General features: G+C 57.7%; 59 protein-coding genes, 4 tRNA genes and 2 rRNA genes (1 of these 65 only partly in view). 58 read left to right on the top strand and 7 right to left on the bottom strand.

Features of this window, described 5'->3' with window-relative positions:
- The 51 genes from KGA81_RS09725 to bfr form a co-directional block, all read left to right on the top strand.
- Window positions 1-106 (top strand): 23S ribosomal RNA (locus KGA81_RS09725); the annotation flags it as partial.
- 153 nt (window positions 107-259) lie between these two features.
- Window positions 260-375: ribosomal RNA gene (rrf, locus tag KGA81_RS09730) — 5S ribosomal RNA — on the top strand.
- 230 nt (window positions 376-605) lie between these two features.
- Complete coding sequence (gene birA / locus KGA81_RS09735) at window positions 606-1,565, top strand: bifunctional biotin--[acetyl-CoA-carboxylase] ligase/biotin operon repressor BirA (RefSeq protein ID WP_223545645.1); 960 nt, start codon at window positions 606-608, stop codon at window positions 1,563-1,565.
- The gene (locus KGA81_RS09740) at window positions 1,555-2,304 is read left to right on the top strand and encodes a pantothenate kinase (RefSeq protein ID WP_223545646.1); all 750 of its coding nucleotides are present in this window, start codon (window positions 1,555-1,557) and stop codon (window positions 2,302-2,304) included. Before birA ends, KGA81_RS09740 begins: the two co-directional genes overlap by 11 nt.
- 7 nt (window positions 2,305-2,311) lie before the next feature.
- Entirely contained in the window at window positions 2,312-2,752 is a 441-nt protein-coding gene (locus tag KGA81_RS09745) for a hypothetical protein (protein WP_223545647.1), read from the top strand.
- Window positions 2,753-2,894: 142 nt separating this feature from the next.
- Window positions 2,895-2,979: transfer RNA gene (locus KGA81_RS09750), tRNA-Tyr, on the top strand.
- A gap of 24 nt (window positions 2,980-3,003) precedes the next feature.
- A tRNA-Gly gene (locus KGA81_RS09755) sits at window positions 3,004-3,077 on the top strand.
- Window positions 3,078-3,103: 26 nt separating this feature from the next.
- Window positions 3,104-3,179: transfer RNA gene (locus KGA81_RS09760), tRNA-Thr, on the top strand.
- A gap of 174 nt (window positions 3,180-3,353) precedes the next feature.
- Window positions 3,354-3,429 (top strand) — tRNA-Trp (locus KGA81_RS09765).
- A gap of 45 nt (window positions 3,430-3,474) precedes the next feature.
- Window positions 3,475-3,843, top strand: coding sequence for a preprotein translocase subunit SecE (secE, locus tag KGA81_RS09770; protein ID WP_007984402.1), 369 nt, complete (start codon window positions 3,475-3,477; stop codon window positions 3,841-3,843).
- Between the two features lie 9 nt (window positions 3,844-3,852).
- The gene (nusG, locus tag KGA81_RS09775; protein ID WP_007984405.1) at window positions 3,853-4,386 is read left to right on the top strand and encodes a transcription termination/antitermination protein NusG; all 534 of its coding nucleotides are present in this window, start codon (window positions 3,853-3,855) and stop codon (window positions 4,384-4,386) included.
- A 117-nt stretch (window positions 4,387-4,503) separates the two neighbouring features.
- A complete protein-coding gene (gene rplK, locus KGA81_RS09780) occupies window positions 4,504-4,935 on the top strand; it encodes a 50S ribosomal protein L11 (protein WP_007933726.1) in 432 nt (143 codons plus the stop codon).
- Window positions 4,935-5,630: a 50S ribosomal protein L1 gene (gene rplA, locus KGA81_RS09785; protein ID WP_003186095.1), complete on the top strand. Its 696-nt coding sequence runs from the start codon at window positions 4,935-4,937 to the stop codon at window positions 5,628-5,630. The genes rplK and rplA overlap by 1 nt, the downstream gene beginning before the upstream one ends.
- A 198-nt stretch (window positions 5,631-5,828) precedes the next feature.
- Window positions 5,829-6,329: a 50S ribosomal protein L10 gene (rplJ, locus tag KGA81_RS09790; protein ID WP_007970413.1), complete on the top strand. Its 501-nt coding sequence runs from the start codon at window positions 5,829-5,831 to the stop codon at window positions 6,327-6,329.
- Between the two features lie 75 nt (window positions 6,330-6,404).
- Window positions 6,405-6,770 carry a 50S ribosomal protein L7/L12 gene (gene rplL / locus KGA81_RS09795; RefSeq protein WP_095945914.1) on the top strand — a complete coding sequence of 122 codons (366 nt, stop codon included), beginning with the start codon at window positions 6,405-6,407 and terminating at the stop codon, window positions 6,768-6,770.
- Between the two features lie 220 nt (window positions 6,771-6,990).
- On the top strand, window positions 6,991-11,064 hold the full coding sequence (gene rpoB / locus KGA81_RS09800; RefSeq protein WP_223545648.1) for a DNA-directed RNA polymerase subunit beta: 4,074 nt from the start codon (window positions 6,991-6,993) through the stop codon (window positions 11,062-11,064).
- A gap of 64 nt (window positions 11,065-11,128) precedes the next feature.
- Window positions 11,129-15,328 carry a DNA-directed RNA polymerase subunit beta' gene (gene rpoC / locus KGA81_RS09805; RefSeq protein WP_223545649.1) on the top strand — a complete coding sequence of 1,400 codons (4,200 nt, stop codon included), beginning with the start codon at window positions 11,129-11,131 and terminating at the stop codon, window positions 15,326-15,328.
- Between the two features lie 216 nt (window positions 15,329-15,544).
- Window positions 15,545-15,916, top strand: coding sequence for a 30S ribosomal protein S12 (gene rpsL / locus KGA81_RS09810; RefSeq protein ID WP_003186084.1), 372 nt, complete (start codon window positions 15,545-15,547; stop codon window positions 15,914-15,916).
- A 108-nt stretch (window positions 15,917-16,024) separates the two neighbouring features.
- Window positions 16,025-16,498, top strand: a complete 474-nt coding sequence (gene rpsG / locus KGA81_RS09815) for a 30S ribosomal protein S7 (protein WP_007994653.1) — start codon at window positions 16,025-16,027, stop codon at window positions 16,496-16,498.
- Between the two features lie 30 nt (window positions 16,499-16,528).
- A complete protein-coding gene (gene fusA, locus KGA81_RS09820) occupies window positions 16,529-18,634 on the top strand; it encodes an elongation factor G (RefSeq protein WP_007994652.1) in 2,106 nt (701 codons plus the stop codon).
- A gap of 30 nt (window positions 18,635-18,664) precedes the next feature.
- On the top strand, window positions 18,665-19,858 hold the full coding sequence (gene tuf / locus KGA81_RS09825) for an elongation factor Tu (RefSeq protein WP_008053875.1): 1,194 nt from the start codon (window positions 18,665-18,667) through the stop codon (window positions 19,856-19,858).
- A 158-nt stretch (window positions 19,859-20,016) separates the two neighbouring features.
- On the top strand, window positions 20,017-20,328 hold the full coding sequence (rpsJ, locus tag KGA81_RS09830) for a 30S ribosomal protein S10 (RefSeq protein WP_003186070.1): 312 nt from the start codon (window positions 20,017-20,019) through the stop codon (window positions 20,326-20,328).
- Window positions 20,329-20,408: 80 nt separating this feature from the next.
- Window positions 20,409-21,044 (top strand): 50S ribosomal protein L3, encoded by a 636-nt coding sequence (gene rplC, locus KGA81_RS09835; protein WP_003186059.1) that lies wholly within the window; start codon window positions 20,409-20,411, stop codon window positions 21,042-21,044.
- Between the two features lie 12 nt (window positions 21,045-21,056).
- On the top strand, window positions 21,057-21,659 hold the full coding sequence (gene rplD / locus KGA81_RS09840; protein ID WP_003228735.1) for a 50S ribosomal protein L4: 603 nt from the start codon (window positions 21,057-21,059) through the stop codon (window positions 21,657-21,659).
- Window positions 21,656-21,955, top strand: coding sequence for a 50S ribosomal protein L23 (rplW, locus tag KGA81_RS09845; protein WP_002555488.1), 300 nt, complete (start codon window positions 21,656-21,658; stop codon window positions 21,953-21,955). Before rplD ends, rplW begins: the two co-directional genes overlap by 4 nt.
- Window positions 21,956-21,969: 14 nt before the next feature.
- The gene (gene rplB, locus KGA81_RS09850; RefSeq protein ID WP_095080427.1) at window positions 21,970-22,794 is read left to right on the top strand and encodes a 50S ribosomal protein L2; all 825 of its coding nucleotides are present in this window, start codon (window positions 21,970-21,972) and stop codon (window positions 22,792-22,794) included.
- Between the two features lie 16 nt (window positions 22,795-22,810).
- Entirely contained in the window at window positions 22,811-23,086 is a 276-nt protein-coding gene (rpsS, locus tag KGA81_RS09855; RefSeq protein WP_002555486.1) for a 30S ribosomal protein S19, read from the top strand.
- An 11-nt stretch (window positions 23,087-23,097) separates the two neighbouring features.
- A complete protein-coding gene (gene rplV, locus KGA81_RS09860) occupies window positions 23,098-23,430 on the top strand; it encodes a 50S ribosomal protein L22 (RefSeq protein WP_003103908.1) in 333 nt (110 codons plus the stop codon).
- 13 nt (window positions 23,431-23,443) lie between these two features.
- Complete coding sequence (gene rpsC / locus KGA81_RS09865) at window positions 23,444-24,130, top strand: 30S ribosomal protein S3 (RefSeq protein ID WP_008065719.1); 687 nt, start codon at window positions 23,444-23,446, stop codon at window positions 24,128-24,130.
- Between the two features lie 12 nt (window positions 24,131-24,142).
- Window positions 24,143-24,556: a 50S ribosomal protein L16 gene (gene rplP, locus KGA81_RS09870; protein WP_025215754.1), complete on the top strand. Its 414-nt coding sequence runs from the start codon at window positions 24,143-24,145 to the stop codon at window positions 24,554-24,556.
- Entirely contained in the window at window positions 24,556-24,747 is a 192-nt protein-coding gene (gene rpmC, locus KGA81_RS09875) for a 50S ribosomal protein L29 (RefSeq protein WP_002555481.1), read from the top strand. The genes rplP and rpmC overlap by 1 nt, the downstream gene beginning before the upstream one ends.
- A 2-nt stretch (window positions 24,748-24,749) precedes the next feature.
- Window positions 24,750-25,016, top strand: a complete 267-nt coding sequence (rpsQ, locus tag KGA81_RS09880) for a 30S ribosomal protein S17 (protein WP_003176419.1) — start codon at window positions 24,750-24,752, stop codon at window positions 25,014-25,016.
- A gap of 23 nt (window positions 25,017-25,039) precedes the next feature.
- Window positions 25,040-25,408 carry a 50S ribosomal protein L14 gene (gene rplN / locus KGA81_RS09885; protein WP_002555479.1) on the top strand — a complete coding sequence of 123 codons (369 nt, stop codon included), beginning with the start codon at window positions 25,040-25,042 and terminating at the stop codon, window positions 25,406-25,408.
- 11 nt (window positions 25,409-25,419) lie between these two features.
- On the top strand, window positions 25,420-25,734 hold the full coding sequence (gene rplX, locus KGA81_RS09890) for a 50S ribosomal protein L24 (protein ID WP_003176416.1): 315 nt from the start codon (window positions 25,420-25,422) through the stop codon (window positions 25,732-25,734).
- 22 nt (window positions 25,735-25,756) lie between these two features.
- Window positions 25,757-26,296 (top strand): 50S ribosomal protein L5, encoded by a 540-nt coding sequence (gene rplE / locus KGA81_RS09895; protein WP_003210069.1) that lies wholly within the window; start codon window positions 25,757-25,759, stop codon window positions 26,294-26,296.
- Between the two features lie 13 nt (window positions 26,297-26,309).
- A complete protein-coding gene (rpsN, locus tag KGA81_RS09900) occupies window positions 26,310-26,615 on the top strand; it encodes a 30S ribosomal protein S14 (protein WP_003176414.1) in 306 nt (101 codons plus the stop codon).
- Between the two features lie 209 nt (window positions 26,616-26,824).
- On the top strand, window positions 26,825-27,217 hold the full coding sequence (gene rpsH, locus KGA81_RS09905) for a 30S ribosomal protein S8 (protein ID WP_003186040.1): 393 nt from the start codon (window positions 26,825-26,827) through the stop codon (window positions 27,215-27,217).
- Window positions 27,218-27,229: 12 nt separating this feature from the next.
- On the top strand, window positions 27,230-27,763 hold the full coding sequence (rplF, locus tag KGA81_RS09910; protein WP_003176412.1) for a 50S ribosomal protein L6: 534 nt from the start codon (window positions 27,230-27,232) through the stop codon (window positions 27,761-27,763).
- 10 nt (window positions 27,764-27,773) lie between these two features.
- Entirely contained in the window at window positions 27,774-28,124 is a 351-nt protein-coding gene (gene rplR, locus KGA81_RS09915; RefSeq protein WP_003186037.1) for a 50S ribosomal protein L18, read from the top strand.
- Between the two features lie 3 nt (window positions 28,125-28,127).
- Complete coding sequence (gene rpsE, locus KGA81_RS09920; RefSeq protein ID WP_003186035.1) at window positions 28,128-28,628, top strand: 30S ribosomal protein S5; 501 nt, start codon at window positions 28,128-28,130, stop codon at window positions 28,626-28,628.
- A gap of 2 nt (window positions 28,629-28,630) precedes the next feature.
- Window positions 28,631-28,807, top strand: coding sequence for a 50S ribosomal protein L30 (gene rpmD, locus KGA81_RS09925; protein ID WP_003186033.1), 177 nt, complete (start codon window positions 28,631-28,633; stop codon window positions 28,805-28,807).
- A gap of 3 nt (window positions 28,808-28,810) precedes the next feature.
- Window positions 28,811-29,248 (top strand): 50S ribosomal protein L15, encoded by a 438-nt coding sequence (gene rplO / locus KGA81_RS09930; RefSeq protein WP_003228720.1) that lies wholly within the window; start codon window positions 28,811-28,813, stop codon window positions 29,246-29,248.
- Complete coding sequence (secY, locus tag KGA81_RS09935) at window positions 29,249-30,577, top strand: preprotein translocase subunit SecY (protein ID WP_003228718.1); 1,329 nt, start codon at window positions 29,249-29,251, stop codon at window positions 30,575-30,577.
- 24 nt (window positions 30,578-30,601) lie between these two features.
- Window positions 30,602-30,718, top strand: a complete 117-nt coding sequence (gene rpmJ / locus KGA81_RS09940) for a 50S ribosomal protein L36 (protein ID WP_002555468.1) — start codon at window positions 30,602-30,604, stop codon at window positions 30,716-30,718.
- Window positions 30,719-30,848: 130 nt separating this feature from the next.
- Window positions 30,849-31,205, top strand: a complete 357-nt coding sequence (gene rpsM, locus KGA81_RS09945; protein WP_009045849.1) for a 30S ribosomal protein S13 — start codon at window positions 30,849-30,851, stop codon at window positions 31,203-31,205.
- Window positions 31,206-31,235: 30 nt separating this feature from the next.
- Window positions 31,236-31,625, top strand: a complete 390-nt coding sequence (gene rpsK / locus KGA81_RS09950; protein WP_002555466.1) for a 30S ribosomal protein S11 — start codon at window positions 31,236-31,238, stop codon at window positions 31,623-31,625.
- Between the two features lie 18 nt (window positions 31,626-31,643).
- Window positions 31,644-32,264, top strand: a complete 621-nt coding sequence (gene rpsD / locus KGA81_RS09955; protein WP_003176404.1) for a 30S ribosomal protein S4 — start codon at window positions 31,644-31,646, stop codon at window positions 32,262-32,264.
- 22 nt (window positions 32,265-32,286) lie between these two features.
- On the top strand, window positions 32,287-33,288 hold the full coding sequence (locus tag KGA81_RS09960) for a DNA-directed RNA polymerase subunit alpha (RefSeq protein ID WP_007970428.1): 1,002 nt from the start codon (window positions 32,287-32,289) through the stop codon (window positions 33,286-33,288).
- A 42-nt stretch (window positions 33,289-33,330) separates the two neighbouring features.
- Window positions 33,331-33,717, top strand: coding sequence for a 50S ribosomal protein L17 (gene rplQ, locus KGA81_RS09965; protein ID WP_007970429.1), 387 nt, complete (start codon window positions 33,331-33,333; stop codon window positions 33,715-33,717).
- Window positions 33,718-33,954: 237 nt separating this feature from the next.
- Entirely contained in the window at window positions 33,955-35,409 is a 1,455-nt protein-coding gene (locus tag KGA81_RS09970) for a catalase (RefSeq protein WP_223545650.1), read from the top strand.
- A gap of 149 nt (window positions 35,410-35,558) precedes the next feature.
- Window positions 35,559-36,023 (top strand): bacterioferritin, encoded by a 465-nt coding sequence (gene bfr / locus KGA81_RS09975; protein ID WP_223545651.1) that lies wholly within the window; start codon window positions 35,559-35,561, stop codon window positions 36,021-36,023.
- Window positions 36,024-36,201: 178 nt separating this feature from the next.
- Here bfr and uvrA read toward each other — a convergent pair whose 3' ends face one another.
- Window positions 36,202-39,036 carry an excinuclease ABC subunit UvrA gene (uvrA, locus tag KGA81_RS09980; protein WP_223545652.1) on the bottom strand — a complete coding sequence of 945 codons (2,835 nt, stop codon included), beginning with the start codon at window positions 39,034-39,036 and terminating at the stop codon, window positions 36,202-36,204.
- 191 nt (window positions 39,037-39,227) lie between these two features.
- On the opposite strand from uvrA, the gene KGA81_RS09985 reads away from it, so the two are divergent.
- Window positions 39,228-40,625 carry an MFS transporter gene (locus tag KGA81_RS09985; RefSeq protein ID WP_223545653.1) on the top strand — a complete coding sequence of 466 codons (1,398 nt, stop codon included), beginning with the start codon at window positions 39,228-39,230 and terminating at the stop codon, window positions 40,623-40,625.
- A gap of 9 nt (window positions 40,626-40,634) precedes the next feature.
- Window positions 40,635-41,150, top strand: coding sequence for a single-stranded DNA-binding protein (locus tag KGA81_RS09990; RefSeq protein WP_057400623.1), 516 nt, complete (start codon window positions 40,635-40,637; stop codon window positions 41,148-41,150).
- 89 nt (window positions 41,151-41,239) lie between these two features.
- Here the strand turns inward: KGA81_RS09990 and KGA81_RS09995 are convergent, their stop codons facing one another.
- On the bottom strand, window positions 41,240-41,788 hold the full coding sequence (locus KGA81_RS09995) for a cysteine hydrolase family protein (protein ID WP_223545654.1): 549 nt from the start codon (window positions 41,786-41,788) through the stop codon (window positions 41,240-41,242).
- A 101-nt stretch (window positions 41,789-41,889) separates the two neighbouring features.
- Here KGA81_RS09995 and KGA81_RS10000 point away from each other — a divergent pair, with 101 nt between their 5' ends.
- From KGA81_RS10000 to KGA81_RS10010, 3 genes are all read left to right on the top strand, one after another.
- Complete coding sequence (locus tag KGA81_RS10000; RefSeq protein WP_223545655.1) at window positions 41,890-42,882, top strand: GlxA family transcriptional regulator; 993 nt, start codon at window positions 41,890-41,892, stop codon at window positions 42,880-42,882.
- A gap of 215 nt (window positions 42,883-43,097) precedes the next feature.
- Window positions 43,098-44,207, top strand: coding sequence for a DUF3182 family protein (locus KGA81_RS10005; RefSeq protein ID WP_223545656.1), 1,110 nt, complete (start codon window positions 43,098-43,100; stop codon window positions 44,205-44,207).
- Window positions 44,197-44,955 carry an alpha/beta hydrolase family protein gene (locus KGA81_RS10010; protein WP_223545657.1) on the top strand — a complete coding sequence of 253 codons (759 nt, stop codon included), beginning with the start codon at window positions 44,197-44,199 and terminating at the stop codon, window positions 44,953-44,955. The genes KGA81_RS10005 and KGA81_RS10010 overlap by 11 nt, the downstream gene beginning before the upstream one ends.
- A 27-nt stretch (window positions 44,956-44,982) precedes the next feature.
- Here KGA81_RS10010 and KGA81_RS10015 read toward each other — a convergent pair whose 3' ends face one another.
- The 4 genes from KGA81_RS10015 to KGA81_RS10030 all read right to left on the bottom strand — a co-directional run bounded on the left by KGA81_RS10015 (window position 44,983) and on the right by KGA81_RS10030 (window position 48,388).
- Window positions 44,983-45,969, bottom strand: coding sequence for a lysylphosphatidylglycerol synthase domain-containing protein (locus KGA81_RS10015; RefSeq protein WP_223545658.1), 987 nt, complete (start codon window positions 45,967-45,969; stop codon window positions 44,983-44,985).
- Window positions 45,956-47,248, bottom strand: a complete 1,293-nt coding sequence (gene clsB / locus KGA81_RS10020) for a cardiolipin synthase ClsB (protein ID WP_223545659.1) — start codon at window positions 47,246-47,248, stop codon at window positions 45,956-45,958. The genes KGA81_RS10015 and clsB overlap by 14 nt, the downstream gene beginning before the upstream one ends.
- A complete protein-coding gene (locus KGA81_RS10025) occupies window positions 47,245-48,009 on the bottom strand; it encodes an endonuclease/exonuclease/phosphatase family protein (protein ID WP_223545815.1) in 765 nt (254 codons plus the stop codon). The genes clsB and KGA81_RS10025 overlap by 4 nt, the downstream gene beginning before the upstream one ends.
- A gap of 139 nt (window positions 48,010-48,148) precedes the next feature.
- On the bottom strand, window positions 48,149-48,388 hold the full coding sequence (locus tag KGA81_RS10030) for a hypothetical protein (protein WP_223545820.1): 240 nt from the start codon (window positions 48,386-48,388) through the stop codon (window positions 48,149-48,151).
- A 258-nt stretch (window positions 48,389-48,646) separates the two neighbouring features.
- On the opposite strand from KGA81_RS10030, the gene KGA81_RS10035 reads away from it, so the two are divergent.
- Window positions 48,647-50,761, top strand: coding sequence for a mechanosensitive ion channel family protein (locus tag KGA81_RS10035; protein ID WP_223545660.1), 2,115 nt, complete (start codon window positions 48,647-48,649; stop codon window positions 50,759-50,761).
- 94 nt (window positions 50,762-50,855) lie between these two features.
- Here KGA81_RS10035 and KGA81_RS10040 read toward each other — a convergent pair whose 3' ends face one another.
- Window positions 50,856-55,181 (bottom strand): DNA glycosylase AlkZ-like family protein, encoded by a 4,326-nt coding sequence (locus tag KGA81_RS10040; protein ID WP_223545661.1) that lies wholly within the window; start codon window positions 55,179-55,181, stop codon window positions 50,856-50,858.
- Between the two features lie 305 nt (window positions 55,182-55,486).
- Here KGA81_RS10040 and KGA81_RS10045 point away from each other — a divergent pair, with 305 nt between their 5' ends.
- Window positions 55,487-56,022 carry the 5' portion of a sugar nucleotide-binding protein gene (locus KGA81_RS10045; protein ID WP_223545662.1) on the top strand. It continues 349 nt past the right edge of the window, so the window shows 536 of its 885 coding nt (coding positions 1-536); it begins with the start codon at window positions 55,487-55,489; the stop codon falls past the right edge of the window.

A 56,022-nucleotide genomic window follows, 5' to 3' on the forward strand; every position in this document is an offset into this window, starting at 1 on the left:
GAGTCCCCTGAAGGGCCGTCGAAGACTACGACGTTGATAGGTTGGGTGTGTAAGCGCTGTGAGGCGTTGAGCTAACCAATACTAATTGCCCGTGAGGCTTGACCATATAACACCCAAGCAATCTGCCTACTTCGAAAGAAGCATCAGATTGCGGTGTGTGAAGACGCAATGAACCGAAAGTTCGACGTTCACAAAACACCGAAAGCTGTCACATACCCAATTTGCTGAACCGTCGAAAGACGCTTCGGTACCCGAATTTCTTGACGACCATAGAGCATTGGAACCACCTGATCCCATCCCGAACTCAGCAGTGAAACGATGCATCGCCGATGGTAGTGTGGGGTTTCCCCATGTGAGAGTAGGTCATCGTCAAGATTAAATTCCAAAACCCCTATCTGCGCATGCAGGTAGGGGTTTTGTTTTTCCGGTTCCTGTAGGAGCGAGCTCGCTCGCGAAGAACGCCAGGGCTCCGCGCGGCCCCAGGCAGCCAGCGTCAGCGTTGACGACCCTCGTCGGCACGCCGCCGGAGCAGGCTCGCTTTGGATTTCTATGCAATAGCTCGGTGCGTAGCTATCATGCGGGCCTCATTGTGAGGCGAGACCTGCATGCTGACGTTGTTAGAGCTTCTTAAAGATGGCCGATTCCATTCGGGGCAAGCATTGGGTGCTGCCCTGGGCATCAGCCGTAGTGCTGTGTGGAAGCAGCTTCAGCATTTGGAGGCTGAGCTGGGTTTGTCTATTCATAAGGTTCGTGGGCGCGGCTATCAATTGTCCGCGCCATTGGCGCTGCTCGATCCTGCCGAGATAAGCGCTCAGGCGCACTCTTGCGCCTGGCCCGTCCAGGTTTACGACTCAATCGACTCCACTAATGCCGAAGCGCTGCGTGCTATTGAGCGTGGGCAAGCGGCGCCCTTTGTGGTGCTTTCGGAGCGGCAGACAGCCGGACGCGGGCGACGTGGTCGCAAGTGGGTCAGTCCATTCGCGGAAAACGTCTATTACAGCCTGGTGCTACGTATTGATGGTGGGATGCGTCAGCTGGAGGGCTTGAGTCTCGTCGTTGGGCTTGCTGTCTTGCAGACATTGCGTGAGCTCGGTATTGCAGCCGCTGGATTGAAATGGCCTAACGATGTCCTTGTAGGTCAGAAAAAGATCGCGGGAATACTGCTCGAATTGGTTGGTGATCCTGCTGATGTGTGTCACGTGGTTCTGGGGGTGGGAATCAATGTCAACATGCAGTCCGCTGACGAGGTGGACCAGCAATGGACATCCATGCGGCTCGAGTCAGGTAAATTGTTTGATCGCAACCAATTGGTTGCGGCGCTGGGGGAGATGCTGCAGCGATACCTGGCTCGTCACCAGGCGGGTGGATTTTTGGCCATCCAGTCAGAGTGGGAGCAGAATCACCTGTGGCAAGGGCGAAACGTGTCGTTGATTGCCGGTGTTAATAAAGTTGATGGTGAGGTGCTTGGTATTGATGGCCAAGGCGCCTTGCGCCTGAAGGTGGATGGTGTGGAGAAAGTCTTCAGTGGTGGTGAATTGAGCCTGAGGTTGCGTGATGATTCTTGAGCTCGATTGTGGGAATAGTTTCATCAAGTGGCGCGTGCTTGCCGATAATGCCGGACAGGTGCTTGGTGAGGGGGTCGTCGATTCCAGTCTCGCGTTGCTTGAGGGGTTGGGGGGGCTCAAAGGACTTGCCCTTACGTTTTGCCGGCTGGTGAGCGTCAGGACCACGGAGGAAACCGCTGCGCTGACGTCTTTGCTGAGGGATGCCTTTGATGTGCCGGTTGTATGCGCGTCGCCTGCGCGCGAAATGTCTGGTGTGCGCAATGGGTATGAGGAGTTTGAGCGGCTGGGTCTGGATCGGTGGCTGGCAATGCTTGGAGGCTTTCATCTGGCCTCAGGTGCGTGCCTGGTGCTCGACTTCGGTACGGCCGTGACTGCTGACTTTATCGCTGCGGATGGAGAGCACCTGGGTGGTTTCATCTGTCCGGGGATGCCGTTGATGCGCAACCAATTGCGCACCCATACTCGCAAAATTCGTTATGGGGACCTCGCGGCTGAGCAGGCTCTGGAGAATCTCGTTCCGGGTCGGGCGACAGTTGAGGCTGTAGAGCGTGGCTGTTTGTTGATGTTGCGCGGCTTCGTATTGACTCAGCTCGAGTTGGCGCGCACCTACTGGGGTGAGGACTTTGCCGTGTTTCTCACCGGGGGAGATGCGAGCCTGGTTGCTGAGGTCGTGCCTCAGGCCAGGGTTGTTCCGGACTTGGTGTTTGTCGGATTGGCCATGGCCTGTCCCTTGTCCTGAGGTTTCTATGCGTTGGTTGTTTCTGCTGCTGCTTGTCCTCAATGGCTTCTACTACATCTGGCATCAACAAGAGGCTCCTCTGCGCGCGAAGGATGTCACGCCTTTGAGCCTGTATCGCGGGTCTCAACAAGATATCCGCTTGTTGAGTGAAGCAAGCGACGTATCCAGGGACAAGGGTAAGGCTGTCTCGACAGACAATGGTTGCCTTTATCTGGGCGGCTATACGCGCCAAGAGGCCGCACAGGCGGTTGAGCGTCGTTTGAGCGGTATGGAGGTCAAATATCAGTCCCTGCCGAAAGCTGCGACAGAAGGGGCGGGGTATTGGGTGCGTATCGCACCGGAAAGCCGGCGTTGGCTGGACGATTTGCAGTTGCAAAACCTTTCTAAAGAATTCAATGAGTTAAAACATAAAATAATGCCGTGCGAAGGGGTTGCGCCCACTGAATAGTTTGCATAGAATGGCGCCCGCTCCACAGCGAACACCGGAAACGGTAAGCGATGTGAAGCGAGGTCAACGCAGCTAACCTCAAGATTTTATTGAGAAAATGCTTGACAGAAGGCTGGCATGATGTAGAATGCCGGCTCGCTTAGGAGGGGTTCCCGAGCGGCCAAAGGGATCAGACTGTAAATCTGACGTCTACGACTTCGAAGGTTCGAATCCTTCCCCCTCCACCATTTTTAGCGAGAGCTGTAAGCCTCGCGGGTATAGTTTAGTGGTAGAACCTCAGCCTTCCAAGCTGATGATGCGGGTTCGATTCCCGCTACCCGCTCCACGTTTACAGGTTTTGCACAGTGTTACGCTCTTGTAGCTCAGTTGGTAGAGCACACCCTTGGTAAGGGTGAGGTCAGCGGTTCAAATCCGCTCAAGAGCTCCATATAACAAGGCAGATATGAAAATATCTGCCTTTGTTTTAGGTGGTAGTGGTTGCGCCTGATTGTGTTTCTGAAGGTTGCCGGTGTCATGGATGTCGGTGTTGCAACCAGGATTGCCTGGTAAGTGTTGTAAAGTCTTTTTCGGGTCGGCATAATGGTCGGCCTGATTTTGTTTTAGGTCAGTAGCTCAATTGGCAGAGCGACGGTCTCCAAAACCGTAGGTTGGGGGTTCGATTCCCTCCTGACCTGCCAGATTCACTCGGTGTGTCTGGCTTTCTTTTCACAGGATCTTCATAGATGACTCCTAAAGCTGAAGCTCAAGGCTCTCGTTTCGACCTCCTCAAGTGGCTTGTAGTAGTCGCTCTGGTGGTTGTTGGCGTTGTTGGCAATCAGTACTTTTCTGCTTCGCCGATCCTGTACCGTGTACTCGCATTGCTTGCTATTGCTGCTGTAGCTGCCTTTGTAGGCCTGCAGACAGTCAAGGGCAAGTCTTTCTTTGTACTGGTTAAGGAAGCGCGCACCGAGATTCGTAAAGTCGTTTGGCCAACTCGCCAAGAAACCACGCAGACCACGTTGATCGTTGTGGCTGTTGTCCTGGTTATGGCGTTGCTGTTGTGGGGGCTTGATTCCCTGCTCGGCTGGCTTGTTTCCTTGATCGTCGGCTAAGGGTGTCCCGTGGCTAAGCGTTGGTATGTTGTGCATGCTTACTCCGGTTACGAGAAGCATGTAATGCGCTCGCTGATCGAGCGCGTAAAGCTGGCCGGTATGGAAGATGGCTTCGGCGAGATTCTGGTTCCCACTGAAGAAGTGGTTGAAATGCGCAATGGCCAGAAGCGCAAAAGCGAACGCAAATTCTTCCCTGGCTATGTGCTGGTGCAGATGGATATGAACGAGGGTACCTGGCACTTGGTCAAGGATACTCCTCGGGTGATGGGTTTCATTGGCGGTACTGCCGATAAGCCTGCGCCAATCACCGATAAAGAAGCAGAAGCGATTCTGCGCCGCGTTGCCGATGGCAGCGACAAGCCGAAGCCGAAGACGTTGTTCGAACCGGGCGAGTCGGTGCGTGTCAACGACGGCCCGTTTGCGGACTTTACCGGTGTTGTTGAAGAAGTTAACTACGAAAAGAGCCGGATCCAGGTCGCAGTGCTCATTTTCGGTCGCTCTACTCCGGTGGAGCTCGAGTTCAGCCAGGTCGAAAAGGTCTAGTTGAACAAAAATCCCAACCCCGCAGCCCTAGGCTGTGGGGTTTTGTCGTCACTGGGATAAACGCGCAAGTAACCGGGGAGCCTTTCGAGGCGTTCGAACCCGTAATTGGAGTGCCTCATGGCCAAGAAGATTACCGCTTACATCAAGCTGCAAGTGAAAGCCGCTCAGGCTAACCCAAGCCCACCTGTTGGTCCTGCTCTGGGTCAGCACGGCGTGAACATCATGGAGTTCTGCAAGGCTTTCAACGCCCGTACTCAGGGTCTTGAGCCAGGTCTGCCGACTCCAGTGATCATCACTGTCTACAGCGACCGTAGCTTCACTTTCGAAACCAAATCCACCCCTGCTTCGGTTCTGCTGAAGAAGGCGGCCGGTCTGACCAGCGGTTCCGCTCGTCCGAACACCGTTAAGGTTGGCACCGTGACTCGTGCTCAGCTGGAAGAAATCGCGAAAACCAAAAACGCGGATCTGACTGCAGCTGATATGGAAGCAGCCGTGCGTACCATCGCCGGTTCTGCTCGTAGCATGGGCCTTAACGTGGAGGGTGTGTAATGGCTAAGCTGACCAAGCGTCAAAAGGCTATCGCCGGCAAAATCGAAGCAGGCAAGGCCTACAACTTTGTAGACGCTGCTGCCCTGCTGGCCGAGCTGTCGACTGTCAAGTTCAGCGAGTCGTTCGACGTAGCTGTAAACCTGGGTGTTGACCCGCGTAAATCCGACCAGGTCGTTCGTAGCGCTACTGTGCTGCCACACGGCACTGGCAAGACCGTTCGCGTTGCTGTGTTCACCCAGGGTCCAGCTGCTGAAGCCGCTCTGGCTGCCGGCGCTGACCGCGTAGGCATGGACGACCTGGCTGCCGAAATGAAAGGCGGCGACCTGAACTATGACGTAGTGATCGCATCCCCGGATGCCATGCGCGTTGTGGGTCAGTTGGGTCAGATCCTCGGTCCACGCGGCCTGATGCCTAACCCTAAAGTCGGCACCGTAACTCCAGACGTAGCTACCGCGGTTAAAAACGCGAAGGCTGGTCAGGTTCGTTATCGCACCGACAAAAACGGCATCATCCACACTTCCGTTGGCAAGATCGGCTTCGACGCCGTCAAGCTGAAGGAAAACGTTGAAGCCCTGATCGCTGATCTGAAGCGTATCAAGCCAGCTTCCTCGAAAGGCATTTACGTCAAGCGCGTTACCCTGAGCACCACTATGGGCCCAGGTCTGGTCATCGACCAAAGCTCGCTCGACGCGTAAGACACAGATTGGCGCAAGTAATTGCGCCAATTGAAAAATTGGGGTCCCTGCCTGGCGGGGGCTATCCAAGACCGTAGGCGACGCAAGTCTTAAACCACAAGCCTACGCAGATGGTGCTCCCGGTTCCTTACCGAATCAGACACCAAAACGACATCCGGTTTCGACCAGATGAAACGGTAACAAGCAGGAGTTAAACCCGTGGCAATTAAACTCGAAGACAAGAAGGCCATCGTCGCTGAAGTCAACGAGGCTGCCAAAGTCGCTCTGTCCGCTGTCGTGGCTGATGCCCGTGGCGTAACAGTAGGCGCGATGACCGGACTCCGTAAAGAGGCTCGTGAAGCTGGCGTTTACGTACGTGTTGTACGTAACACCCTGCTCAAGCGCGCTGTTGCCGACACTGAATTCAGTGTCCTCAACGACGTGTTCACCGGCCCTACCCTGATTGCGTTCTCCAAAGAACATCCAGGCGCTGCTGCCCGGATCTTCAAGGAATTCGCAAAGGGTCAGGACAAGTTCGAGATCAAGGCAGCTGCGTTCGAGGGCAAGTTCCTCGCAGCTAACCAAATCGACGTACTGGCAACTCTGCCGACCCGTGACGAAGCAATTTCTCAGCTGATGAGCGTGATTCAAGGCGCTACCAGCAAATTGGCTCGTACTCTGGCGGCAATTCGCGACCAGAAAGAAGCTGCTGCAGCCTAAGGCTCGTCAACTTCTCGCGTTTTTTGTTTTTTTCGATGGTCGCGTAGGCCGTCCCCAATATCAGGAATTAGATTCATGTCTATCTCTCAGAACGATATCCTTGAAGCCGTTGGCAACATGTCCGTAATGGAAGTTGTTGAACTGATCAAAGCTTTCGAAGAAAAATTCGGTGTTACCGCTGCTGCTGCATCGGCAGGTCCTGCCGCTGCTGCCGCTGTTGTTGAAGAGCAAACCGAATTCAACGTCATGCTGACCGAAGCTGGCGAGAAGAAAGTTAACGTGATCAAGGCTGTACGTGAACTGACCGGTCTGGGCCTGAAAGAAGCCAAGGCTGTAGTTGACGGCGCACCTGCCATGGTTCTGGAAGCTGTTGCCAAAGAAGCAGCTGACAAAGCCAAAGCAGTTCTGGAAGAAGCAGGCGCTAAAGTCGAGCTGAAGTAAGCATCGACTTTGCTCCTCCAGCCCGAGCGTTAAGCGACAGGCTGATGGCTGGTGGCTCTTGCCACCGGCCTTTTTCCGTTACTGGCAGCCGACTCGGTCGGTGCCGATAACGTGCTGTAACCACCCGATGCGGTGGCGCAAACCATGGGGTTTGCACGATTTTCTGGCTGCTCCCGTCGGGAGGGGCCAAACAAGCAGGTGACCAAGCTGGGGAACGCTGATGGCTTACTCATATACTGAGAAAAAACGTATCCGCAAGGACTTTAGCAAGTTGCCGGACGTCATGGATGTGCCGTATCTCCTGGCAATCCAGCTGGATTCGTATCGTGAATTCTTGCAGGCGGGAGCGACTAAAGATCAGTTCCGCGACGTGGGCCTGCATGCGGCCTTCAAATCCGTTTTCCCGATCATCAGCTACTCCGGCAATGCTGCGCTGGAGTACGTCGGTTATCGCCTGGGCGAACCGGCATTTGATGTCAAAGAATGCGTATTGCGCGGTGTAACTTACGCCGTACCTTTGCGGGTAAAAGTGCGCCTGATCATTTTCGACAAAGAATCGTCGAACAAAGCGATCAAGGACATCAAAGAGCAAGAAGTCTACATGGGTGAAATCCCCCTGATGACTGAAAACGGTACCTTCGTAATCAACGGTACCGAGCGTGTAATCGTTTCCCAGCTGCACCGTTCCCCGGGCGTGTTCTTCGACCACGACCGTGGCAAGACGCACAGCTCCGGTAAGCTGCTGTACTCCGCGCGCATCATTCCTTACCGCGGCTCGTGGCTGGACTTCGAGTTCGACCCGAAAGACTGCGTATTCGTGCGTATCGACCGTCGTCGCAAGCTGCCTGCCTCGGTACTGCTGCGCGCGCTGGGCTATACCACTGAAGAAGTGCTGGACGCGTTCTACACCACCAACGTATTCCACGTGAAGGGCGAGACCCTGAGCCTGGAACTGGTGCCTCAGCGCCTGCGCGGTGAAATCGCTGTCCTCGATATTCTGGATGACAAAGGCAAGGTTATTGTCGAGCAAGGTCGTCGTATCACTGCTCGCCACATCAACCAGCTGGAAAAAGCCGGGATCAAAGAGCTGGATGTGCCTCTGGACTACGTCCTGGGTCGCACAACCGCCAAGGTCATCGTGCATCCGGCAACCGGCGAAATCCTGGCAGAGTGCAACACCGAGCTGAACACCGAGATCCTGGCGAAAATTGCCAAGGCTCAGGTCGTTCGCATCGAAACTCTGTACACCAACGATATCGACTGCGGTCCGTTCGTCTCCGACACTCTGAAGATCGATTCCACCAGCAACCAACTGGAAGCGCTGGTCGAGATCTATCGCATGATGCGTCCTGGCGAGCCGCCAACCAAAGACGCTGCCGAGACCCTGTTCAACAACCTGTTCTTCAGTCCTGAGCGCTATGACCTGTCTGCGGTCGGCCGGATGAAGTTCAACCGTCGTATCGGTCGCACCGAGATCGAAGGTTCGGGCGTGCTGTGCAAGGAAGACATCGTCGCGGTACTGAAGACCCTGGTCGACATCCGTAACGGTAAAGGCATCGTCGATGACATCGACCACCTGGGTAACCGTCGTGTTCGCTGCGTAGGCGAAATGGCCGAGAACCAGTTCCGCGTTGGCCTGGTACGTGTTGAGCGTGCGGTCAAAGAGCGTCTGTCGATGGCTGAAAGCGAAGGCCTGATGCCGCAAGACCTGATCAACGCCAAGCCAGTGGCTGCGGCGGTGAAAGAGTTCTTCGGTTCCAGCCAGCTGTCCCAGTTCATGGACCAGAACAACCCGCTGTCCGAGATCACCCACAAGCGTCGTGTTTCTGCACTCGGCCCTGGCGGTCTGACTCGTGAGCGCGCCGGCTTTGAAGTTCGAGACGTTCACCCGACGCACTACGGTCGTGTTTGCCCGATCGAAACGCCGGAAGGTCCGAACATCGGTCTGATCAACTCCCTGGCTGCCTATGCGCGCACCAACCAGTACGGCTTCCTGGAAAGCCCGTACCGCGTGGTGAAAGACGCTCTGGTCACCGACGAGATCGTGTTCCTGTCCGCCATCGAAGAAGCCGATCATGTGATCGCTCAGGCTTCGGCCACGATGAACGACAAGAAAGTCCTGATCGACGAACTGGTAGCTGTTCGTCACTTGAACGAATTCACCGTCAAGGCGCCAGAAGACGTCACCTTGATGGACGTATCGCCCAAGCAGGTAGTTTCGGTTGCTGCGTCGCTGATTCCGTTCCTCGAGCACGACGACGCCAACCGTGCGTTGATGGGTTCGAACATGCAGCGTCAAGCTGTACCAACCCTGCGTGCTGACAAGCCGCTGGTAGGTACCGGCATGGAGCGTAACGTAGCCCGTGACTCCGGCGTTTGCGTCGTGGCTCGTCGTGGCGGCGTGATCGACTCCGTCGACGCCAGCCGTATCGTGGTTCGTGTTGCCGATGACGAAGTTGAAACCGGTGAAGCCGGTGTCGACATCTACAACCTGACCAAGTACACCCGCTCCAACCAGAACACCTGCATCAACCAGCGTCCGCTGGTGCGTAAGGGTGATCGGGTTCAGCGTAGCGACATCATGGCCGACGGCCCGTCCACCGACATGGGTGAACTGGCACTGGGTCAGAACATGCGCATCGCGTTCATGGCATGGAACGGCTTCAACTTCGAAGACTCCATCTGCCTGTCCGAGCGTGTTGTTCAGGAAGACCGCTTCACCACGATCCACATTCAGGAACTGACCTGTGTGGCCCGTGACACCAAGCTTGGCCCAGAGGAAATCACTGCCGACATCCCGAACGTGGGTGAAGCGGCTCTGAACAAACTGGACGAAGCCGGTATCGTTTACGTAGGTGCTGAAGTTGGCGCAGGCGACATCCTGGTCGGTAAGGTCACTCCGAAAGGCGAGACCCAGCTGACTCCGGAAGAAAAACTGCTGCGTGCGATCTTCGGTGAAAAAGCCAGCGACGTTAAAGACACCTCCCTGCGTGTACCTACCGGTACCAAGGGTACTGTCATCGACGTACAGGTCTTCACCCGCGACGGCGTTGAGCGTGATGCTCGTGCCCTGTCGATCGAGAAGTCCCAGCTGGACGAGATCCGCAAGGACCTGAACGAAGAGTTCCGTATCGTTGAAGGTGCTACTTTCGAACGTCTGCGTTCCGCTCTGGTCGGCCACAAAGCCGAAGGCGGCGCCGGTCTGAAGAAAGGCCAGGACATCACCGACGAAGTCCTCGACGGTCTTGAGCACGGCCAGTGGTTCAAGCTGCGCATGGCTGAAGATGCTCTGAACGAGCAGCTCGAGAAGGCTCAGGCCTACATCATTGATCGTCGCCGTCTGCTGGACGACAAGTTCGAAGACAAGAAGCGCAAACTGCAGCAGGGCGATGACCTGGCTCCGGGCGTGCTGAAAATCGTCAAGGTTTACCTGGCAATCCGTCGTCGCATCCAGCCGGGCGACAAGATGGCCGGTCGTCACGGTAACAAGGGTGTGGTCTCCGTGATCATGCCGGTTGAAGACATGCCGCACGATGCCAATGGCACCCCGGTAGACGTGGTTCTCAACCCGTTGGGCGTACCTTCGCGTATGAACGTCGGTCAGATCCTTGAAACCCACCTGGGCCTCGCGGCCAAAGGTCTGGGCGAGAAGATCAACCGCATGATTGAAGAGCAACGTAAAGTCGCCGAGCTGCGCAAGTTCCTGCACGAGATCTATAACGAGATCGGCGGTCGTCAGGAAAGCCTCGATGACTTCTCGGACCAGGAAATCCTGGATCTGGCTCAAAACCTGCGTGGCGGCGTTCCAATGGCCACTCCAGTGTTCGACGGCGCCAAGGAAAGCGAAATCAAGGCCATGCTGAAACTGGCAGACCTGCCAGAAAGCGGCCAGATGCAGCTGACCGACGGCCGTACCGGCAACAAGTTCGAGCGCCCGGTTACCGTTGGCTACATGTACATGCTGAAGCTGAACCACTTGGTAGACGACAAGATGCACGCTCGTTCTACCGGTTCGTACAGCCTGGTTACCCAGCAGCCGCTGGGTGGTAAGGCGCAGTTCGGTGGTCAGCGTTTCGGGGAGATGGAGGTCTGGGCACTGGAAGCATACGGTGCCGCTTACACTCTGCAAGAAATGCTCACAGTGAAGTCGGACGATGTGAACGGCCGTACCAAGATGTACAAGAACATCGTGGATGGCGATCACCGTATGGAGCCGGGCATGCCCGAGTCCTTCAACGTGTTGATCAAGGAAATTCGTTCCCTCGGCATCGATATCGATCTGGAAACCGAATAACACGTGACGCGAATCGAGAGCGGGGCAGGATTGCCCGCTCTCTGCTCCGCCAGGAGGAAAGGCCTTGAAAGACCTACTGAATTTGCTGAAAAACCAGGGTCAAGTCGAAGAGTTCGACGCCATCCGTATCGGATTGGCATCGCCTGAGATGATCCGTTCGTGGTCGTTCGGTGAAGTTAAAAAGCCGGAAACCATCAACTACCGTACGTTCAAACCAGAGCGTGACGGCCTGTTCTGCGCCAAGATCTTTGGCCCGGTAAAGGATTACGAGTGCCTGTGCGGTAAGTACAAGCGCTTGAAGCACCGTGGCGTGATCTGCGAGAAGTGCGGCGTTGAAGTCGCGCTGGCAAAAGTTCGTCGTGAGCGCATGGCGCACATCGAACTGGCCTCGCCAGTTGCCCACATCTGGTTCCTGAAATCGCTGCCGTCCCGTATCGGCTTGCTGATGGACATGACCCTGCGTGATATCGAACGCGTTCTCTACTTCGAGAGCTACGTCGTTATCGATCCAGGCATGACCACCCTTGAAAAGGGTCAGTTGCTCAACGACGAGCAGTACTTCGAAGCGCTGGAAGAGTTCGGCGACGATTTCGATGCCCGCATGGGTGCCGAAGCTGTCCGCGAACTGCTGCACGCTATCGACCTGGAGCACGAGATTGGCCGTCTGCGCGAAGAAATTCCGCAAACCAACTCCGAAACCAAGATCAAGAAGCTGTCCAAGCGTCTGAAGTTGATGGAAGCCTTCCAGGGTTCCGGCAACCTGCCAGAGTGGATGGTGCTGACCGTTCTGCCGGTTCTGCCGCCAGATCTGCGTCCACTGGTCCCGCTCGATGGCGGTCGCTTCGCGACTTCCGACCTCAACGATCTGTATCGTCGAGTGATCAACCGTAACAACCGCTTGAAGCGCCTGCTGGATCTGTCCGCTCCGGACATCATCGTGCGCAACGAAAAGCGTATGTTGCAGGAAGCCGTCGACGCACTGCTCGACAACGGTCGTCGTGGCCGCGCTATTACCGGTTCCAACAAGCGTCCTCTGAAATCCCTGGCTGACATGATCAAGGGTAAGCAGGGTCGTTTCCGTCAGAACTTGCTCGGTAAGCGCGTTGACTACTCCGGTCGTTCGGTAATTACCGTAGGTCCGACCCTGCGTCTGCACCAGTGCGGTCTGCCGAAGAAAATGGCTCTCGAGCTGTTCAAGCCGTTCATTTTCGGCAAGCTTGAGATGCGTGGTCTCGCTACCACCATCAAGGCTGCCAAGAAGATGGTCGAGCGCGAGTTGCCAGAGGTTTGGGACGTTCTCGCTGAAGTGATTCGCGAACACCCGGTACTTCTCAACCGTGCACCGACCCTTCACCGTCTGGGTATCCAGGCGTTTGAGCCGGTACTGATCGAAGGTAAGGCTATCCAGCTGCACCCTCTGGTCTGCGCCGCGTACAACGCCGACTTCGACGGCGACCAAATGGCCGTGCACGTACCGCTGACCCTGGAAGCCCAGCTCGAAGCGCGTGCGTTGATGATGTCGACCAACAACATTCTGTCGCCAGCCAACGGTGAGCCAATCATCGTTCCGTCGCAGGACGTTGTATTGGGTCTGTACTACATGACGCGTGAAGCGATCAACGCCAAGGGCGAAGGTCGTGTGTTCGCGGATCTGCAGGAAGTTGACCGTGTGTTCCGTGCCGGCGAAGCCGCACTGCACGCCAAGGTTAAAGTCCGGATCAACGAAACCGTCAATGACCGTGATGGCGGCAGCGTGAGCAACACTCGTATCGTCGACACCACTGTCGGCCGTGCGCTGTTGTTCCAGGTTGTGCCAAAGGGTCTGTCGTACGACGTCGTCAACCTGCCGATGAAGAAGAAGGCAATCTCCAAGCTGATCAACCAGTGCTATCGCGTGGTTGGTTTGAAAGAGACTGTGATCTTCGCTGACCAGTTGATGTACACCGGTTTTGCTTATTCGACCATTTCCGGCGTTTCCATCGGTGTTAACGACTTCGTTATCCCGGATGAAAAAGCCCGCATCATCAATGCTGCTACTGATGAAGTGAAAGAGATCGAAAGTCAGTACGCCTCCGGCCTGGTAACCCAGGGCGAGAAGTACAACAAAGTGATCGACCTTTGGTCGAAGGCGAACGACGAAGTTTCCAAGGCGATGATGGCCAACCTCTCGAAAGAGAAAGTCATCGACCGTCACGGCGACGAAGTCGACCAAGAGTCCTTCAACTCGATGTACATGATGGCCGACTCGGGTGCGCGGGGTTCCGCAGCACAGATTCGTCAGCTGGCCGGTATGCGTGGCCTGATGGCCAAGCCGGACGGTTCCATCATTGAAACGCCGATTACTGCGAACTTCCGTGAAGGTTTGAGCGTACTCCAGTACTTCATCTCCACTCACGGTGCTCGTAAAGGTCTTGCGGATACCGCGTTGAAAACGGCGAACTCGGGTTACCTGACTCGTCGTCTGGTAGACGTGGCGCAGGATCTGGTTGTAACCGAGATCGATTGCGGCACCGAACACGGTCTGCTGATGACTCCGCACATTGAAGGCGGTGACGTTGTAGAGCCGTTGGGTGAGCGCGTATTGGGTCGAGTTATCGCCCGTGACGTATTCAAGCCGGGTACCGAGGACGTCATCGTTCCTGCCGGCACCCTGGTAGACGAGAAGTGGGTCGAGTTCATCGAGCTCAACAGCATCGACGAAGTGATCGTGCGTTCGCCGATCAGCTGCGAAACCCGCTTCGGTATTTGCGCCAAGTGCTACGGTCGCGATCTGGCTCGTGGTCACCAGGTGAACATCGGTGAAGCGGTCGGCGTTATCGCTGCCCAGTCCATCGGTGAGCCGGGTACCCAGCTGACGATGCGTACGTTCCACATCGGTGGTGCGGCAAGCCGGACCTCCGCAGCCGACAGCGTTCAGGTGAAGAATGGCGGTACCGTCCGTCTGCACAACCTGAAGCACGTTGAGCGAGTGGATGGTTGCCTGGTTGCCGTTTCCCGTTCCGGTGAGCTGGCGATCGCTGACGACTTCGGTCGTGAGCGCGAGCGTTACAAGCTGCCGTACGGTGCCGTGATTTCGGTTAAAGAAGGTGACAAGGTCGAAGCTGGCGCCATCGTGGCCAAGTGGGATCCGCACACTCACCCGATCGTTACCGAAATGAAAGGTACCGTGACCTACGTGGGCATGGAAGAAGGCATCACGATCAAGCGTCAGACTGACGAATTGACCGGTATGACCAACATTGAAGTACTCGACGCCAAAGATCGTCCGGCTGCCGGTAAGGACATCCGTCCTGCCGTGAAGATGGTCGACGACAACGGCAAGGATCTGTTGCTGCCAGGCACTGACGTTATCGCTCAGTACTTCCTGCCAGCCAACGCCCTGGTCGGTGTAGCGGATGGTGCGAAGATCGCGATCGGTGATGTTATCGCTCGTATCCCGCAAGAGACTTCGAAAACTCGCGACATCACCGGTGGTCTGCCGCGTGTTGCCGACTTGTTCGAAGCCCGTCGTCCGAAAGAAGCGTCGATTCTGGCTGAAGTCAGCGGCACCATCGCGTTCGGTAAAGAGACCAAGGGCAAGCGCCGTCTGGTTATCACTCCGAACGACGGTAGCGATCCGTACGAAGAGCTGATTCCGAAGTGGCGTCACCTGAACGTGTTCGAAGGCGAACAGGTAAACCGCGGCGAAGTTATCTCCGACGGCCCGAGCGATCCACACGACATCCTGCGTCTGCTGGGTGTGAGTGCGCTGGCCAAGTACATCGTCAACGAGATCCAGGACGTTTACCGTCTGCAAGGCGTGAAGATCAACGACAAGCACATCGAGACCATCCTGCGTCAGATGCTGCGTAAAGTTGAGATCGCTGAATCCGGCGATTCCAGTTTCATCAAGGGCGACCAGATGGAATTGACTCACGTTCTGGTAGAGAACGAGCGTCTGAGCGGCGAAGACAAGTTTGTCTCCAAGTTCACTCGCGTTCTGCTGGGTATCACCAAGGCGTCGTTGTCCACCGAATCGTTCATCTCGGCGGCTTCCTTCCAGGAAACCACTCGCGTACTGACCGAAGCGGCGGTAACCGGCAAGCGCGATTACCTGCGCGGCCTGAAAGAAAACGTGGTCGTGGGTCGTCTGATCCCGGCGGGTACCGGCCTGGCTTATCACAGCGAGCGTAAGCGCCGCCGTGATGCAGACAAGCCGTTGCGCGTAAGCGCCAGTGAAGTGGAAGCTGCACTGACCGAAGCGCTGAACTCGAGCGGTAACTGAGTTCTGCGGTAAATGAGTGTGAGGCCCTGGTCACTCCGTTCATCGAATCGAGACAATTTGTCGAGATTGGATGAGCGGGGAGGGCGGGGCCTTGCCTTGACTGGGGACAAGATCCTCTTTAGACTCTTGTACCCCTAAATTTGGCGGGAACTCGTTCCTGCCATTTTGCTTTTCTTGCAAGACAATAGCGTCGCAAGACAACAGTGGAGCTAGTAGATGGCAACTATCAACCAGCTGGTACGTCAGCCGCGTAAGCGTATCGTCGAGAAATCCGACGTGCCTGCGCTGCAGAACTGCCCGCAACGCCGTGGCGTGTGCACCCGTGTGTACACCACCACGCCGAAAAAACCTAACTCGGCACTGCGTAAAGTATGCCGTGTGCGCCTGACCAACGGTTTCGAGGTTTCCTCGTACATCGGCGGTGAAGGCCACAACCTGCAAGAGCACAGCGTGGTACTGATCCGCGGCGGTCGTGTAAAAGACTTGCCAGGTGTTCGTTACCACACCGTTCGCGGCTCTTTGGATACTTCCGGCGTTAAAGGTCGTAACCAGGGTCGTTCGAAGTACGGTACCAAGCGTCCGAAGTAATCGGCCGTTTTGCAGTTTTTCATTTTATTGAGTCGATAAGAGTAAGGTCGGGCACGTATCCACAGGATCTGTCCCGGGCTAACCTGAAGACCGTTTGAGGGCTTATCAATGCCAAGACGTCGCGTAGCAGCCAAGCGTGAGATTCTGGACGATCCGAAATACGGAAGCCAAATCCTCGCCAAATTCATGAACCACGTAATGGAAAGCGGCAAGAAAGCCGTTGCCGAGCGTATCGTTTATGGTGCCCTGGATACCGTGAAGGCTCGTAAGGCCGGCACCGATCCCCTGGAACTCTTCGAAAAAGCACTCGACGCCATCGCTCCGCTGGTCGAAGTGAAGTCGCGCCGCGTTGGTGGTGCTACTTACCAGGTTCCGGTCGAGGTTCGTCCTTCCCGTCGTAACGCTCTGGCAATGCGCTGGTTGGTAGACTACGCCCGCAAGCGCGGCGAGAAGTCTATGGCTCTGCGTTTGGCTGGCGAACTGTTGGACGCCGCTGAAGGTAAAGGTGCTGCAGTTAAGAAGCGTGAAGACGTTCACCGTATGGCTGAAGCCAACAAGGCTTTCTCGCACTACCGCTTCTAATTTTAGCGTCACTCATTTTGCGAGGGCTTTATGGCTCGTACAACACCGATTAATCGCTACCGTAACATTGGTATCGTTGCACACGTGGATGCTGGTAAAACCACCACCACCGAGCGCGTCCTTTTTTACACTGGCAAAAGTCACAAGATGGGCGAGGTGCATGACGGCGCCGCGACCACAGACTGGATGGTGCAGGAGCAGGAGCGTGGTATTACCATTACTTCTGCTGCCATTACCGCCTTCTGGCAGGGTTCCGCCAAGCAGCACAAGGACCAGTACCGTTTCAACGTCATCGATACCCCGGGCCACGTAGACTTCACTATTGAAGTTGAGCGTTCCCTGCGTGTACTCGACGGCGCGGTCGTTGTGTTCTGCGGTACTTCCGGCGTTGAGCCTCAGTCCGAAACCGTATGGCGTCAAGCCAACAAGTACGGTGTTCCACGTATCGTTTACGTGAACAAGATGGACCGTGCCGGTGCGAACTTCCTGCGCGTGATCGCTCAGATCAAGCAGCGTCTGGGTCACACTCCGGTGCCTATCCAGTTGGCTATCGGTTCCGAAGACAACTTCCAGGGTCAGATCGATCTGATGACCATGGAAGCGGTTTACTGGAACGATGCCGACAAGGGTATGACTCCTCGTCGTGAAGCTATCCCTGCTGAACTGCAGGAACTGGCTGAAGAGTGGCGCAACAACATGGTTGAGGCTGCGGCCGAAGCCAGCGAAGAGCTGATGAACAAGTACCTTGAAGGTGAAGAACTCACCATCGAGGAAATCAAGGGTGCTCTGCGTCAGCGTACTATCGCTGGTGAGATCGTTCTGGCTGTTTGCGGTTCTTCCTTCAAGAACAAGGGTGTTCCCCTGGTTCTCGACGCCGTTATCGACTACCTGCCGGCTCCAACCGACATTCCTGCCATCAAGGGTACCGACCCTGATGACGAGGAAAAGCAAATGGAGCGTCACGCAGACGACAACGAGCCGTTCTCGGCTCTGGCGTTCAAGATCGCTACCGACCCATTCGTGGGTACCTTGACTTTCGTCCGCGTTTACTCGGGCGTGTTGGCCTCCGGCGACGGCGTGATCAACTCGGTCAAAGGCAAGAAAGAGCGTGTGGGTCGTATGGTGCAAATGCACGCAAACGCCCGTGAAGAGATCAAGGAAGTACGCGCTGGTGACATCGCGGCCCTGATCGGCATGAAGGACGTCACCACTGGTGAGACCTTGTGCAACGCTGACAAGCCAATCATCCTGGTTCGTATGGACTTCCCGGAGCCGGTTATTTCGGTTGCCGTTGAGCCCAAGACCAAGGATGACCAGGAAAAAATGGGTATCGCTCTGGGCAAGCTTGCTCAGGAAGACCCGTCTTTCCGCGTCAAGACTGATGAAGAGACTGGTCAAACGATCATCTCCGGCATGGGCGAGTTGCACCTGGACATCCTGGTTGACCGGATGCGCCGTGAGTTCAACGTCGAAGCCAACATCGGTAAGCCTCAGGTTTCGTATCGTGAGCGCATCACGAAGAATTGCGAAATCGAAGGCAAGTTCGTTCGTCAGTCCGGCGGTCGTGGCCAGTTCGGCCATTGCTGGATCCGTTTTGCTCCTGCTGACGAAGGTCAGGAAGGTCTGCAATTCGTGAACGAAGTAGTGGGTGGTGTGGTTCCTAAGGAATACATCCCGGCTATCCAGAAGGGTATCGAAGAGCAGATGAAGAACGGCGTTGTTGCCGGCTATCCGCTGATCGGCCTGAAGGCTACCGTGTTTGATGGTTCTTACCACGACGTCGACTCGAACGAGATGGCGTTTAAGGTGGCTGCTTCCATGGCGACCAAGCAACTGGCCCAGAAGGGTGGTGGTGAGTTGCTCGAGCCGATCATGGCGGTAGAGGTTGTTACGCCTGAAGACTATATGGGTGACGTGATGGGCGACCTTAACCGTCGTCGCGGCATGATTCTGGGTATGGAAGACACGGTCTCCGGCAAGGTGATCCGTGCTGAAGTTCCGTTGGGCGAGATGTTCGGTTATGCGACCGACGTTCGTTCGATGTCCCAGGGTCGCGCAAGCTACTCTATGGAATTCAAAAAATACAATACAGCTCCGTCGCACATCGTCGAAACTGTAACCAAAAAACAAGGCTGATTCAGTCCTTTAGGCAAGGAGTTAATTGTCGTGGCTAAAGAAAAATTTGATCGTTCCCTACCGCACGTCAACGTTGGCACCATCGGTCACGTTGACCACGGTAAAACCACTCTGACCGCAGCTCTGACTCGCGTTTGCTCCGAAGTTTTCGGTTCTGCAATCGTTGATTTCGATAAAATCGACAGCGCTCCAGAAGAAAAAGCTCGTGGTATCACCATCAACACCGCGCACGTCGAGTACAACTCGAAGATCCGTCACTACGCTCACGTTGACTGCCCAGGTCACGCTGACTATGTGAAGAACATGATCACCGGTGCTGCCCAGATGGACGGTGCGATCCTGGTTTGCTCGGCCGCTGATGGTCCGATGCCACAAACCCGTGAGCACATCCTGCTGTCCCGTCAGGTAGGCGTTCCGTACATCGTGGTTTTCCTGAACAAGGCTGACCTGGTAGACGACGCTGAGCTGCTGGAACTGGTCGAGATGGAAGTTCGCGACCTGCTGTCCACCTACGACTTCCCGGGCGATGACACTCCAATCATCATCGGTTCGGCTCGTATGGCGCTGGAAGGCAAAGACGACAACGAAATGGGCACCACTGCCGTTCGTAAACTGGTTGAGACTCTGGACAGCTACATCCCAGAACCAGAGCGTGCTATCGACAAGCCATTCCTGATGCCAATCGAAGACGTATTCTCGATCTCGGGTCGTGGTACTGTTGTGACTGGTCGTATCGAGCGCGGTATCGTTCGCGTTCAAGATGCGCTGGAAATCGTTGGTCTGCGCGACACCACCACCACCACCTGCACCGGTGTTGAAATGTTCCGCAAGCTGCTCGACGAAGGTCGTGCTGGCGAGAACTGCGGCGTTCTGCTGCGTGGTACCAAGCGTGACGACGTTGAGCGTGGCCAGGTTCTGGTTAAGCCGGGTTCGGTTAAGCCGCACACCAAGTTCACCGCAGAAGTTTACGTTCTGAGCAAGGAAGAAGGCGGTCGTCACACTCCGTTCTTCAAAGGCTACCGTCCACAGTTCTACTTCCGTACTACTGACGTGACTGGTAACTGCCAGCTGCCAGAAGGCGTTGAAATGGTAATGCCAGGTGATAACATCCAAATGGAAGTTACCCTGATCAAGACCATCGCAATGGAAGATGGTCTGCGCTTCGCTATCCGTGAAGGCGGTCGTACCGTCGGCGCTGGCGTCGTAGCTAAAATCATCGAGTAAGCTTCTCTTTTGAGATAGCTTCGATGCTTTGAAAAAGCCCCCGCTCAGCGGGGGCTTTTTTATTGAGTTGACACCCATCTGGGGCGTCTATAGAATTGCGCCTCCTTTTAACGGGCGTATTGCGCTCGGTGGGAATAGCAGCCGGAGTCTGAAATCCAATGCAAAATCAGCAAATCCGTATCAGGTTGAAGGCTTTCGACCATCGCCTGATCGACCAATCCACCCAGGAAATCGTGGAAACCGCGAAACGTACTGGTGCTCAAGTGCGTGGTCCAATTCCACTGCCTACCCGTAAAGAGCGGTTCACCGTTCTGGTCTCCCCGCACGTCAATAAAGACGCGCGTGACCAGTACGAGATCCGTACTCATAAGCGCGTTCTGGACATCGTCCAGCCAACGGATAAAACCGTTGATGCTCTTATGAAGCTTGATCTTGCGGCCGGTGTGGAAGTGCAGATCAGCCTCGGCTAAGACTCGGTCTTAGTCGTGTAACGCTCTGAAATGGGCGGCCATAGCGGGTGAAAGCCCCGTACACTCATGAGGTTTACAACATGACTATTGGTGTAGTCGGTCGTAAATGCGGTATGACCCGTATTTTCACCGAAGAAGGTGTCTCCATTCCGGTCACGGTCATTGAGATCGAACCGAATCGCGTCACCCAGTTCAAAACTGAAGAGACCGATGGCTATCGTGCAGTGCAAGTCACTGTCGGCGAGCGTCGTGCTTCGCGTGTAACAGCAGCTCAGGCTGGCCACTTCGCTAAAGCGAACGTTGCCGCTGGTCGTACCGTAATGGAATTCCGCCTTGAAGAAGGCGAGTACCAGGCCGGCGATCTGATCAACGCTGAAATCTTCGCCGCTGGTCAACTGGTTGATGTAACCGGTCAGTCCAAGGGTAAAGGCTTCCAGGGTACGATCAAGCGTTGGAATTTCCGCGGGCAAGATAACACCCACGGTAACTCCGTATCCCACCGCGTTCCAGGCTCTATCGGCCAGTGCCAGACTCCTGGTCGTGTATTCAAGGGCAAAAAAATGTCCGGTCATATGGGCGCTGAGCGCGTGACCGTGCAGTCCCTCGAAGTAGTGCGCGTGGACGCTGAACGCAATCTGTTGTTGGTCAAGGGCGCTGTTCCTGGCGCTACTGGCGGCAACTTGGTTGTACGTCCAGCAGCCAAGGCTCGCGGTTAAGGGGAAGCTGACATGCAATTAAATGTAAATGACGCTCAAGCGATCGAAGTTTCCGAACTGACATTTGGCGGCGAGTTCAACGAGACGCTGGTTCACCAAGCAGTCGTGGCCTACATGGCCGGCGGCCGTCAAGGTAGCAAGCAGCAAAAGACCCGTTCCGACGTTCGTGGTGGCGGTAAGCGCCCATGGCGTCAGAAAGGTACTGGCCGTGCTCGTGCCGGTACTATCCGTAGCCCAATCTGGCGCGGCGGCGGTACCACTTTCGCAGCTCGTCCACAGGATCACTCCCAGAAGCTGAACAAGAAGATGTATCGCGCAGCAATGCGTTCCATCCTTGCTGAGCTGGTGCGTACTGATCGTCTGGTCGTGGTTCAGGATTTCGCCGTTGAAACGCCGAAAACCAAAGACCTGCTGGGCAAGCTGAACAACATGAGCCTGACCGACGTTCTGATCGTGTCGGACGCTGTTGATCAGAACCTGTACCTGGCTGCTCGTAACCTGCCACACGTAGATGTACGTGACGTGCAAGGTTCCGATCCAGTTAGTCTGATCGCATACGACAAGGTGTTGATCACCGTGTCGGCCGTGAAGAAATTCGAGGAGCTGCTGGGATGAACCAGGAACGCGTATTTAAAGTTCTGCTTGGCCCGCACGTTTCCGAGAAGGCTACGGTTCTGGCAGACAAGAAAGGCCAGTTCGTTTTCAAGGTTGCTACTGATGCAACCAAGCTGGAAATCAAGAAGGCCGTCGAAAGCCTGTTCAGCGTGAAAGTAGAGCGTGTTACTACCCTGAATGTTCTGGGTAAGAGCAAGCGCACTGCTCGCGGTCTGGGCAAGCGTAATGACTGGAAGAAGGCAGTTATCTCCCTTCAGCCAGGCCAAGATCTCGATTTCAGCAGCAGTGCTGAGTAAGGAAGGGGTGCATCATGGCAATCGTTAAATGCAAACCGACTTCCCCTGGCCGCCGTTTTGTGGTCAAGGTGGTCAACCAGGAGCTGCATAAAGGCGCTCCTCACGCACCGCTGCTCGAGAAAAAATCGAAGACTGGTGGTCGTAACAACAATGGCCGTATTACTACCCGTCATATCGGTGGTGGTCATAAGCAGCATTATCGTATGGTCGATTTCCGTCGCAACGACAAAGATGGCATCATCGCCACTGTCGAGCGTATCGAATACGATCCAAACCGTACTGCTCACATCGCACTGCTGTGCTACGCAGACGGCGAGCGCCGCTACATCATTGCCCCTAAAGGCGTGAGTGCTGGCGACCAGCTGATCGCAGGCGCACTGGCTCCAATCAAGCCAGGCAACGCTCTGCAACTGCGCAACATTCCAGTCGGTTCCACCGTACACGGCATCGAATTGAAGCCGGGTAAAGGCGCACAGATCGCTCGTTCCGCTGGTGCTTCGGCTCAGCTGATCGCTCGTGAAGGCGTTTACGTGACCCTGCGTCTGCGTTCCGGTGAAATGCGTAAAGTCCTGGCTGAATGCCGTGCGACCCTGGGCGAAGTCTCGAACTCCGAGCACAGCCTGCGTTCGCTGGGTAAAGCTGGTGCCAAACGCTGGCGTGGCGTTCGCCCAACCGTTCGTGGTGTTGCCATGAACCCGGTTGACCACCCACATGGTGGTGGTGAAGGTCGTACCTCTGGTGGTCGTCATCCGGTATCGCCATGGGGCTTCCCGACTAAGGGCGCGAAGACTCGTGGTAATAAGCGTACCGACAAAATGATCGTCCGTCGTCGCAAGTAAATAGAGGGATACGACAGTGCCACGTTCTCTGAAAAAAGGTCCTTTTATCGATCTTCACCTACTGAAGAAGATCGAAGTGGCGGCGGAAAAGAACGATCGCAAACCGGTGAAAACCTGGTCGCGTCGTTCGATGATCCTGCCACAAATGGTCGGTCTGACCATCGCAGTACACAACGGTCGTCAGCACGTCCCAGTTCTCGTGAACGAAGACATGGTCGGCCACAAACTGGGCGAGTTCGCCGGTACCCGCACTTATCGCGGGCACGTGGCAGACAAGAAAGCCAAGCGTTAAGGGGTTAGGAAATGGAAGTAGCCGCTAAGTTGTCGGGCGCTCGAATCTCCGCCCAGAAAGCCCGCTTGGTCGCCGACCAGATCCGCGGGAAGAAGGTGGGCGAAGCGCTCAACCTGTTGGCTTTCAGCAGTAAGAAAGCCGCCGAGATCATGAAGAAAGTGCTGGAGTCGGCCGTAGCCAACGCCGAGCATAACGAAGGCGCAGACGTTGATGACCTGAAGGTCAGCACCGTTTTCGTCAACGAAGGGCGTTCGCTGAAGCGCATCATGCCACGTGCCAAAGGCCGTGCTGATCGCATCGTCAAGCGGTCTTGCCATATCACTGTCAAGGTTGCTGACAAGTAACGGAGTCGAAGAGATGGGTCAGAAAGTACATCCCATTGGCATTCGCCTGGGAATCGTCAAGGAGCACACCTCCGTCTGGTACGCAGACGGTCGGACTTATGCGGACTATTTGCTCGCAGATCTGAAGGTGCGTGAGTATCTCCAAGACAAACTAAAAAGCGCGTCCGTAAGCCGTATCGATATCCATCGTCCGGCCCAAACTGCACGTATCACCATCCACACCGCTCGTCCAGGTATCGTTATCGGGAAGAAAGGTGAAGATGTTGAGAAACTGCGTCAGGACCTGACCAAGCAAATGGGTGTGCCTGTGCACATCAATATCGAAGAGATCCGCAAGCCGGAACTCGACGGTATGCTGGTTGCGCAGAGCGTAGCTCAGCAGCTGGAGCGTCGCGTAATGTTCCGTCGCGCTATGAAGCGCGCTGTACAGAACGCCATGCGCATTGGTGCCAAAGGCATCAAAATCCAAGTGAGCGGTCGTCTCGGCGGTGCTGAAATCGCACGTACTGAATGGTATCGCGAAGGTCGTGTGCCATTGCACACCCTGCGTGCCGACATCGACTATGCCAACTACGAAGCTCACACCACCTACGGTGTGATCGGTGTAAAGGTTTGGATCTTCAAAGGCGAAGTAATTGGTGGTCGCCAAGAAGAACTGAAACCACAAGCACCAGCGCCTCGTAAAAAAGCTGCTAAGTAAGGGGTACGCCAAATGTTGCAACCAAAGCGTACGAAGTTCCGCAAGCAAATGACTGGTCACAACCGTGGCCTGGCATTGCGCGGTAGCAAAGTCAGCTTCGGCGAGTTCGCGCTGAAGTCTGTTGCTCGTGGTCGTCTCACCGCTCGTCAGATCGAGTCAGCGCGTCGTGCTCTGACCCGTCACGTAAAACGTGGCGGCAAGATCTGGATCCGTGTATTCCCGGACAAGCCGATCTCCAAAAAACCTCTCGAGGTTCGGATGGGTAAAGGTAAGGGTAACGTGGAATACTGGGTAGCCCAGATTCAGCCAGGCAAAGTCCTGTATGAAATCGAGGGTGTAACTGAAGAGCTGGCGCGTGAGGCTTTTGCCCTGGCTGCTGCAAAGCTGCCGCTCGCCACCGCCTTTGTTAAACGGACGGTGATGTGATGAAAGCGAATGAACTTCGTGAAAAATCCGCACAGCAGCTGAACGAGCAACTGCTCGGCTTGCTGCGCGACCAGTTCAATCTGCGTATGCAGAAAGCAACTGGCCAGTTGGGGCAGTCTCATCTGCTCTCGCAAGTTAAGCGTGACATCGCTCGCGTGAAGACTGTGCTCAACCAGCAGGCAGGTAAGTAATCATGGCTGAAGCCGAAAAAACTGTCCGTACGCTGACTGGCCGTGTTGTCAGCGACAAGATGGACAAAACCATCACCGTTCTGATCGAGCGTCGCGTTAAGCACCCGATCTACGGTAAATACGTTAAGCGTTCGACTAAGCTGCACGCGCACGACGAAACCAATCAGTGCCACATCGGCGACAAAGTCACTATTCGTGAAACTCGTCCTTTGGCCAAGACCAAGTCTTGGGCGCTGGTTGATGTTCTCGAACGCGCTGTGGAAGTCTAAGGACTAGGGGTCGGAGAAATTATATGATTCAGACTCAATCCATGCTCGATGTGGCCGATAACAGCGGCGCTCGCCGCGTTATGTGCATCAAGGTGCTGGGTGGCTCCCATCGTCGTTACGCTGGTATCGGTGACATCATCAAGGTTACCGTCAAGGAAGCAATTCCTCGCGGTAAAGTGAAAAAAGGCCAGGTGATGACTGCTGTTGTAGTCCGCACTCGTCACGGCGTACGTCGTGCTGATGGCTCCATTATCCGCTTTGATGGCAACGCTGCTGTTCTGTTGAACAACAAGCAAGAGCCGATCGGCACCCGTATCTTTGGGCCAGTGACCCGTGAACTTCGTACTGAGAAGTTCATGAAGATCGTCTCGCTCGCCCCAGAAGTGCTGTAAGGAGATCCGACATGCAAAAGATTCGTCGTGACGACGAGATCATCGTGATCGCCGGCAAAGACAAAGGTAAGCGCGGTAAGGTGCTTAAGGTTCTCGCTAACAACCGTTTGGTTATTGGCGGTCTGAACCTGGTCAAGCGTCATACCAAGCCTAACCCGATGTCGGGCGTACAGGGCGGTATCGTCGAAAAAGAAGCTCCGCTGGATGCTTCTAACGTCGCCATTTTCAACGGCGAAACCAACAAGGCTGACCGCGTTGGTTTCAAAGTAGAAGACGGCAAGAAAATTCGTGTCTTCAAGTCGACCCAAAAAGCGGTTGATGCTTGAACACTGCTAGGTAGATGAGACCATGGCACGACTAAAAGAGATTTACCGGAAGGAAATCGCTCCGAAACTTAAGGAAGAACTTAAGCTTTCGAACGTGATGGAAGTTCCGCGCGTTACCAAAATCACCCTGAACATGGGTCTGGGCGAAGCGATCGGCGACAAAAAAGTCATCGAGCACGCTGTTGCCGACCTGGAAAAGATCACCGGCCAGAAAGTCGTTGTGACCTACGCTCGCAAATCCATCGCTGGCTTTAAAGTCCGTGAAGGTTGGCCGATCGGCGTCAAAGTGACCCTGCGCCGTGAGCGTATGTACGAGTTCCTGGATCGTCTGCTGTCGATCTCCCTGCCTCGGGTTCGCGACTTCCGCGGCCTGAATGCCAAGTCCTTCGATGGTCGTGGCAACTACAGCATGGGCGTGAAAGAGCAGATCATCTTCCCGGAAATCGACTACGACAAGATCGATGCTCTCCGCGGTCTGGACATCACCCTGACCACCACTGCCAAGAACGATGATGAAGGCCGCGCTCTGCTGCGTGCGTTCAAATTCCCGTTCCGCAACTGATTGGAGTAGGACCATGGCCAAGATGAGCATGAAAAACCGCGAGCTGAAGCGTCAGCTCACGGTTGCCAAGTACGCCAAGAAGCGTGCAGCACTGAAAGCTATCATCGTTGATCTGAACGCAAGTCCAGAAGCGCGTTGGGAAGCTACAGTAGCCCTGCAGAAGCAGCCACGTGACGCAAGCGCTTCGCGCATGCGTAACCGCTGCCGCCTGACCGGTCGTCCACACGGCGTTTACCGCAAGTTCGGCCTCGGCCGTAACAAGCTGCGTGAAGCTGCCATGCGTGGTGACGTACCGGGTCTGGTTAAAGCCAGCTGGTAAGTACTGTCAAAGTCTCGGTGTCCAGGATCGCAAGATCCTGACCACCGGTGGCCTTGAATCTGGATCAAGCCCCTTTTGGGGCTTGATTCATTTCCGGGGTGTGTCTAGAATACCCGGCTCGCCTGAGCCCGTGTTTTTCATGCCCGGAGATTCTCGGCGACACGTAATAGCCGCAAGGCTAATTTTTTTGTATTAGGAGCGTCTAGCCCATGAGTATGCAGGACCCGTTAGCGGACATGCTAACTCGTATCCGTAATGCCCAGATGGCTGAAAAGTCCGTCGTAAGCATGCCATCTTCTACTTTGAAGGTAGCTGTTGCCAAAGTCCTGAAGGACGAAGGTTACATTGCGGGTTATCAGATCAGCAGCGAAATCAAACCTCTGCTGTCCATCGAGCTGAAGTACTTCGAAGGCCGTCCGGTTATCGAAGAAGTGAAGCGCGTTAGCCGTCCAGGCCTGCGTCAGTACAAGTCCGTCGATGATCTGCCAAAAGTTCGTGGCGGTCTCGGTGTGTCTATCGTCTCCACCAACAAGGGTGTGATGACTGATCGTGCTGCGCGCGCTGCCGGTGTCGGCGGCGAAGTTCTTTGCACTGTGTTCTAAGGGGGGATAAGCATGTCTCGCGTCGCTAAGAACCCCGTTAAGCTGCCAGCCGGTGTCGAAGTCAAATTCGCAGGCCAACAGCTTTCGGTGAAGGGTGCCAAGGGCACTCTTGAACTGAACATCCATTCGTCCGTTGAGATCGTTGAAGAAGCCGGTGAGCTGCGTTTTGCTGCTCGCAATGGCGATCAACAGACTCGCGCAATGGCTGGTACCACTCGTGCGTTGGTAAACAACATGGTCCAAGGCGTAAGCCAAGGCTTCGAGCGCAAGCTCCAGCTGGTCGGTGTTGGTTACAAAGCGCAAGCAAAAGGCACAGTGCTGAACCTGGCTCTTGGCTTCTCGCACCCAGTGGATTACGAACTGCCGGAAGGCATCACCGCTGAGACTCCTAGCCAGACCGATATCCTGATCAAGGGCATCGACAAGCAGCTGGTAGGTCAAGTGGCCGCCGAGATCCGCGACTTCCGTCCACCAGAGCCGTACAAAGGCAAAGGTGTGCGCTACGCGGACGAAGTCGTCCGTCGTAAAGAAGCCAAGAAGAAGTAGGGCATAGCAAATGACCGACAAAAAAGTTACTCGACTGCGTCGCGCTCGCAAAGCACGCCTGAAAATGCACGAACTCGAAGTCGTGCGTCTCTGCGTGTTCCGCTCTTCGCAGCACATCTACGCCCAGGTCATTTCGGCCGACGGCAACAAAGTCCTGGCAAGCGCCTCGACTTTGGATAAAGAACTGCGTGATGGTGCCACTGGCAACATCGACGCGGCCACAAAGGTTGGCCAGCTGGTCGCTACGCGTGCTAAGGCCGCTGGCGTCTCGCAAGTGGCTTTCGACCGCTCTGGCTTCAAGTACCACGGCCGCGTTAAAGCGCTGGCTGATGCTGCTCGTGAAGCTGGGCTGGAGTTCTAAGTTATGTCAAATAACGACCAAAAGCGCGACGAAGGCTACATCGAGAAGCTGGTTCAAGTTAACCGCGTAGCCAAAACCGTTAAAGGCGGCCGTATCTTCACTTTCACCGCGTTGACCGTGGTTGGTGATGGTAAAGGCCGTGTTGGCTTCGGCCGTGGCAAGTCGCGTGAAGTGCCTGCTGCGATCCAGAAGGCAATGGAAGCTGCTCGCCGCAACATGATCCAGGTTGATCTGAACGGCACCACTCTGCAGTACGCAATGAAGTCCGCTCACGGCGCTTCGAAGGTGTACATGCAGCCTGCTTCTGAAGGTACCGGTATCATCGCTGGCGGCGCTATGCGTGCTGTCCTCGAAGTTGCTGGCGTTCAGAACGTTCTGGCCAAGTGCTACGGCTCGACTAACCCTGTAAACGTGGTTCACGCCACTTTCAAGGGTTTGAAAGCAATGCAGTCTCCTGAATCCATTGCCGCCAAGCGTGGCAAAAGCGTCAAGGAGATCTTCTGATCATGGCTACCGTAAAAGTTACGCTGATCAAAAGCATGACCGGCCGCATCCCTAACCACAAACTGTGCGTTAAGGGTCTGGGTCTGCGTCGCATCGGTCACACTGTAGAAGTCCTGGATACTCCCGAGAATCGCGGGATGATCAACAAGGCTTACTACATGCTGCGTGTCGAGGGTTAATCGATGAAACTCAATGATCTGAGTCCAGCGCCGGGTTCCCGTCGCGAAAAGCATCGTCCGGGCCGTGGTATCGGTAGCGGTTTGGGTAAGACTGGTGGCCGTGGTCACAAAGGTCAGACCTCCCGCTCCGGTGGCACCATTGCTCCAGGCTTTGAAGGCGGTCAACAGCCGCTGCATCGTCGCCTGCCGAAGTTCGGTTTCGTTTCCCTGAAAGCCATGGACCGCGCAGAAGTGCGTCTGTCCGAGCTGGCCAAAGTGGAAGGCGACATCGTCACCGTGCAGTCCCTGAAAGATGCCAACGTGATCAACGTCAACGTACAGCGTGTGAAAATCATGCTGTCCGGTGAAGTGACTCGCGCTGTCACTATCGGCAAGGGAATCGGCGCCACCAAAGGTGCGCGTGCGGCTATCGAAGCAGCTGGCGGCAAGTTCGAGGAATAAATGGCTAAGCAAGGTGCTCTCTCTGCGCTCGGCAAAGGCGGTATGTCTGAACTCTGGGCTCGTCTGCGTTTTCTGTTCCTGGCGATTATCGTCTACCGAATAGGCGCACACATCCCGGTTCCAGGTATCAACCCGGACCGACTCGCGGACCTGTTTCGACAGAATGAGGGGACCATTCTTAGCTTGTTCAACATGTTTTCCGGCGGCGCGCTGGAACGGATGAGCATCTTTGCACTGGGGATCATGCCGTACATTTCGGCATCGATCATCATGCAACTGATGACCGCCGTCAGCCCGCAGCTGGAGCAGTTGAAGAAGGAAGGTGAAGCTGGCCGTCGCAAGATCAGCCAGTACACCCGCTACGGCACTGTCGTCCTCGCTCTCGTCCAGGCCATTGGCATGTCCATAGGTCTGGCGGGGCAGGGCGTTGCGTTCACTGGTGACTTTGGCTTCCATTTCGTCGCGGTATCCACGTTTGTGGCTGGTGCGATGTTCATGATGTGGCTGGGTGAGCAGATTACTGAGCGTGGTGTTGGCAACGGTATCTCGATGTTGATTTTTTCGGGTATCGTCGCCGGTCTTCCGAGAGCGATCGGGCAGTCTTTCGAGTCTGCGCGTCAGGGGGATATCAATATCTTCGCCCTGGTTGCCATCGGTTTGCTGGCAGTAGCGATTATCGGTTTCGTGGTGTTCATTGAGCGTGGTCAGCGTCGTATTGCTGTTCACTACGCCAAGCGTCAGCAGGGCCGCAAGGTTTTTGCCGCGCAGACCAGCCACTTGCCGCTGAAGGTGAACATGGCCGGTGTTATTCCGGCTATTTTCGCGAGCAGCATTTTGCTGTTCCCGGCTTCGTTGGGTGCCTGGTTCGGCCAGTCTGAAGGTATGGGCTGGTTGCAGGACATCTCGCAGTCGATCGCTCCTGGTCAGCCGTTGAATATTCTGCTGTTTAGTGCAGGGATTATTTTCTTCTGCTTCTTCTATACGGCGTTGATGTTCAATCCGAAAGACGTAGCGGAAAACCTGAAGAAGTCCGGTGCCTTTATTCCGGGCATCCGTCCAGGTGAGCAGTCTGCGCGCTACATTGATGGCGTTCTGACTCGCTTGACCATGTTCGGTGCTCTTTACATGACGGCCGTCTGCCTGTTGCCCCAGTTCCTGGTGGTTGCAGCCAACGTACCGTTCTACCTTGGCGGGACCTCGTTGCTGATCGTCGTCGTGGTTGTGATGGACTTCATGTCCCAAGTACAATCGCACCTCGTTTCGCACCAGTACGAATCCCTGATGAAGAAAGCCAACCTGAAGGGTTACGGCAGCGGCATGCTGCGCTGACCCATAAGGTTCGAGGAGTTGGTGATGAAAGTTCGTGCATCGGTGAAAAAGCTGTGCCGTAACTGCAAGATTATTCGCCGCGAAGGTGTTGTTCGAGTAATTTGCAGCGCGGAACCGCGTCACAAACAGCGCCAAGGCTGAGTGTGATTGTGCTTCAAGCCCGGTAGCTAGTGCGCTACCGGGTTGATTATTTGTTATTACAGCGATATTATCTCGCGCCCTATTTCTTGGCTTCCGGGGCGTAGGTAGCTGTCAATTGGAGTCCCACTGAATGGCCCGTATTGCAGGCGTTAACATTCCAGATAACAAGCATACTGTTATCTCGCTGACCTACATCTATGGTGTTGGTCGCACTACTGCACAGAAAATTTGTGCAGAGACTGGGGTAAACCCAGCAGCAAAGATCAAGGATCTGAGCGACGAGCAGATTGAACAGCTGCGTGGCGAAGTGGCGAAGTTCACCACTGAAGGTGACCTGCGTCGCGAAATCAACATGAAAATCAAGCGCTTGATGGACCTCGGTTGCTATCGCGGTCTGCGTCATCGTCGCGGTCTTCCAGTGCGCGGTCAGCGTACCAAGACCAACGCGCGTACCCGTAAAGGTCCGCGTAAGCCGATCCGCAAGTAATCGCCCCAGCGAATCGACAGGAATTTAATCATGGCAAAACCTGCTGCTCGTCCTCGTAAAAAAGTTAAAAAGACAGTGGTTGATGGCATCGCCCACATCCATGCATCTTTTAACAACACCATCGTGACCATCACCGACCGTCAAGGTAACGCTCTTTCCTGGGCTACCTCCGGTGGTTCGGGTTTCCGCGGTTCCCGCAAGTCCACCCCGTTCGCTGCTCAAGTAGCTGCTGAGCGTGCTGGTCAAGCTGCGCTGGAATATGGCCTGAAAAACCTCGACGTCAACGTCAAAGGTCCAGGTCCAGGTCGTGAATCCGCAGTCCGCGCTTTGAACGGCTGTGGCTACAAGATCGCCAGCATCACCGACGTGACGCCAATCCCGCACAACGGGTGCCGTCCGCCGAAGAAGCGCCGCGTGTAATCCAGGAGATTGTAAAGAATGGCTCGTTACATTGGTCCAAAATGCAAACTCGCTCGTCGCGAAGGCACCGATCTCTTCCTGAAGAGCGGCGTGCGCGCGATCGAATCGAAGTGCAACATTGAAGCAGCACCTGGTATCCACGGCCAACGCCGCGGTCGCCAGTCCGACTACGGCACCCAACTGCGTGAAAAGCAGAAGGTCCGTCGTATCTACGGCGTTCTCGAGCGTCAATTCAGCGGCTACTACAAAGAAGCTGCTGGCAAGAAAGGTGCAACCGGTGAAAACCTGCTGCAACTGCTCGAATGCCGTCTGGACAACGTTGTATACCGTATGGGCTTTGGTTCGACTCGTGCCGAATCCCGTCAGCTGGTATCGCACAAGTCGATCAGCGTAAACGGTCAGACCGTTAACGTTCCGTCTTACCAGGTTCGTGCTGGTGACGTGGTCGCTGTTCGCGAGAAAGCAAAAAATCAACTTCGCATTGTCCAAGCTCTCGATCTGTGTGCCCAACGTGGCCGCGTAGAATGGGTAGAAGTAGACACTGAGAAGAAGTCGGGCGTTTTCAAGAACGTTCCAGCTCGCAGTGATCTGTCCGCCGACATCAACGAAAGCCTGATTGTCGAGCTCTACTCCAAGTAAGGGCTAGAAAATAGGTGCATCCATGCAGATTTCGGTAAATGAGTTCCTGACACCCCGCCACATTGATGTGCAGGTTGTCAGTCCAACCCGCGCCAAGATCACTCTCGAGCCTCTCGAGCGTGGTTTCGGCCATACCCTGGGCAACGCGCTGCGCCGCATCCTGTTGTCCTCAATGCCCGGCTGTGCAGTAGTCGAGGCCGAGATTGACGGTGTGCTCCACGAGTACAGCGCCATCGAAGGTGTACAGGAAGACGTCATTGAAATCCTGTTGAACCTTAAAGGTCTGGCTATCAAGCTGCACGGTCGTGACGAAGTTACGCTGACCTTGTCGAAGAAGGGTTCGGGGGTGGTTACCGCTGCCGATATTCAGCTGGATCATGATGTCGAGATCGTTAATCCCGATCACGTAATCGCTAACCTGGCGTCTAACGGCGCCCTGAACATGAAGCTCGTAGTAGCTCGTGGTCGTGGTTATGAACCGGCAGACTCGCGTCAGAGCGATGAAGACGAAAGCCGCAGCATCGGTCGCTTGCAGCTTGACTCTTCGTTCAGCCCGGTTCGCCGTATCGCATACGTGGTGGAAAACGCCCGTGTCGAGCAGCGTACTAACCTGGACAAGCTGGTTATTGATCTGGAAACCAACGGTACCCTGGATCCTGAAGAGGCAATTCGCCGTGCTGCAACCATTCTGCAACAGCAGTTGGCTGCGTTCGTCGACCTCAAGGGTGACAGTGAGCCAGTGGTTGTCGAGCAGGAAGACGAGATCGATCCGATCCTGCTTCGCCCGGTTGACGATCTGGAACTGACTGTACGTTCGGCTAACTGCCTTAAGGCGGAAAACATCTACTACATCGGCGACCTGATTCAGCGTACCGAAGTAGAGCTGTTGAAGACTCCGAACCTGGGCAAGAAATCCTTGACTGAAATCAAGGACGTTCTGGCCTCCCGCGGTCTGTCCCTCGGCATGCGCCTCGACAACTGGCCGCCTGCAAGTCTTAAGAAGGACGACAAGGCGACTGCCTGATCGTCGTAATCACCGAACGTAGTGTTTGGTAAGGAATGAACCATGCGTCATCGTAAAAGTGGTCGTCACCTGAGCCGCACCAGCTCGCACCGCAAGGCCATGTTCCAAAACATGGCGGTGTCGCTGTTCGAGCACGAGCTGATCAAAACTACTCTGCCAAAAGCTAAAGAACTGCGCCGCGTTGCCGAGCCGCTGATCACTTTGGCCAAGACAGATAGCGTTGCTAACCGCCGTCTGGCTTTCGACCGTACTCGTTCGAAAGCTATCGTTGGTAAGCTCTTCAACGACCTGGGCAAGCGTTACGCTACCCGTGAGGGTGGCTACCTGCGCATCCTCAAGTGCGGTTTCCGCGCTGGCGACAACGCGCCTATGGCGTACGTCGAGTTGGTTGATCGTGCTACTGCTGGCGAAGCTGTATCTGCCGAGTAAGACGTCAGTCTGAAACAAGGAACCGGGCCTAGTGCCCGGTTTTTTGTGCCTGTAAGAAACGCGCCGTTTGTACAAGCGTCTCCTTCGTCCGCATCGGCATTATGTGATGGGGATGATCATTAGTTTTTATCTATCGATGTCTGCAAGTTAATGAATTTGTAGCTGTCATATTGATGATCAATACTCCCTCTCAGCCGATAGCCGGCAGTTCAAGACTGACAGAGGAAGGAAGATCGCATGAGCCAAAACAAAACGCTTACCACCGCCAGTGGCGCTCCTGTTGCCGATAACCAGAATTCCCGTTCCGCCGGCCCTCGTGGCCCGCTGCTGCTCGACGACTTTCACCTGATCGAGAAGCTTGCCCACTTCAACCGTGAAAACATCCCTGAGCGTCGTGTACACGCCAAAGGCTCGGGTGCCTACGGTACGTTCACCGTGACGCGCGATATCACTCAATACACCAGTGCAAAGCTGTTTGAGGCGGTCGGCAAGCAAACCCCGACTTTCCTGCGGTTTTCCACCGTGGGCGGTGAGCGTGGTTCGGCCGATACCGAGCGCGATCCGCGCGGCTTTGCCTTGAAGTTCTACACCGAGGAAGGCAACTGGGACATCGTTGGTAACAACACCCCGGTGTTCTTCATTCGTGATCCACTGAAGTTTCCGGACTTCATCCACACCCAGAAGCGTTTGCCGCAAAGCAACCTGAAGAGTGCCCAGGCGATGTGGGACTTCTGGTCGCATTCGCCCGAGGCGCTGCACCAGGTCACCATCCTGTTCTCCGACCGTGGCATCCCGGATGGATACCGCCACATGCACGGCTTCGGCAGCCACACTTACAGCCTCATCAACGCTCAAAGTGAGCGTCACTGGGTGAAGTGGCACTACAAGACCCAACAGGGGATCAAGAACCTTGCTCCTGCCGAGGCTGCGCGCCTGGCGGGTACCGATCCGGATTACGCCCAACGCGACCTGTTCAATGCCATCGAGCAGGGTGATTTCCCGAAATGGCGCGTGTGCATTCAGATCATGAGCGAGGCTCAGGCCGCAGCGCACTACGAGAACCCCTTTGATGTCACCAAGACCTGGTCGCAGAAAGAGTTTCCACTGATCGAGGTCGGAGAACTGGAGCTCAATCGCAATCCGCAGAACTACTTCGCGGAAGTCGAGCAAGCTGCGTTCGGTCCCAGCAATATGGTTCCAGGCGTTGGTCTGTCGCCGGATCGTATGCTGCAAGGTCGGGTCTTCGCCTACGCGGACGCTCATCGCTACCGTGTCGGCACCAATCACCAGCAGTTGCCAGTCAACGCTGCGCGCAGTCCGGTCAACACTTACCAGCGCGACGGTTCGATGGCTTTCGGCAGCAATGGCGGTGCGACGCCGAACTATGAGCCGAACAGCTACGTCGAGTCGCCGAAGCAAGCGCCTCGTTATGCAGAGCCGGCGTTGGCCCTCAGTGGTGCCGCCGATCGTTACGACCACCGTGAAGATACTGATTACTACAGTCACGCTGGCGCATTGTTCCGCCTGATGTCTGAAGATCAGAAATCACTGCTGGTCAGTAACATCGCCGGTGCGATGACGAGTGTGTCGAGCGATGTGGTTGATCGCCAGCTGCAACATTTCTACAAGGCTGACCCGGCGTATGGAGAAGCAATCGCAAAGCTGCTCAACGTACAGCTTAACGAAGTCTAAATGAGAAGCAGAACCGCCCTCGTTGGGGCGGTTTTTTGCGTTATTTCCGCTGGTTTTCTCAGAATATCTTCGCTTTTATTGCGTCTCGCGAGTGACGATAAGGGTATGTTGGTTCAAACTACAACTTTCAGGCAGGGAGATGTAGGGCGATGCAAGGCCACCCGGATGTGATCGATTACCTCAACACGTTGCTGACCGGCGAACTGGCCGCGCGTGATCAATATTTCGTCCACTCGCGGATGTATGAGGACTGGGGTTTCACCAAGCTCTACGAGCGAATCAACCACGAGATGGAAGAGGAAGCCGGGCACGCTGATGCCTTGATGCGCCGTATTTTGATGCTCGAAGGCACGCCGCGCATGCGTGCGGACGATCTCGATGTCGGCACCACGGTGACAGAGATGCTCGAAGCGGACTTGCGCCTGGAGTACAAGGTCCGTGCTGCGCTGTGCAAAGGCATTCAGCTCTGCGAGCAGCACAAGGACTATGTCAGCCGCGAAATGCTGCGGATTCAATTGCATGACACCGAAGAAGATCACACCTACTGGCTCGAAAAGCAGTTGGGTCTGATCAAGTTGATCGGACTTGAGAACTACCTGCAATCCCACGCCTGATTGCATAGGGGAAGCCCCAACGTCTTTTGTAGGAGCGAGCTTGCTCGCGAAAAATCCGAAGGCGCTGCGTTATCGTTTACGACCTTCGTTGGAACGCCGCCCGGAGCAAGCTCGCTCCTGCAGACACAAAAAAGCCCCTGTCACCGATGAAGTGACAGGGGCTTTTCGTGGGGCCAGGTTAAGCCCTGTCACGCTCCAGCAGCGGTTTGAGGTAGTAGCCGGTGTGAGACTGCTTCATCTCGGACACTTCCTCTGGCGTGCCGACGGCAATGATCTGCCCGCCCTTGGAACCACCCTCCGGACCCAGGTCCACCAGCCAGTCAGCGGTCTTGATCACGTCCAGGTTGTGTTCGATGACCACCACAGTGTTGCCGTGGTCGCGCAGGCGATGCAGCACGTCCAGCAGTTGCTGGATATCCGCGAAGTGCAGCCCGGTGGTCGGTTCATCGAGGATGTACAGGGTCTTGCCGGTATCGCGCTTGGACAGCTCGCGGGAGAGTTTCACCCGCTGGGCTTCACCGCCGGACAGCGTGGTCGCCGATTGCCCTAGCTTGATGTACGACAGGCCGACGTCCATCAACGTTTGCAGCTTGCGCGCCAGGGCCGGTACGGCATCGAAGAACTCCCGGGCTTCCTCGATGGTCATCTCGAGGGTTTCGTGGATGCTCTTGCCCTTGTACTTGATCTCCAGGGTTTCACGGTTGTAGCGCTTGCTCTTGCACACGTCGCACGGCACGTAGATGTCCGGCAGGAAGTGCATCTCCACCTTGATCAGGCCATCGCCCTGGCAGGCTTCGCAACGCCCGCCCTTGACGTTGAAGGAGAAGCGCCCCGGCCCGTAGCCACGGGAGCGGGACTCCGGTACGCCAGCGAACAACTCGCGGATCGGTGTAAACAGCCCGGTGTAGGTCGCCGGGTTGGAGCGTGGTGTGCGACCGATAGGGCTCTGGTCGATGTCGACGACCTTGTCCAGGTGCTCCAGGCCCTTGATGCTGTCGTGCGCAGCCGCTTCAAGGGTAGTGGCGCCATTCAGCGCTGTAGCGCTCAAAGGGAACAGCGTGTTGTTGATCAGTGTCGACTTGCCGGAGCCGGACACGCCGGTCACGCAGGTCAGCAGGCCAATCGGAATCTCCAGGTCGACATTGCGCAGGTTGTTGCCGCGCGCGCCCTTGAGCGCCAGCGTCAGCTTCTTGTTGCGCGGTGTGCGTTTGGCCGGGACTTCGATCTTCACCCGGCCCGACAGGTATTTGCCCGTCAGCGAGTCCGGATGCGCCATGACCTCGGCCGGTGTGCCTTCGGCGACGATATGCCCGCCGTGCACACCTGCGCCCGGGCCGATGTCCACCACGTAGTCGGCCAGGCGAATGGCATCTTCGTCGTGCTCGACCACGATCACCGTGTTGCCGATATCGCGCAGGTGCTTGAGGGTGCCCAGCAGCCGGTCGTTATCGCGCTGATGCAGGCCGATGGAGGGCTCGTCGAGGATGTACAGGACGCCCACCAGGCCGGCACCAATCTGGCTGGCCAGACGAATACGCTGAGCCTCACCACCGGACAAGGTGTCCGCACTGCGATCCAGCGACAGATAGTCGAGACCGACATTGACCAGAAATTGCAGGCGTTCGCGGATTTCCTTGAGGATCTTGTCGGCAATTTCCCCACGCCTGCCGGTGAGCTTGAGCCCGCCAAAATAATCGGACGCATCGCCGATCGGCAGGTTGGTTACCGCCGGCAGGGTTTTCTCGCCAACCCATACGTGCCGCGCCTCACGCCGCAGGCGGGTGCCGCGGCAGTCCGGGCAGGACTGGGTGCTGAGGAACTTGGCCAGCTCTTCGCGCACCGATGCCGATTCGGTCTCGCGGTAGCGTCGCTCCAGGTTCGGCACGATGCCTTCGAACGGATGCGAGCGTTTGACGATGTCGCCACGGTCGTTAAGGTATTTGAAGTCGACGTTTTGCGAGCCGCTGCCGTGCAGGATATTTTTCTGCTGATCAGCGGCCAATTCGTTGAATGGCACTTCCAGGCTGAATTTATAGTGGGCCGCCAGTGACCCGAGCATCTGGAAGTAATAGACGTTGCGCCGGTCCCAGCCACGAATCGCTCCCTCGGCCAGGGTCAGTTCGCCGTTGACCAGGCGCTTGATGTCGAAGAACTGCTTTACCCCCAAGCCATCGCAGGTCGGGCAAGCGCCGGCCGGGTTGTTGAAGGAGAACAGCTTGGGTTCCAGTTCGCTGATCGCGTGGCCGCAGATCGGGCAGGCGAAGCGTGCGGAGAAGATCATCTCTTCACCCGGCTCTTCATCCATTGGCGCCACCAGCGCGATACCGTCCGCCAGTTTCAGTGCGGTCTCGAAGGATTCGGCCAGGCGTTGTTGCAGGTCGGCGCGGACCTTGAAACGGTCGACCACGACATCGATAGAGTGTTTTTTCTGCTTGTCGAGCTTGGGCGCTTCGTCCAGCTCGTAAAGCTTGCCGTTGATCCGGGCACGTACGAAGCCCTGCGCGCGCAGCTCTTCGAAAACCGACAGGTGCTCGCCTTTGCGCTCGCGGATGACCGGCGCCAACAGCATCAGCTTGCTGCCCTCCGGTTCGGCGAGGACCAGGTCGACCATCTGGCTGACGGTCTGCGCTTCCAGCGGGATGTCGTGATCCGGGCAACGCGGAATACCCACACGAGCATAAAGCAGGCGCAGGTAGTCGTAGATTTCGGTAATGGTGCCAACCGTCGAGCGCGGGTTGTGCGAGGTGGACTTCTGTTCGATGGAGATCGCCGGCGACAGGCCTTCGATGGTGTCGACGTCGGGTTTTTCCATCATCGACAGGAACTGCCGGGCGTAGGCCGACAGCGATTCGACGTAGCGGCGCTGACCTTCGGCGTACAGGGTGTCGAAAGCCAGGGACGACTTGCCGGAGCCAGACAGGCCGGTGATGACGATCAGCTTGTCCCGTGGCAGGGTCAGGTCGATGTTCTTCAGGTTGTGGGTTCGAGCCCCACGAATCAGGATCTTGTCCAAGGTGGCCTCGCTCGGCGGGCGTCGAAAACGTAGGAGTATAAGGCCAAATACTGGATGGATGCACACTATCGAGCGAGAGAGCTACAGTCTTACATGAAGAGTGTGTCAGCAATGCGCGTCAAAGCGTCGCGATATACCCTGCCAATCGAAGGGACTGGTAGAATCGCCGCCGGTTCACATGAGGTTTTTCCATGCACGATCCCCATAGCGAGCGCATGAGTGGCAGTGAGACCCGCGCAGCAAGCGGTCTGGCCCTGGTGTTCGCCTTCCGTATGCTTGGCATGTTCATGGTGTTGCCGGTACTGGCGACCTATGGGATGGATCTGGCCGGAGCCACGCCGGCCCTGATCGGCCTGGCGATCGGCGCTTATGGCCTGACCCAGGCAATTTTCCAGATTCCGTTCGGTTTCATTTCCGACCGCATCGGTCGACGTCCGGTGATTTACCTGGGCTTGATCGTGTTTGCCCTCGGCAGTCTGTTGGCAGCCAATGCCGATTCGATCTGGGGGGTGATTGCCGGGCGGATCCTGCAGGGCGCCGGGGCGATTTCCGCGGCGGTCATGGCGCTGCTGTCGGACCTGACCCGCGAGCAGCACCGGACCAAGGCCATGGCCATGATCGGCATGACCATCGGCCTGTCGTTTGCGGTAGCCATGGTGGTCGGCCCGCTGCTGACCCGCGCCTTCGGGCTGTCGGGGCTGTTCCTTGCCACGGGCGGCATGGCGTTGTTCGGCATCGTGATCGTGATGTTCATGGTGCCGCGCTCCACCAGCCCGTTGCAGCATCGAGAGTCCGGTGTCGCGCGTCAGGCGCTGATCCCGACCCTCAAGCATCCGGACCTGCTGCGCCTGGACCTCGGCATTTTTGTCTTGCACGCAATGTTGATGTCCAGCTTCGTCGCCTTGCCACTGGCGCTGGTCGAGAAGGCCGGGCTGCCCAAAGAGCAGCACTGGTGGGTGTACCTGACCGCGCTGCTGATCTCTTTCTTCGCCATGATCCCTTTCATTATCTACGGCGAGAAGAAACGCAAAATGAAACGAGTTTTACTCGGCGCCGTCGTGACGCTGATGCTCACTGAGCTATTCTTCTGGCAGTTCGGCGATAGCTTGCGGGCTCTGGTGATCGGTACGGTGGTGTTCTTCACCGCGTTCAATCTGCTGGAAGCTTCGTTGCCATCGCTGATCAGCAAGGTTTCACCGGCGGGCGGCAAGGGTACGGCGATGGGGGTTTACTCCACCAGCCAATTCCTGGGCTCGGCATTGGGTGGCATTCTTGGCGGCTGGCTGTTCCAGCATGGCGGTCTGTCGGTTGTGTTCCTTGGATGCGCCGGTCTGGCTGCCCTCTGGTTGGCCTTTGCTGTTACCATGCGAGAACCTCCCTACGTGACAAGCCTGCGCTTGCCGTTGTCGCCTGAGGCGATCCGCGAAGCGGGTCTGGTCGAGCGCCTGAAGGCGGTCGTAGGGGTAACAGATGCAGTGATAGTCGCTGATGAAGCGGCTATTTACATCAAATTGGACACCGAACTATTGGATCGCACCACCCTTGAAAGCCTGGTGAACAACCCGGCCGGGGCAGCGTGCGTAGCCTAGGAGAACGTAATGGCCCGTGGGGTTAACAAAGTCATATTGGTCGGCACTTGCGGCCAGGATCCTGAAGTTCGTTACCTGCCCAATGGTAACGCCGTGACCAACTTGAGTCTGGCGACCAGCGAACAGTGGACCGACAAGCAAACCGGTCAGAAAGTCGAAAAAACCGAATGGCACCGTGTGTCGATGTTCGGCAAAGTTGCGGAAATCGCTGGCGAATACCTGCGTAAAGGTTCGCAGGTGTACATCGAAGGCAAGCTGCAGACCCGCGAGTGGGAAAAAGACGGTATCAAGCGTTACACCACCGAAATCGTGGTCGACATGCAAGGCACCATGCAACTGCTGGGCGGCCGTCCACAGGGCGACCAGCAGGGTCAGGGCGGTGGTAACAACTACCAGCAATCCGCTCCGCGCCAACAGGCACAGCGTCCTGCTCCGCAACAGCAGCCACAGCGTCCAGCCCCTCAACAGGCTGCGCCGCAACCGGCTCCGGATTTCGACAGCTTTGATGACGATATTCCGTTCTAGCAGAGCCGCAAGCTTCAAGCTGAAACACAAAACCCGCACTTCCAGGCGAAGTGCGGGTTTTTTATGGGCGGTGGAATTTAATCGCAGGCTCAGGCCGCGAGGAAATCGTTGGTCGACACCACGCTGGCATACGCAAACGCCAGGGCTGCCATGAACGCCGCATGAACCTGCGCCGCCGGAACCGTCACGCCATTGAACTCCAGGTCACGGGTCGCGCAGGCGTCGTGGATCACGGTCACCTTATAGCCGAAGTCCGCCGCCGCACGGGTGATGCCGTCGACGCACATGTGGCTCATGCTGCCCACGACCACCAGTTCCTTGATGCCTTGCTCGTCGAGGATCGATTTCAGTTCGGTTTCACGGAACGAGTTCACGAAGTGCTTGAGCACCACCGGCTCGTCGGCACGGTTGAGCACTTTTGGGTGCAGCTTGGCGCCTTCGGAGTTCGGGGTGAAAAACGGTGCCTCTTCGGAGGTGAATTCGTGGCGAATGTGCACCACCGAATCACCGGCGTCGCGGAAGGCCTTGATCAGGCGTGCGGCGTTGTCTGCGGCGGCGTCAGCACCGACCAGCGGCCACTTGCCTTGGGGGAAGTAGTCGTTCTGGATATCGACTACGATGAGCGCTTGCTTGGCCATGACTGTTTCCTCGAAGTGTGTGTTGGTGTGGAATGAAGTATTGGCGCTGGCAGGCGGTTCGGGGATTGGCCGCACCGACAATAAGAGGGGCAAAACTGACAATGGATGCACAAAGGGCAATCGCCGAACTCGGTGTGCTGATCTATCCCGGCGCGCAGATGGCGGCGGTGCATGGCTTGACCGACCTGTTCGGGGTGGCCAACCGGATCGCCACCGAGCATCAGTCTGCGCAGTTGCCGCTGCTGCGGGTCAGTCATTGGCAGGTCGAGGGTGATCAGCCGCCGGTTCGGGTCTTCGACAGCCATCCCGGCCCGGAGCGCACCCTGGTGGCCGTGTTGATTCCGCCGTCGATCGGCGGTTTTTCCGAAGGCCAGGCGCCACAGGGATTGATCCGCTGGTTGCGCGAGCAACATTCCAGCGGCGCGACACTGGGCGGGGTTTGCGTGGGCTCGATCCTGTTGGCTGAAAGCGGTCTGCTCGACGGCCGTAGCGCCACCACCCACTGGACTTCGACCAAAACCTTTGCCGAACGTTACCCGGCGATCAGGCTCAAGGCCGACACACCGATTGTCGATGATGGCGATCTGATTACCACCGCCGGGCTGATGGCCTGGTCCGAACTGGGGTTGCGCCTGGTCAACCGGTTGCTGGGACCGAGCATTGCCACCCAGACCGCACGTTTTCTGGTGGTGGAGCACAGCGACAGCGCCAGCGAGTGCGGCAGTAATTTTGCGCCGATTCTCAGCCATGGCGATGTGGCGATCCTCAAGGTGCAACACTGGCTGCAGAGTACCGGGGCGACCGATGTATCGCTGGCGGCGATGGCCGAGAAGGCAGGTCTGGAGGAGCGCACCTTCCTGCGAAGATTCCGCGCGGCTACCGGGCTCAAACCCACCGAATACTGCCAGCACCTGCGAGTCGGCAAGGCCCGGGAAATGCTCGAGTTCACCAACGGCAGCATCGACCACATCGCCTGGACCGTGGGTTACCAGGACCCCGGCGCGTTTCGCGCGACATTCAAGAAAATCACCGGGCTGGCGCCGAGTGACTATCGGACGCGGTTTGGGGTGAGCCCTGGATCAGTTGCGCGGTAGTCGCATCACCGCCGATCCCCACAGGGTTGGGTGTGTAGGCTGGAGTCGGGCAAAATGCGGGAATCCCGAAGGGCGTCGTGCAGAATAGAACAGGCCTCATGCCATCACATTTTGCGCAACGGGCTGATTTAAAATCCCTTTTTTCGCACAGAGCCTTGGCCTGATCTCTGCAGCCCTTCAGCTACATTCATCAAGCGTCGATTGAAGGGGGATGCATGACCCCAACAAACCGCAAGAAACTGGTGGTCGCCCATTCGGTGCTCGCCGACGCGCCACTGCATGAAGTCGAAACCAACCGTGCGCTGGCCCGCTGGCTGGCGCAGATACTGGGGCTCCGGTATGGCGGCAGTTACGACCCGCAACGGCATGACGGGCGGGATCTCTACCTGTTGCCAACCCAGACCCTGGTGGGCGCAGCGGCTGCCCGGCGACTGGGGGTCAAGGGGCCGGAGGATTTGTGGGGCGGTTATGTCGACCACGACTTCATCTGCACCAAAGCCATCAGTCATGGATTGCTCAACCACCATGCTCATGCACCGCAAGGTTGGACGCCTTTGTTTTCCGAGCGGGTGCGCAGTGTCGTGCTCGACGGTCTCAGCGTGTTCTCGCTGGAGGATGCACGGCCAGCGGCGAAGCATCTGCTCTATACCGGCCCGATCCGTCTCAAACCGATTCACGCCTGCGCCGGGCGGGGTCAGGAAGTGATCGACAGCCTCGACCGGTTCGACGAAATCCTCGACCGGCCCGAAGCCAGGACGCTGTTCACGCAAGGCGTAGTATTGGAGCAGGACCTGGATCAAGTGATCACCCACAGCGTCGGTCAGAGTTTCATCGGCGACAAGGTGCTGAGTTACTGTGGTGAACAATACTTGACCAAGGACGCAAGGGGCGAAGAGGTATATGGCGGCTCGAACCTGTTGGTGGTGCAGGGTAGCTACGTCGACTTACTGAAGCTGGACCTGGCCGATGATGTGCGGGTGGCTATCAAGCAAGCGCAGGTGTTCGACAGCGCGGCGGATGAAGCCTATCCGCGTTTCTATGCGTCGCGGCGCAACTACGACATCGCTCAGGGCATCGATAGCGACGGCAAACAGCGCAGTGGTGTGCTCGAACAGTCCTGGCGCATGGGCGGTGCCAGCAGCGCCGAGGTGGCGGCGTTGCAGAGTTTCATCAACGACCCCGGGATGTGCGCGATTCGTGTGTCTTCGGTGGAAACCTACAGCGATCAGCCGCTGCCGGCAGACGCCATCGAGGTGTACCGCGGGTCGGCGCAAAGCAGTGAATTTCTCCTCAAGTACGTAACGGTCAAATCCTATGACGGCTAGAAGTGAATCCATTCAGATCGACATCGACGACGAACAGATGAGCGGGACTTTTCTGAGCCCCAAATCGAAAGTTCCCGGCGTGCTCTTTGTGCACGGTTGGGGCGGCAGTCAGGAGCGGGATCTGGAACGCGCCAAGGGCATCGCCGGGTTGGGCTGTGTCTGCCTGACGTTCGACCTGCGCGGACACACCGGCGGCACCGGCATTCCATTGTCCCGGGTGACCCGCGAAGACAACCTGCGCGACCTGCTGGCAGCCTATGACCGGTTGCTCGCGCACCCGGCTCTCGATACGTCGGCGATTGCTGTGGTCGGCACCAGTTACGGGGGGTATCTGGCCTCGATTCTCACCTCGCTCAGGCCGGTGCGCTGGCTGGCGCTACGGGTACCAGCGTTGTATCGCGACGAGCAATGGCACACACCGAAACGCGATCTGGACAAACTGGATCTGCGTGATTACCGAGCTACCCTGGTACGTGCCGACAGTAACCGCGCCTTGCATGCCTGTTCGCAATTCACCGGGGATGTCCTGCTGGTGCAGTCCGAGACCGACGAGTACGTGCCCCACGCGACGATCATGAGCTATCGGGCAGCTTGCCAGCAGACGCATTCACTGACCCACCGCATCATCGATGGTGCCGACCATGCCTTGAGCGACCCGGTTTCCCAGCAGGCCTACACCTCGATCCTTGTGGACTGGATTACCGAGATGGTGGTGGGGGAGCGGTTGAGCATCATTCAATCATCTTGAGATTTGTGGTGTTGGAAACACCACAAATTATTTGGGTTTTTTCTCGATCCGCAACGCCTTGGCCTTGGCCTCCACCAGCAAATACATCACCACAGTAATCAACAGCGGCAAAATGAAATAAATCGCCCGATAGGCCAGCAGTCCCGCTACCAGACTGCCTCGTGAAACCTCATGTTGCAGCAGTGCCACGAACACCGCCTCGAGCACGCCGAGCCCGGCCGGGATGTGGGTGATGACTCCGGCGATGGCGCTGATCAACAGCACGCCCAGCACCAGTGGATAATCCGGTTTGCCTGGCAACAAGGTGAAAATCACCGCCGCCATCAGCGACCAGTTCAATGCACCCAGGCCCAGTTGCAGCACTGCCATGCGCAGCGACGGCAGATCAATCTCCACGCCGCGAGTCGCCCACTCCCGACGTTTGGCAAACCGACACGCCGCCAGGTACCCGGTGCTCAGCAGCAACAACAAAACCCCCACGCCTTGCAGCGCGCCACTGCTGAGTTTCCAGCCCGGTGGCATGTGCACCAGCCCGCTGCCGAACACCGCGCCGGCAATTATCATGTAGCCGAACCAGTTGGTCGCCAGGCTCAGGCCAAGGATTTTCGCGATGTTGCCCTTGCTCACCCCGAGCCGCGAATACAACCGGTAACGCATGGCGATGCCGCCGACCCAGGCGCTCAGGCTCAGGTTGAAGGCGTAGCTGATGATTCCCACGGGCAGGATCTGTTTCCACGTCAGGTTCTGGCGGATGTAGGTGCGGCCGATCAGGTCGAAGCAGGCGTACACCAGATAACTCACCAAGGTAAGCCCCGACGCAATGATCAGCGTGCGCACCTTGAAATCGGCCAGGTTATCGAACACTTCGTTCCACTCGATACGCTGGGCGAGCGTGCTGAACAGTACGATCAGCATCAGGAAAAACAGCATCGTCAGCGGTCGTTTCCAGCGACGCCAATGGGACTTGCCGCCGCTTTTGCCGGGAGAGGCCGAATGGGTCTCAGCGCGGTTCACGGTCAGCACTCCCGGTTGGCGGGGGAAAGGGTTTCAGGCGAGATTTATGCGCCGGCAACCAACCGGCCCACGCCGGAAAATGCCGCAGGAAGTGAAACACCAGAAAGCCGATGGTCATGTGCCAGACACGCCCCCGTGGTGCGACGTCGGGAGGCATGGCTTTGCAATGGTTATCGCTGAGGTCTTCCAGGCGATCGAACAGATGACGATTGAAGGCCTGGTCGCGGATCAGCACGTTGGCTTCCAGATTCAACGACAGGCTCAATGGGTCGAGGTTGCTGGAGCCGACGGTGCTCCAGTCCTCGTCCACCAGGGCGACCTTGCCGTGCATCGGGCGGTCGCAATATTCGTAGATCTTTACGCCGGACTTGAGCAGATAGTCATAGGTCATGCGCGCGGCGAGCCTGGCCACCCGCATGTCTGGCTGGCCCTGCAGGATCAGCCGCACATCCACGCCTCGGCGGGCCGCGTTGCGGATCTCGCGCAGCAAGCGGAAACCGGGAAAGAAGTAGGCGTTGGCGATCACCACCCGGCGTTGTGCCTGACGCAACACCTGGCGATAAACCTCTTCGATGTCGGTCGGGTGTTCCCCGTTGTCGCGGTACACCAGCCGTACCTGGCCATCGTGATCGCTCAAGGCCAGTTCCGAACGCCGCTGCCGATGGCGTTGCCACCAGTATTTGGCGTGCAACGGGCGACCGCATTGCAGCAAAGCGAAGTGATGGATATCGGCCACCGCCGGACCCTGAATCTCTACTGAATAATCCTGTTTGGCTTCGGGGCCGAAGTCGGCTAGATGATCGGCCGAAAAGTTGATCCCGCCGACAAACGCGACGCTGCCATCCACCACCACGATCTTGCGGTGCAGGCGCCGGAACCAGTTGGTGCGGATGCCCAGGCGTTTCGGTGCCGGGTCGAATATCTGCAGGTGTACGCCGGCCGCAGTCAGCGCGGTGAGGAATCCGGTACTCAGCTCGCCGCAACCAAAACCGTCGAGGCTGACGATGGTGCGCACGCCACGTTGAGCGGCTTCGATCAGGATCTGTTGCAGCTCATTGCCGACCTTGTCCTCGAACAGAATGAAGGTTTCCAGCAGGATTTCACGTTGCGCCCGGCGCAGGGCTGCAAACACCCGGGGAAAGTACGCCTCGCCATTTTCCAGCAACTCGACCCGATTGCCGCCTTGCCAGCCGTATTCGACATCGACCGCTGTCGACTCGTGGGGGGGCGGAGCGGGGATGTGTTCCAGCGTGTTTTTTTCCATCGACCGGCTGCTCATAGCTCGATCTCCACCGACAGCGGGGCGTGGTCGGAAAGGTGTGACCAGGGCCGGGTGGACAGCACCTGCGGATGGCTGGCGTTGAGGTTGCGCACGTAGATGCGGTCCAGGCGCAATGCCGGCAAGCGCGCGGGGAAACTGCGCGCCGGTTTGCCATGCTGCGCGGCGAAGACTTCATGCAGGCCGCAAGGCTTGAGAAACGCATCGGCGCGCTGGCGCCAGTCGTTGAAGTCCCCGGCGACGATCACCGGGGCGTCGTCGGGCAGGGCGTCCAGGCGTTGGGCGAGCAACTTCAGTTGCGCCGTGCGGTGGCTCTCTCGCAGCCCCAGGTGCACGCAAATCGCATGCAGCTCCTGACCGTCTCCAGGCATGCGCAACACGCAGTGCAAGAGCCCGCGGTTCTCGTGGCCACTGATGGACACGTCGAGGTTGTCGTGGTGGATGATCTGGAATTTCGACAACAGCGCATTGCCGTGATCGCCCGTCGGATACACCGCATTGCGTCCATAGGCGAACTGCGGCCAAAGGGTGTCGGCGAGGAATTCGTATTGCGGCATCGCCGGCCAATTGGTGTAGCGCTTGGGGTGCTGTTCGTGGGTGCCGTGGACCTCCTGCAAAAACACTACATCGGCAGACACACTGCGCACTGCTTCACGCAGTTCCGGCAGAATGAAACGCCGGTTGAGTGCAGTGAACCCTTTGTGAGTGTTCACCGTCAGTACCGTGAAACGACAAGTGACGGACGAACCTTGTACCCGCATCTCGGTTGCGTTTGAGTGTGCGGGAATATCGGTGTGATTCGCTGTCATGTCGCCTCCCGCCTGACGGCCCTGTCCTTGAATGACTCTGGGGCGGCGACGAAAGTTTCGATGGGGCTACGGACGGTACACAGTTATCACATCACAACAGATTCAATGTGGGAGATTCTATGGTTGAGGGAAAGCCCTCAACCGGTTCGGCATAGACCGGGCCGAGGCGACCAAGACGTCCACTCCAGGCGGTCAATGCCAGCGCCACGGTCAGGTCGGTGAACATGATGGCGATCGCGCTGGCGGCTTTTTCCTTCGGCACTAGACTGGTGGCGATGGTCGAACCGATCGAGAAAAACACCCCGTACGGACATTTGATATTTGCGCGCAAATCAAATATCGCGAGGGCGGATGCATATTTGTGGCGAGGGGGCTTGCCCCCGTTGGGGTGCGAAGCACCCCCAAAACCTACCGCTCGGATTCATCTGATGCACCGCATGCAATGGGTTTACGACTGCTTCGCAGTCGAACGGGGGCAAGCCCCCTCGCCACATAAGGCGTCTCTGTCCGCCTATTCAGAGGCAATGTCCGAACTTGCCCGGCATTTCTCGATCAGTTCCTTACAGACACAGCCAAAGGAGTGGGTGCTTTGATCAGGCTCAAGACCGCGATACTGCTGGGCGCGTTGCTGTTGCTGGGCAGCGAACAACTGGAAGCCGCCGCGATACCGGGGCTGCCGGCCCCCGCGACACCGCTGGCGCACCCCGAACCGCTGGTGCAAGGCGGATTACTGGGGGCCATCAGCTCAAGCATCGACGAGGTCCAGACCAAGCTTGATCTGGACCAAAATCTCGTCGACGTCTGGCGCCTGCGTGTCGACCTTGCGGCCGATGAAGTGGATCAGTTGGTCAATCAGCCTTCGGTCCGTTCGCCCTGGAGCGTCGCCGGTGATTTTCTGCTGCTGACCTGTGTGTGGGCAGCCGTGTTTGCCTGTCTTTGGCTGCTCGGGCGATTGTTGGCCAAACGCCTGTGCGAGCATCGCCTGCTGCTCAGCCGCGAGCGTGGCCAGGCCCTGCTCGGCTACGTATTGCCCTATACCCTTGCGGCGGTGGTCAGCCTGCCCCTGACGATTTATGCCAGCCAGTTTTTGCCGGTATCGGCGGGTCGGGTGCTGGCGCTGTGCCTGGCGTATGCCGCTAGCGCAGGGATATTTTCCGCGTCATTGGTGCTGTCGCTGGTGGTGGTGTTCAATGCCGGCCACAAACGGCGGGCAGTGCAGATCATTCGCGAGAAGAGTCCCCGGCCGTTATTCGGTATCGGTTTTCTGGTGGCCTTGAGCGATGCCCTGACCAGCCCGCAGATCGCCCATCAACTGGGCAGCAATCTCACCAGCAGCATCGCCGTGTTCACCGGTTTGGCCGCGTCGATATCCTTCGGCTTGCTGGTGATCCGCATGCGCCGCCCGGTCGCCCATGTGATCCGCATCCTGCCGCTGGCTCAGCGCCTCGGCCAGCCGGCATTGCATGAAACCTTGCGGATATTTTCCGGGCTCTGGTACTGGCCGATTCTGTTGATGGTGCTGGTTTCGATCATCAACCTGATCGGCGCCGGAGCAGACAACCAGAGAGTACTGCGAAGTGCCTTGTTCACCACGGTGTTGCTGATTGCCACGGTGTTTCTCAGCACCACGCTACACCATCTGTTCAAGGCGCGCAGCGAAGCGGACCTGCGCCGCAGCAGCGCCTACAAGGAACGCTTTCTCAATCTGTCCCACGCCTTGCTGCGCATTGGCATGGCCATTGTGTTCGTTGATGTCCTCGGGCGGATCTGGGGCGTGTCGCTGTTCGAATTCGCGGTGAGCAATGCCGTGGGCCGGGTGATCAGTGACTCCCTGAGTCACATCGGTTTGATCCTTCTGGTGACCTGGATGGTCTGGGTGGTGCTCGACACGGCGATTCAGGAGGCTCTGAAACCTCCCACCAACAAGCGCTCGGCGCGCCAGCCGAGTACGCGGGTGAAAACCATCCTGCCGCTGCTGCGCAACGCGATCAAAATCATCCTGGTGGTGATTTGCGCGATCACCACCATGGCCAACCTGGGGATCAACGTCGCACCGTTCCTGGCAGGTGCCGGGGTCGTCGGCCTGGCAATCGGATTCGGCTCCCAGCAATTGGTGCAGGACGTGATTACCGGGCTGTTCATCATCATCGAAGACACCCTGTCCATCGGCGACTGGGTAGTGCTCGATTCCGGACATGCCGGCACGGTCGAAGGCCTGACCATCCGCACCTTGCGCCTGCGCGACGGCAAGGGCTTCGTGCACTCGGTGCCATTTGGGCAGATCAAGGCCGTGACCAACCAGTCGCGGCAATTCGCCTATGCGTTTTTTTCCGTGCAATTCACCTACGACACCGATGTCGACAAGGCCATCGAACTGATCCGCGAGACCGGGCGTTCCATCAGCAACGACCCGTTCCTGCGCTACAACCTGCAAGGTCCGCTGGATGTGTTTGGCGTCGACAGGATGGACCTCAACGGGGTGGTGCTGACCGCGCAATTCCGCACGGTGTCCGGTGGTCAATACACGGTGAGCCGGGCTTTCAACCAGCGTTTGAAAAAACTTGTGGATAACTGCCCGTGGGTGAGCTTCGCGCAGACTTATCCACAGCAGGCGCTGGTGCCGCGGCATCCGGTCGAAGCGCCGCTGGAGAGCGAGCCCGGGCATGCTGCGGTGTTGATGCCGGATCAGCCTCGCTCCCAATAGCAACACCCCCGTAGGAGCTGGCTTGCCAGCGAAGGCGCATGGTCAGGCACCATCGATGTTGAACCTGACGGCCTCTTCGCTGGCAAGCCAGCTCCTACGGATAACTGTGTTGAATCAGTTTTTTATGTATTTCGGCGCCCATCTGCTGATCCAGCTCAACCCAGAACTGTTGCTTGCCGGCAATCTCGGCAGCCACCGGCAAACCATCGCGATACACCAGCCGATTGCTCGCCAGCGCCGGGACTTTTACACCGGGCAATAGCGTGCCGGCGAGGTTCAGCGGATCGACCCCACACACCGCGACCAGGCTGCCGTCATGGGGCCGACGCCGGATCTCGCGCAGCAATGGAATCGCCTCGGGCAGGGCGAATTGCTCGCCTGCCAGGCCGCTGACAAATCGCCCGCCACGAATCTCGCCCCGTGCCTCCAGGCGATGGAAAGTGCGCAGCAGTTCACGCCAGCTCGGCAGCCAGTCCGCCTCACGTTCCAACAGGCGCCAGAACACCACGCCATAGCGACGCAACAAGGTCATGGCGATGTGTTCAAGGGTTTCGGCCGGCATCGGTGCGGGACGCTGGTTTTCCACCGCGGGCGCGGCAGGTGCGCGTCGCAACAGAGCCCAGCGCCCGGCATCGTCCATGCCACCGATAAACGCCCCGCGCCCGCGCCGACTGTTGCGCGGCTGGCGCTTGCTGACCGGAGTGATCAGTGCGCGCAATCCGGCGAAGCTGTCGGCATTCACCAACCCGGCGCCCACCAGTTCCTGCAGGGCGATTTCCAGCTCCGAACGCAGCAGATGGGCCTCATGGATCAGCTCGTCGAAAAACAGCGCGCCATGCTGGCTGAGGGCGGCGTGGACCTTTTGCGTTTTCGGCGACAGTTCGCTGACCGGCGTCTGTTCGGTCAAGCCGCTCCAGAGGCCGACCCGGTTACGCGGCAGCAACACAATCGGCGTACTGCGCAGCGCGCTGCTGGCGCTTTTGTTGTGCGCAGTCAGACGCGTCCACACCAGTCTGCCGCTGCGGCACAACTCATCCAGCCAGGTCGCCGAGTAGTCCTTGATCCGCGCCGGCAGGATGTCGCTGTCCCAAGCTGAAGCGGCGGCGGGGTAGCCTTCGAATTGCGCGACGACGGCTGGCAGTACCGCGGCGCCCTGACCCTGGCTTGCGCTCGATACATGCTGCCAGTCGAACAGGAATCGCATGAAATCCTGCAACGCTACCGGTTCGATCTCCCGACGCAGGCGCTTGACCGTGTAGCGGTGAATCCGCGCCAGCAAATGCCGCTCGCACCATTCTTCCCGGGTGGTGCCCGGGGTGAAGCGACCGCGCAGCACGTAGCCTTCACGCTCCAGTTGCGCCAGCGCTTGATTCACTTGTGTAGCGGGCAAGCCGAGCGGTTCGGCAATGCGATCGAGTGCAAGAGGTCCGAAGGCACTGAGCCGCGCGCGAATCAGTTCGAGGATGGCATTGTCGGGTTCCCAGACCTCGTCGAAGTCCGGCAGCGCTTGCAGCGGTGGCGTCAATTCGGCCTGTGGATAAATCGCCCGCAGGCAGGTCAGGCGCTCTAGCGCCAGCCACAACGATTGCCCGGCGTTGATCTGCAGACGGCTCGCGCGTCCGCTGTCGGCCAGGATTGTGAGCCAATCGGGCCATTGCCGATTGGCACCGGCCTCGGCATCGGTGATGCAAGCCAGGCTCATCAATGCTTCGTGCATTTCATCGACGCCGGAGGGCGCCGGCCAGGCTTCGTCGCGCACGGCGGCAATCGCCTCGGCGTCCAGCGCACCGAGGTCGTCGGTGGATTGCGGATCGCTCCAGCGGCGATTGAGTACCGCTTGGGTGCGTCGCTCCTCCAGCGGCGCGTCGTCGAGAAAGGTATAGGGCCGGGCACTGAGAATCTCCGCCGCCAGCGGCGATGGCGCCGGCAAATCGCGGCTGATCAGGCGAATGTCGCCGCGTTCCATGCGCCGTAACAGGGCCAGCCAGCCTTCAGTGTCCATGGCTTCGTGCAGGCAATCGTCGAGGGTCTGCTCTACCAGCGGATGGTCAGGAATTTCCCGTTCGCCGGCGAGGTTTTCCACGCAGGCGATCTGGTCGGGAAACACGCTGGCGATCAGGTCTTCGCTTTTCATTCGCTGGATCTGCGGCGGGACTTTGCGCCCGCCGCTGTAGCGCGGCAGCGCCAGGGCGACCCCGGCATTCCAGCGCCAGCGCACGCCGAACAGCGGCGCGTCGAGCACGGCTTGAATCAGGATGTGTTCGGCACTGTTGCTGTGCAGGTAGCGCCAGACATCCTCCAGCTCAAAACTGTGGCTGGTGGACAGCGACAGCACAATGGCGTCTTCGCTGGCGGCGGCCTGCAATTCGAAGTTGAAGGTGCGACAGAAACGCTTGCGCAGGGCCAGGCCCCAGGCGCGGTTGATGCGGCTGCCGAACGGCGTGTGGATGACCAGTTGGGTGCCGCCGGACTCGTCGAAAAAACGCTCCATCAACAGCGTTTCCTGGGATGGCAGGGCACCCAGTGTTTGCCGCGCGCGGGCCAGGTAATCCACCAGTTGTCCGGCGCTGCCGAGGTTCAGGCCCAGGGTGCCGGTCAGCCAGTCGAGCGCGGGTTGCAAGTTGCCAGGTGCGGCACTCAGCAGTTCGTCGAGTCGGGCCTGCAAGCGCGCCACCGCCGAGGACAATTCGGCGCTGCGCCCCGGCGCTTCCCCGAGCCAGAACGGAATGGTCGGCGGCTGCCCCTGGGCATCCTCGACCCGGACTTTGCCGGTTTCCACGCGCAAGATCCGATAGGACGTATTGCCCAACTGGAAGACATCCCCGGCAATGCTTTCCACCGCGAAGTCTTCGTTGACGCTGCCGATGTTCAGCCCTTGAGGCTCCAGCAGCACGCTGTAGTCGGCGTTGTCAGGAATGGTCCCGCCACTGGTCACCGCTGTCAGTTTTGCGCCACGGCGACCGCGCAGGGTGCGGCTCACGGCGTCGCGGTGCAGGTAGGCGCTACGGATGCCCTGACGCCCGTTGTAGCCCTCGGCGAGCATGTGCAGCAGCGCCTGGTAGTGTTTGTCGTCGAGTGCGGCGTAGGGCGAGGCGCGACGCAGCATCTCCAGCAGCGCTTGCTCCGGCCATTCCTGACAACTGACCTCGGCGATGATCTGCTGCGCCAGCACGTCCAGCGGCGCTTGCGGGATCAACAAGGTATCGAGTTCGCCCCGGCGCACGCAGTCGAGCAGCGCGGCACATTCGATCAGGTCGTCGCGGGTGGTGGCGAACAAACGGCCCTTGGGCGTGCCGCCGACCTGGTGCCCTGAACGGCCGACCCGCTGCAGAAACCCGGCAATCGAACGCGGCGAGGCGATCTGGCACACCAGGTCGACGTCGCCGATGTCGATCCCCAGTTCCAGCGACGCCGTGGCGATCAGCACCTGCAGGTCGCCGCGCTTGAGTCGCTGCTCGGCGTCCAGGCGAAACTCCTTGGCCAGGCTGCCGTGGTGGGCCGCCACGGCATCCTTGCCCAGGCGTTCGCTCAGGTGCCGGCTCAGACGTTCGGCCAGGCGTCGGGTGTTGACGAAAATCAGCGTGGTCCGGTGTTCCCGGGCGAGGGCGGCGAGGCGGTCGTAGACCAGTTCCCAGACATCATTGGCCATCACCGCCGATAGCGGCACGGGCGGCACTTCGATATCCAGGTCGCGGGGGCGGGCGTGGCCGATGTCGATGATTTCGCACGGGCGGTCGCGACCGACAAGGAAGCGCGAGACGGCTTCGATGGGCTTTTGCGTGGCCGACAGACCGATGCGCAGCAGCGGCTCCGGGCAGAGTGCTTGCAGGCGTTCAAGGCTCAGGGCCAAGTGACTGCCGCGTTTGCTGGCGGCCATGGCGTGGATCTCGTCGACGATTACCGTTTGCGTGGTGCCGAGCATCTGCCGGCCGGAATCAGATCCGAGCAGCACGTACAGGGACTCCGGCGTGGTCACCAGAATATGCGGCGCCGTCTTGCGCATCGCCGAGCGGTCTTTTTGCGGTGTGTCGCCGGTGCGCACGGCGGTGGTGATCTGCAATTGCGGCAGGCCCATCACGCGCAGTTGCTCGGTAATGCCGGCCAGCGGGTTTTGCAGGTTGATCCGGATGTCGTTGGACAGCGCCTTGAGTGGCGAGACGTAGACGACCAGGGTGGCGTCGGGCAAGCCTTCGGGGTTTTCCAGGCCGCGGTGCACCAGATCGTCGATGACGGCGAGAAATGCGGTGAGGGTCTTGCCGGAGCCGGTGGGCGCGGCGACCAGGGTCGAACGGCGCTGGCGGATCAACGGCCACGCCCGGGCCTGGGCGGCGGTGACCGCCGGGAACGTGTGGCTGAACCAGGCACTGACGGCAGGGTGAAAGCCGCTCAGGGCACTGTCTGCGGGGATGGGCAGGTTCATGCAGCAAGTTATGCGGGTGGGGGGCTGAAGATGCAAGTACCGCTCGGGATCTCTGGTGGCCTTCAGGGCCTCTTCGCGAGCAAGCTCGCTCCTACAATGGGTTTGTGTACGCCGGCCGCTGTAGGAGCGAGCTTGCTCGCGATGAGGCCAGTGGCAGCACCACAAATCCAGGGCATCTACACTTTACGGATGACGGTTGCGCACTAAACCCGCAAAATGCAACGATTCCGGCAATTACCAACGACATCGCCTGGGCGCGGTGTCGATAACGCCATTGTTTCAATCAGACTGGGCCTGCTGACTCTATGCGAATGCGCCTTATGTTACTGGGCGGCGGAAATGCCCTTGGGCAGGCGCTGATTCGCCTCGGTGCGGAGGAAGACATCGGTTTCCTCGCACCCCGCCCGCCCGAAAACGGCTGGGATGCCGCGAGCCTGACACAACTGCTCGACGACACTCGTCCCGATGCATTGATCAACCTTGCCTATTACTTCGACTGGTTTCAGGCGGAGGCGGTGAGCGAACAGCGTCTGGCCAGCCAGGAGCGTGCGATCGAGCGTCTGGCGGAACTGTGCCAGCACCACAACATCGTTCTGCTGCAACCTTCCAGCTATCGAGTGTTCGACGGCTCCCGTGCCACGGCCTACAGCGAAAAAGACGAACCGGTGCCACTGGGCCTGCGCGGTCAGGCGTTGTGGCGAATCGAACAAAGCGTTCGCGCCACCTGCCCGCAACACGTGCTGTTGCGTTTCGGCTGGCTGCTGGACGACAGTCCGGATGGCACCCTTGGCCGCTTCCTTGCCCGTGCCGAACAACCTGAAGAATTGCTGATGGCCGACGA

It is taken from the genome of Pseudomonas sp. A-B-19 (assembly GCF_019947515.1).
Classification (GTDB): domain Bacteria; phylum Pseudomonadota; class Gammaproteobacteria; order Pseudomonadales; family Pseudomonadaceae; genus Aquipseudomonas.

Coding starts and splice junctions, on each gene's coding strand:
- birA (WP_223545645.1), top strand. CDS start 606: ATGCTGACGTTGTTAGAGCTTCTTAAAGATGGCCGATTCCATTCGGGG.
- KGA81_RS09740 (WP_223545646.1), top strand. CDS start 1,555: ATGATTCTTGAGCTCGATTGTGGGAATAGTTTCATCAAGTGGCGCGTG.
- KGA81_RS09745 (WP_223545647.1), top strand. CDS start 2,312: ATGCGTTGGTTGTTTCTGCTGCTGCTTGTCCTCAATGGCTTCTACTAC.
- secE (WP_007984402.1), top strand. CDS start 3,475: ATGACTCCTAAAGCTGAAGCTCAAGGCTCTCGTTTCGACCTCCTCAAG.
- rplK (WP_007933726.1), top strand. CDS start 4,504: ATGGCCAAGAAGATTACCGCTTACATCAAGCTGCAAGTGAAAGCCGCT.
- rplA (WP_003186095.1), top strand. CDS start 4,935: ATGGCTAAGCTGACCAAGCGTCAAAAGGCTATCGCCGGCAAAATCGAA.
- rplL (WP_095945914.1), top strand. CDS start 6,405: ATGTCTATCTCTCAGAACGATATCCTTGAAGCCGTTGGCAACATGTCC.
- rpoB (WP_223545648.1), top strand. CDS start 6,991: ATGGCTTACTCATATACTGAGAAAAAACGTATCCGCAAGGACTTTAGC.
- rpsL (WP_003186084.1), top strand. CDS start 15,545: ATGGCAACTATCAACCAGCTGGTACGTCAGCCGCGTAAGCGTATCGTC.
- rpsG (WP_007994653.1), top strand. CDS start 16,025: ATGCCAAGACGTCGCGTAGCAGCCAAGCGTGAGATTCTGGACGATCCG.
- fusA (WP_007994652.1), top strand. CDS start 16,529: ATGGCTCGTACAACACCGATTAATCGCTACCGTAACATTGGTATCGTT.
- rpsJ (WP_003186070.1), top strand. CDS start 20,017: ATGCAAAATCAGCAAATCCGTATCAGGTTGAAGGCTTTCGACCATCGC.
- rplC (WP_003186059.1), top strand. CDS start 20,409: ATGACTATTGGTGTAGTCGGTCGTAAATGCGGTATGACCCGTATTTTC.
- rplD (WP_003228735.1), top strand. CDS start 21,057: ATGCAATTAAATGTAAATGACGCTCAAGCGATCGAAGTTTCCGAACTG.
- rplW (WP_002555488.1), top strand. CDS start 21,656: ATGAACCAGGAACGCGTATTTAAAGTTCTGCTTGGCCCGCACGTTTCC.
- rplB (WP_095080427.1), top strand. CDS start 21,970: ATGGCAATCGTTAAATGCAAACCGACTTCCCCTGGCCGCCGTTTTGTG.
- rplV (WP_003103908.1), top strand. CDS start 23,098: ATGGAAGTAGCCGCTAAGTTGTCGGGCGCTCGAATCTCCGCCCAGAAA.
- rpsC (WP_008065719.1), top strand. CDS start 23,444: ATGGGTCAGAAAGTACATCCCATTGGCATTCGCCTGGGAATCGTCAAG.
- rplP (WP_025215754.1), top strand. CDS start 24,143: ATGTTGCAACCAAAGCGTACGAAGTTCCGCAAGCAAATGACTGGTCAC.
- rpmC (WP_002555481.1), top strand. CDS start 24,556: ATGAAAGCGAATGAACTTCGTGAAAAATCCGCACAGCAGCTGAACGAG.
- rpsQ (WP_003176419.1), top strand. CDS start 24,750: ATGGCTGAAGCCGAAAAAACTGTCCGTACGCTGACTGGCCGTGTTGTC.
- rplN (WP_002555479.1), top strand. CDS start 25,040: ATGATTCAGACTCAATCCATGCTCGATGTGGCCGATAACAGCGGCGCT.
- rplX (WP_003176416.1), top strand. CDS start 25,420: ATGCAAAAGATTCGTCGTGACGACGAGATCATCGTGATCGCCGGCAAA.
- rplE (WP_003210069.1), top strand. CDS start 25,757: ATGGCACGACTAAAAGAGATTTACCGGAAGGAAATCGCTCCGAAACTT.
- rpsN (WP_003176414.1), top strand. CDS start 26,310: ATGGCCAAGATGAGCATGAAAAACCGCGAGCTGAAGCGTCAGCTCACG.
- rpsH (WP_003186040.1), top strand. CDS start 26,825: ATGAGTATGCAGGACCCGTTAGCGGACATGCTAACTCGTATCCGTAAT.
- rplF (WP_003176412.1), top strand. CDS start 27,230: ATGTCTCGCGTCGCTAAGAACCCCGTTAAGCTGCCAGCCGGTGTCGAA.
- rplR (WP_003186037.1), top strand. CDS start 27,774: ATGACCGACAAAAAAGTTACTCGACTGCGTCGCGCTCGCAAAGCACGC.
- rpsE (WP_003186035.1), top strand. CDS start 28,128: ATGTCAAATAACGACCAAAAGCGCGACGAAGGCTACATCGAGAAGCTG.
- rpmD (WP_003186033.1), top strand. CDS start 28,631: ATGGCTACCGTAAAAGTTACGCTGATCAAAAGCATGACCGGCCGCATC.
- rplO (WP_003228720.1), top strand. CDS start 28,811: ATGAAACTCAATGATCTGAGTCCAGCGCCGGGTTCCCGTCGCGAAAAG.
- secY (WP_003228718.1), top strand. CDS start 29,249: ATGGCTAAGCAAGGTGCTCTCTCTGCGCTCGGCAAAGGCGGTATGTCT.
- rpmJ (WP_002555468.1), top strand. CDS start 30,602: ATGAAAGTTCGTGCATCGGTGAAAAAGCTGTGCCGTAACTGCAAGATT.
- rpsM (WP_009045849.1), top strand. CDS start 30,849: ATGGCCCGTATTGCAGGCGTTAACATTCCAGATAACAAGCATACTGTT.
- rpsK (WP_002555466.1), top strand. CDS start 31,236: ATGGCAAAACCTGCTGCTCGTCCTCGTAAAAAAGTTAAAAAGACAGTG.
- rpsD (WP_003176404.1), top strand. CDS start 31,644: ATGGCTCGTTACATTGGTCCAAAATGCAAACTCGCTCGTCGCGAAGGC.
- KGA81_RS09960 (WP_007970428.1), top strand. CDS start 32,287: ATGCAGATTTCGGTAAATGAGTTCCTGACACCCCGCCACATTGATGTG.
- rplQ (WP_007970429.1), top strand. CDS start 33,331: ATGCGTCATCGTAAAAGTGGTCGTCACCTGAGCCGCACCAGCTCGCAC.
- KGA81_RS09970 (WP_223545650.1), top strand. CDS start 33,955: ATGAGCCAAAACAAAACGCTTACCACCGCCAGTGGCGCTCCTGTTGCC.
- bfr (WP_223545651.1), top strand. CDS start 35,559: ATGCAAGGCCACCCGGATGTGATCGATTACCTCAACACGTTGCTGACC.
- KGA81_RS09985 (WP_223545653.1), top strand. CDS start 39,228: ATGCACGATCCCCATAGCGAGCGCATGAGTGGCAGTGAGACCCGCGCA.
- KGA81_RS09990 (WP_057400623.1), top strand. CDS start 40,635: ATGGCCCGTGGGGTTAACAAAGTCATATTGGTCGGCACTTGCGGCCAG.
- KGA81_RS09995 (WP_223545654.1), bottom strand. CDS start 41,788: ATGGCCAAGCAAGCGCTCATCGTAGTCGATATCCAGAACGACTACTTC.
- KGA81_RS10000 (WP_223545655.1), top strand. CDS start 41,890: ATGGATGCACAAAGGGCAATCGCCGAACTCGGTGTGCTGATCTATCCC.
- KGA81_RS10005 (WP_223545656.1), top strand. CDS start 43,098: ATGACCCCAACAAACCGCAAGAAACTGGTGGTCGCCCATTCGGTGCTC.
- KGA81_RS10010 (WP_223545657.1), top strand. CDS start 44,197: ATGACGGCTAGAAGTGAATCCATTCAGATCGACATCGACGACGAACAG.
- clsB (WP_223545659.1), bottom strand. CDS start 47,248: ATGAGCAGCCGGTCGATGGAAAAAAACACGCTGGAACACATCCCCGCT.
- KGA81_RS10025 (WP_223545815.1), bottom strand. CDS start 48,009: ATGCGGGTACAAGGTTCGTCCGTCACTTGTCGTTTCACGGTACTGACG.
- KGA81_RS10040 (WP_223545661.1), bottom strand. CDS start 55,181: ATGAACCTGCCCATCCCCGCAGACAGTGCCCTGAGCGGCTTTCACCCT.